This window comes from Sulfurospirillum barnesii SES-3, from assembly GCF_000265295.1.
Lineage (GTDB): Bacteria > Campylobacterota > Campylobacteria > Campylobacterales > Sulfurospirillaceae > Sulfurospirillum > Sulfurospirillum barnesii.
This window is the reverse complement of record NC_018002.1, coordinates 2,127,695-2,185,365: the sequence shown is the minus strand read 5'-3', so window position 1 is coordinate 2,185,365 and position 57,671 is coordinate 2,127,695. Positions and strand designations below refer to the sequence as shown.

The 57,671-nt window shown below is 40.6% G+C and carries 57 protein-coding genes, 1 tRNA gene and 1 pseudogene (2 of these 59 running past the window's edge); 23 read left to right on the top strand and 36 right to left on the bottom strand.

Going from position 1 to position 57,671, the window contains the following annotated elements; all coding sequences use genetic code 11:
- The 5 genes in view from selB to SULBA_RS10965 are tightly spaced (each overlapping or abutting the next) and all read right to left on the bottom strand, a layout consistent with a single transcriptional unit that may run on beyond the window.
- On the bottom strand, positions 1–670 hold the 5' end (the start) of the coding sequence (gene selB / locus SULBA_RS10985) for a selenocysteine-specific translation elongation factor (protein WP_014770362.1). The gene continues 1,166 nt to the left of window position 1, outside the view; only the first 670 of its 1,836 coding nucleotides appear in the window; its start codon is at positions 668–670; its stop codon lies off the left edge, out of view.
- Complete coding sequence (gene selA / locus SULBA_RS10980; protein ID WP_014770361.1) at positions 671–2,008, bottom strand: L-seryl-tRNA(Sec) selenium transferase; 1,338 nt, start codon at positions 2,006–2,008, stop codon at positions 671–673.
- Positions 2,005–2,679 carry a response regulator transcription factor gene (locus tag SULBA_RS10975; protein ID WP_014770360.1) on the bottom strand — a complete coding sequence of 225 codons (675 nt, stop codon included), beginning with the start codon at positions 2,677–2,679 and terminating at the stop codon, positions 2,005–2,007. Before SULBA_RS10975 ends, selA begins: the two co-directional genes overlap by 4 nt.
- Complete coding sequence (locus tag SULBA_RS10970; protein ID WP_245391410.1) at positions 2,666–4,318, bottom strand: sensor histidine kinase; 1,653 nt, start codon at positions 4,316–4,318, stop codon at positions 2,666–2,668. The genes SULBA_RS10975 and SULBA_RS10970 overlap by 14 nt, the downstream gene beginning before the upstream one ends.
- Positions 4,290–5,453 (bottom strand): ABC transporter substrate-binding protein, encoded by a 1,164-nt coding sequence (locus tag SULBA_RS10965; RefSeq protein ID WP_014770358.1) that lies wholly within the window; start codon positions 5,451–5,453, stop codon positions 4,290–4,292. Before SULBA_RS10965 ends, SULBA_RS10970 begins: the two co-directional genes overlap by 29 nt.
- Before the next feature lie 193 nt (positions 5,454–5,646).
- Between SULBA_RS10965 and SULBA_RS10960 the strand changes: the two genes are divergently transcribed.
- From SULBA_RS10960 to SULBA_RS10935, 5 genes are all read left to right on the top strand, one after another.
- On the top strand, positions 5,647–7,320 hold the full coding sequence (locus SULBA_RS10960; protein ID WP_014770357.1) for a 4Fe-4S binding protein: 1,674 nt from the start codon (positions 5,647–5,649) through the stop codon (positions 7,318–7,320).
- 251 nt (positions 7,321–7,571) lie between these two features.
- Positions 7,572–7,769, top strand: a complete 198-nt coding sequence (locus tag SULBA_RS10955) for a twin-arginine translocation signal domain-containing protein (RefSeq protein ID WP_014770356.1) — start codon at positions 7,572–7,574, stop codon at positions 7,767–7,769.
- Between the two features lie 20 nt (positions 7,770–7,789).
- Positions 7,790–10,651, top strand: a complete 2,862-nt coding sequence (locus tag SULBA_RS10945) for a formate dehydrogenase subunit alpha (RefSeq protein WP_083834407.1) — start codon at positions 7,790–7,792, stop codon at positions 10,649–10,651.
- Between the two features lie 11 nt (positions 10,652–10,662).
- The gene (gene fdh3B, locus SULBA_RS10940; RefSeq protein ID WP_014770353.1) at positions 10,663–11,271 is read left to right on the top strand and encodes a formate dehydrogenase FDH3 subunit beta; all 609 of its coding nucleotides are present in this window, start codon (positions 10,663–10,665) and stop codon (positions 11,269–11,271) included.
- An 11-nt stretch (positions 11,272–11,282) separates the two neighbouring features.
- On the top strand, positions 11,283–12,182 hold the full coding sequence (locus SULBA_RS10935) for a formate dehydrogenase subunit gamma (RefSeq protein ID WP_014770352.1): 900 nt from the start codon (positions 11,283–11,285) through the stop codon (positions 12,180–12,182).
- Positions 12,183–12,235: 53 nt separating this feature from the next.
- Here the strand turns inward: SULBA_RS10935 and modD are convergent, their stop codons facing one another.
- The 9 genes from modD to SULBA_RS10890 form a co-directional block, all read right to left on the bottom strand.
- The gene (modD, locus tag SULBA_RS10930) at positions 12,236–13,054 is read right to left on the bottom strand and encodes a ModD protein (RefSeq protein ID WP_014770351.1); all 819 of its coding nucleotides are present in this window, start codon (positions 13,052–13,054) and stop codon (positions 12,236–12,238) included.
- A 32-nt stretch (positions 13,055–13,086) separates the two neighbouring features.
- Positions 13,087–13,869 (bottom strand): TOBE domain-containing protein, encoded by a 783-nt coding sequence (locus tag SULBA_RS10925; RefSeq protein ID WP_014770350.1) that lies wholly within the window; start codon positions 13,867–13,869, stop codon positions 13,087–13,089.
- Positions 13,870–13,947: 78 nt separating this feature from the next.
- Positions 13,948–14,259 carry a DUF190 domain-containing protein gene (locus SULBA_RS10920; protein ID WP_014770349.1) on the bottom strand — a complete coding sequence of 104 codons (312 nt, stop codon included), beginning with the start codon at positions 14,257–14,259 and terminating at the stop codon, positions 13,948–13,950.
- Positions 14,256–14,645 carry a fluoride efflux transporter CrcB gene (crcB, locus tag SULBA_RS10915; RefSeq protein WP_014770348.1) on the bottom strand — a complete coding sequence of 130 codons (390 nt, stop codon included), beginning with the start codon at positions 14,643–14,645 and terminating at the stop codon, positions 14,256–14,258. Before crcB ends, SULBA_RS10920 begins: the two co-directional genes overlap by 4 nt.
- Before the next feature lie 42 nt (positions 14,646–14,687).
- Complete coding sequence (locus SULBA_RS10910) at positions 14,688–15,215, bottom strand: FmdE family protein (RefSeq protein WP_014770347.1); 528 nt, start codon at positions 15,213–15,215, stop codon at positions 14,688–14,690.
- 11 nt (positions 15,216–15,226) lie between these two features.
- Positions 15,227–16,009: an ABC transporter ATP-binding protein gene (locus tag SULBA_RS10905; RefSeq protein WP_014770346.1), complete on the bottom strand. Its 783-nt coding sequence runs from the start codon at positions 16,007–16,009 to the stop codon at positions 15,227–15,229.
- Positions 16,006–17,046 carry a FecCD family ABC transporter permease gene (locus tag SULBA_RS10900; RefSeq protein WP_014770345.1) on the bottom strand — a complete coding sequence of 347 codons (1,041 nt, stop codon included), beginning with the start codon at positions 17,044–17,046 and terminating at the stop codon, positions 16,006–16,008. The genes SULBA_RS10905 and SULBA_RS10900 overlap by 4 nt, the downstream gene beginning before the upstream one ends.
- Positions 17,043–18,077, bottom strand: a complete 1,035-nt coding sequence (locus SULBA_RS10895) for an ABC transporter substrate-binding protein (protein WP_014770344.1) — start codon at positions 18,075–18,077, stop codon at positions 17,043–17,045. Before SULBA_RS10895 ends, SULBA_RS10900 begins: the two co-directional genes overlap by 4 nt.
- Positions 18,078–18,182: 105 nt before the next feature.
- On the bottom strand, positions 18,183–18,947 hold the full coding sequence (locus SULBA_RS10890) for a class I SAM-dependent methyltransferase (RefSeq protein WP_014770343.1): 765 nt from the start codon (positions 18,945–18,947) through the stop codon (positions 18,183–18,185).
- Between the two features lie 435 nt (positions 18,948–19,382).
- On the opposite strand from SULBA_RS10890, the gene SULBA_RS10885 reads away from it, so the two are divergent.
- The 11 genes from SULBA_RS10885 to selD all read left to right on the top strand — a co-directional run bounded on the left by SULBA_RS10885 (position 19,383) and on the right by selD (position 29,938).
- The gene (locus SULBA_RS10885) at positions 19,383–19,580 is read left to right on the top strand and encodes a twin-arginine translocation signal domain-containing protein (protein ID WP_014770342.1); all 198 of its coding nucleotides are present in this window, start codon (positions 19,383–19,385) and stop codon (positions 19,578–19,580) included.
- 14 nt (positions 19,581–19,594) lie between these two features.
- The gene (locus SULBA_RS10880) at positions 19,595–22,393 is read left to right on the top strand and encodes a formate dehydrogenase subunit alpha (protein ID WP_014770341.1); all 2,799 of its coding nucleotides are present in this window, start codon (positions 19,595–19,597) and stop codon (positions 22,391–22,393) included.
- Positions 22,394–22,400: 7 nt separating this feature from the next.
- Complete coding sequence (gene fdh3B, locus SULBA_RS10875) at positions 22,401–23,003, top strand: formate dehydrogenase FDH3 subunit beta (protein WP_172634069.1); 603 nt, start codon at positions 22,401–22,403, stop codon at positions 23,001–23,003.
- 11 nt (positions 23,004–23,014) lie between these two features.
- Positions 23,015–23,914, top strand: coding sequence for a formate dehydrogenase subunit gamma (locus tag SULBA_RS10870; protein WP_014769043.1), 900 nt, complete (start codon positions 23,015–23,017; stop codon positions 23,912–23,914).
- A 106-nt stretch (positions 23,915–24,020) separates the two neighbouring features.
- On the top strand, positions 24,021–24,809 hold the full coding sequence (gene fdhD / locus SULBA_RS10865; RefSeq protein ID WP_014770340.1) for a formate dehydrogenase accessory sulfurtransferase FdhD: 789 nt from the start codon (positions 24,021–24,023) through the stop codon (positions 24,807–24,809).
- A gap of 1 nt (position 24,810) precedes the next feature.
- A complete protein-coding gene (locus SULBA_RS10860) occupies positions 24,811–25,548 on the top strand; it encodes a winged helix-turn-helix domain-containing protein (protein WP_014770339.1) in 738 nt (245 codons plus the stop codon).
- A gap of 138 nt (positions 25,549–25,686) precedes the next feature.
- Entirely contained in the window at positions 25,687–26,637 is a 951-nt protein-coding gene (gene wtpA, locus SULBA_RS10855; protein WP_014770338.1) for a tungstate ABC transporter substrate-binding protein WtpA, read from the top strand.
- Positions 26,634–27,857, top strand: a complete 1,224-nt coding sequence (locus tag SULBA_RS13205; RefSeq protein WP_014770337.1) for an ABC transporter ATP-binding protein — start codon at positions 26,634–26,636, stop codon at positions 27,855–27,857. The genes wtpA and SULBA_RS13205 overlap by 4 nt, the downstream gene beginning before the upstream one ends.
- A gap of 52 nt (positions 27,858–27,909) precedes the next feature.
- Positions 27,910–28,098, top strand: a complete 189-nt coding sequence (locus SULBA_RS10845) for a hypothetical protein (protein WP_014770336.1) — start codon at positions 27,910–27,912, stop codon at positions 28,096–28,098.
- Between the two features lie 102 nt (positions 28,099–28,200).
- Complete coding sequence (yedF, locus tag SULBA_RS10840; RefSeq protein WP_014770335.1) at positions 28,201–28,791, top strand: sulfurtransferase-like selenium metabolism protein YedF; 591 nt, start codon at positions 28,201–28,203, stop codon at positions 28,789–28,791.
- Between the two features lie 115 nt (positions 28,792–28,906).
- On the top strand, positions 28,907–29,938 hold the full coding sequence (gene selD / locus SULBA_RS10835) for a selenide, water dikinase SelD (protein ID WP_014770334.1): 1,032 nt from the start codon (positions 28,907–28,909) through the stop codon (positions 29,936–29,938).
- 26 nt (positions 29,939–29,964) lie between these two features.
- Here selD and SULBA_RS10830 read toward each other — a convergent pair whose 3' ends face one another.
- A complete protein-coding gene (locus tag SULBA_RS10830) occupies positions 29,965–31,323 on the bottom strand; it encodes an SLC13 family permease (protein ID WP_014770333.1) in 1,359 nt (452 codons plus the stop codon).
- 221 nt (positions 31,324–31,544) lie between these two features.
- On the opposite strand from SULBA_RS10830, the gene SULBA_RS10825 reads away from it, so the two are divergent.
- Positions 31,545–32,837, top strand: coding sequence for a DNA polymerase Y family protein (locus SULBA_RS10825; protein ID WP_014770332.1), 1,293 nt, complete (start codon positions 31,545–31,547; stop codon positions 32,835–32,837).
- Here the strand turns inward: SULBA_RS10825 and SULBA_RS10820 are convergent.
- The 3 genes from SULBA_RS10820 to SULBA_RS12985 all read right to left on the bottom strand — a co-directional run bounded on the left by SULBA_RS10820 (position 32,834) and on the right by SULBA_RS12985 (position 35,372).
- Positions 32,834–34,297, bottom strand: coding sequence for a potassium/proton antiporter (locus tag SULBA_RS10820; RefSeq protein WP_014770331.1), 1,464 nt, complete (start codon positions 34,295–34,297; stop codon positions 32,834–32,836). The two genes, SULBA_RS10825 and SULBA_RS10820, sit on opposite strands and share 4 nt — an antisense overlap.
- The gene (locus tag SULBA_RS10815) at positions 34,287–35,144 is read right to left on the bottom strand and encodes a universal stress protein (protein WP_014770330.1); all 858 of its coding nucleotides are present in this window, start codon (positions 35,142–35,144) and stop codon (positions 34,287–34,289) included. The genes SULBA_RS10820 and SULBA_RS10815 overlap by 11 nt, the downstream gene beginning before the upstream one ends.
- Before the next feature lie 129 nt (positions 35,145–35,273).
- Positions 35,274–35,372, bottom strand: a tRNA-Sec gene (locus tag SULBA_RS12985).
- A gap of 93 nt (positions 35,373–35,465) precedes the next feature.
- Here SULBA_RS12985 and SULBA_RS10810 point away from each other — a divergent pair.
- The gene (locus SULBA_RS10810) at positions 35,466–36,089 is read left to right on the top strand and encodes a lytic transglycosylase domain-containing protein (protein ID WP_014770329.1); all 624 of its coding nucleotides are present in this window, start codon (positions 35,466–35,468) and stop codon (positions 36,087–36,089) included.
- Here SULBA_RS10810 and SULBA_RS10805 read toward each other — a convergent pair.
- The 18 genes from SULBA_RS10805 to SULBA_RS10725 form a co-directional block, all read right to left on the bottom strand.
- Positions 36,084–36,731 carry a response regulator transcription factor gene (locus tag SULBA_RS10805; protein ID WP_014770328.1) on the bottom strand — a complete coding sequence of 216 codons (648 nt, stop codon included), beginning with the start codon at positions 36,729–36,731 and terminating at the stop codon, positions 36,084–36,086. The two genes, SULBA_RS10810 and SULBA_RS10805, sit on opposite strands and share 6 nt — an antisense overlap.
- A complete protein-coding gene (locus tag SULBA_RS10800) occupies positions 36,728–38,578 on the bottom strand; it encodes a sensor histidine kinase (RefSeq protein ID WP_014770327.1) in 1,851 nt (616 codons plus the stop codon). Before SULBA_RS10800 ends, SULBA_RS10805 begins: the two co-directional genes overlap by 4 nt.
- An 82-nt stretch (positions 38,579–38,660) precedes the next feature.
- Positions 38,661–39,683, bottom strand: a complete 1,023-nt coding sequence (locus SULBA_RS10795) for a type II asparaginase (protein WP_425353014.1) — start codon at positions 39,681–39,683, stop codon at positions 38,661–38,663.
- A gap of 106 nt (positions 39,684–39,789) precedes the next feature.
- Complete coding sequence (locus tag SULBA_RS10790; RefSeq protein ID WP_014770325.1) at positions 39,790–41,091, bottom strand: anaerobic C4-dicarboxylate transporter; 1,302 nt, start codon at positions 41,089–41,091, stop codon at positions 39,790–39,792.
- Positions 41,092–41,227: 136 nt separating this feature from the next.
- Positions 41,228–42,634: an aspartate ammonia-lyase gene (aspA, locus tag SULBA_RS10785; RefSeq protein WP_014770324.1), complete on the bottom strand. Its 1,407-nt coding sequence runs from the start codon at positions 42,632–42,634 to the stop codon at positions 41,228–41,230.
- Between the two features lie 192 nt (positions 42,635–42,826).
- Positions 42,827–44,257, bottom strand: coding sequence for an aspartate ammonia-lyase (gene aspA / locus SULBA_RS10780; protein ID WP_014770323.1), 1,431 nt, complete (start codon positions 44,255–44,257; stop codon positions 42,827–42,829).
- Positions 44,258–44,331: 74 nt separating this feature from the next.
- On the bottom strand, positions 44,332–44,988 hold the full coding sequence (locus tag SULBA_RS10775; RefSeq protein ID WP_014770322.1) for an SDR family oxidoreductase: 657 nt from the start codon (positions 44,986–44,988) through the stop codon (positions 44,332–44,334).
- Positions 44,985–46,223: an SPL family radical SAM protein gene (locus tag SULBA_RS10770; RefSeq protein ID WP_014770321.1), complete on the bottom strand. Its 1,239-nt coding sequence runs from the start codon at positions 46,221–46,223 to the stop codon at positions 44,985–44,987. Before SULBA_RS10770 ends, SULBA_RS10775 begins: the two co-directional genes overlap by 4 nt.
- Positions 46,210–46,743, bottom strand: a complete 534-nt coding sequence (locus SULBA_RS10765; protein WP_245391409.1) for a phosphorylase family protein — start codon at positions 46,741–46,743, stop codon at positions 46,210–46,212. The genes SULBA_RS10770 and SULBA_RS10765 overlap by 14 nt, the downstream gene beginning before the upstream one ends.
- On the bottom strand, positions 46,730–47,005 hold the full coding sequence (locus tag SULBA_RS10760; protein ID WP_014770319.1) for a type II toxin-antitoxin system RelE/ParE family toxin: 276 nt from the start codon (positions 47,003–47,005) through the stop codon (positions 46,730–46,732). The genes SULBA_RS10765 and SULBA_RS10760 overlap by 14 nt, the downstream gene beginning before the upstream one ends.
- Positions 46,995–47,255, bottom strand: coding sequence for a type II toxin-antitoxin system prevent-host-death family antitoxin (locus SULBA_RS10755; RefSeq protein ID WP_014770318.1), 261 nt, complete (start codon positions 47,253–47,255; stop codon positions 46,995–46,997). The genes SULBA_RS10760 and SULBA_RS10755 overlap by 11 nt, the downstream gene beginning before the upstream one ends.
- A gap of 778 nt (positions 47,256–48,033) precedes the next feature.
- The gene (locus SULBA_RS10750) at positions 48,034–48,651 is read right to left on the bottom strand and encodes a Fic/DOC family protein (protein ID WP_014770316.1); all 618 of its coding nucleotides are present in this window, start codon (positions 48,649–48,651) and stop codon (positions 48,034–48,036) included.
- Positions 48,632–48,778, bottom strand: a complete 147-nt coding sequence (locus SULBA_RS13055) for a hypothetical protein (RefSeq protein WP_014770315.1) — start codon at positions 48,776–48,778, stop codon at positions 48,632–48,634. The genes SULBA_RS10750 and SULBA_RS13055 overlap by 20 nt, the downstream gene beginning before the upstream one ends.
- Before the next feature lie 58 nt (positions 48,779–48,836).
- Positions 48,837–49,595 carry an acyl-CoA dehydratase activase gene (locus SULBA_RS10745; protein ID WP_014770314.1) on the bottom strand — a complete coding sequence of 253 codons (759 nt, stop codon included), beginning with the start codon at positions 49,593–49,595 and terminating at the stop codon, positions 48,837–48,839.
- Positions 49,595–50,914: a double-cubane-cluster-containing anaerobic reductase gene (locus SULBA_RS10740; protein WP_014770313.1), complete on the bottom strand. Its 1,320-nt coding sequence runs from the start codon at positions 50,912–50,914 to the stop codon at positions 49,595–49,597. Before SULBA_RS10740 ends, SULBA_RS10745 begins: the two co-directional genes overlap by 1 nt.
- 185 nt (positions 50,915–51,099) lie before the next feature.
- Positions 51,100–51,690 carry a hypothetical protein gene (locus SULBA_RS10735; protein ID WP_014770312.1) on the bottom strand — a complete coding sequence of 197 codons (591 nt, stop codon included), beginning with the start codon at positions 51,688–51,690 and terminating at the stop codon, positions 51,100–51,102.
- A gap of 2 nt (positions 51,691–51,692) precedes the next feature.
- On the bottom strand, positions 51,693–53,105 hold the full coding sequence (locus SULBA_RS10730; RefSeq protein ID WP_014770311.1) for an AAA family ATPase: 1,413 nt from the start codon (positions 53,103–53,105) through the stop codon (positions 51,693–51,695).
- Positions 53,106–53,251: 146 nt separating this feature from the next.
- Positions 53,252–53,824 (bottom strand): flavin reductase family protein, encoded by a 573-nt coding sequence (locus tag SULBA_RS10725; protein ID WP_014770310.1) that lies wholly within the window; start codon positions 53,822–53,824, stop codon positions 53,252–53,254.
- 139 nt (positions 53,825–53,963) lie between these two features.
- On the opposite strand from SULBA_RS10725, the pseudogene SULBA_RS13270 reads away from it, so the two are divergent.
- From SULBA_RS13270 to SULBA_RS10705, 5 genes and pseudogenes are all read left to right on the top strand, one after another.
- Positions 53,964–54,857, top strand: a pseudogene (locus SULBA_RS13270) (methyl-accepting chemotaxis protein); the annotation flags it as partial.
- Positions 54,852–55,286 (top strand): CZB domain-containing protein, encoded by a 435-nt coding sequence (locus SULBA_RS13195; protein ID WP_245391466.1) that lies wholly within the window; start codon positions 54,852–54,854, stop codon positions 55,284–55,286. The pseudogene SULBA_RS13270 and the gene SULBA_RS13195, both read left to right, overlap by 6 nt.
- 3 nt (positions 55,287–55,289) lie before the next feature.
- Complete coding sequence (locus SULBA_RS10715; protein ID WP_014770308.1) at positions 55,290–55,658, top strand: response regulator; 369 nt, start codon at positions 55,290–55,292, stop codon at positions 55,656–55,658.
- 8 nt (positions 55,659–55,666) lie between these two features.
- Positions 55,667–57,352 carry a PAS domain-containing sensor histidine kinase gene (locus SULBA_RS10710; protein WP_014770307.1) on the top strand — a complete coding sequence of 562 codons (1,686 nt, stop codon included), beginning with the start codon at positions 55,667–55,669 and terminating at the stop codon, positions 57,350–57,352.
- 115 nt (positions 57,353–57,467) lie between these two features.
- Positions 57,468–57,671 carry the 5' portion of an undecaprenyl-diphosphate phosphatase gene (locus tag SULBA_RS10705; protein WP_014770306.1) on the top strand. Its footprint extends 564 nt past the window's final position, so the window shows 204 of its 768 coding nt (coding positions 1–204); the start codon lies at positions 57,468–57,470; its stop codon lies beyond the right edge, outside the window.

Genomic DNA, 57,671 nt, shown 5'->3' with positions numbered 1-57,671 from the left:
GGTTACGAATAAGGAACTCTTTTTCAAGTTCTGGGGCGTAAATTTTCTCACCCACTTTAATGCTTCCATCGAGCACGGTTCCTGTTACCACCGTTCCTGCCCCTGCAATCGAGAAGCTTCTGTCTACATAGTAGCGAAAGAGTCCATTGCTTTTTTTAGGGATAATGGGGAGGGCGAAAAGGGCATTTTTAAGTTTTAAAATAGAATTTGGCTCATAAATACTCACAGGAATAATCTCCACTAAGTGAAGGTTTTTGAGGGTTTTAAAATGCTCAATGATTTCAAATTTACGCTCTTCTATGACCGCATCGCTGGCAAGGTCTTTTTTGGTGAGTGCGATGATAATATTTGTTACATGTAAAAGATTTAAAATCTCTAAATGCTCTTTACTTTGGGGCATAAGACCCTCGTTGGCATCAACCACCACCAAGCTGGCATCAAAACCAAAAGCCCCTGCAATCATGTTTTTTAAAAGCTTTTCGTGTCCTGGAACATCAATGAAAGCGACGTTTTTTGCTTCGTTTTGCATGGAAGAAAAGCTTAGATTGATAGTAATGCCTCGGCGTTTTTCCTCTTCTAAGCTATCGCCCTCAAAGCCTGTAAGTGCAGTGATGAGTGCGGTTTTTCCATGGTCAACATGACCTGCGGTTCCTACAATACTATACTCCATTTAATGTCCTATAATCTGTTTAATGATGGCAATCACATGCGATTCATTCTGTGGAAGAATGGTGCGAAAATCGAGTAAAAATTTATCCTCTTCAATGCGCCCAATGACCAATTTTTCACGAAATTTTTTCTCCAAAAGGGTCGCTTTTCCTTTTACATGTAAGGCAATGGTAGGAAACTTGCGATTAGGAAGTGTTCCGCCTCCCATATAGGTGTCACTGTGCACGATTTCACAGCTATTTTCGCCAACCGCCTCTTTTACATGTAAGGCTCTTTGGCTGAGCTCTTCAACACTGCGAAAGAGTAGCCACAAGGTAGGAATACTCTCCCACTCCTCTTTGAGGTAGGCTTTAATGCTCTCTTCTAAAAGGCAGAGCGTTATTTTATCGACTCGAAGCATGCGTAAGAGTTGGTTTTGTTTGAGTTTTTCAATCAAATCCGCACGCCCTGCAATAATGCCTGCTTGCACACTGCCAAAGAGTTTATCGCCACTAAAACTAATGAGGGAGGGATTACATGTAAGAATTTCGCCTAAGGAGTGCTCACGGACTCCTAGATTGTAAGGGAGTTTTGGAAGATAGCCACTGCCAAGGTCATAGTAGTCTAAGAGGGCGTGTTGGCTTGCAAGCGCTTTAATCTCCTCATACGCAACCGCTTCACTAAACCCCTCAATGGAGAAGTTGGACTGGTGCACTTTCATAAGCATCACCGTGTTTTCATTAATAGCGTTTTCATAATCACGTTTTTTTGTTTTATTGGTTGCTCCCACTTCGCACAAAAGCGCACCGCTGTGTTTCATCACTTCAGGAATACGAAAACTCCCTCCAATTTCGACCAATTCACCTCGTGAGACGACGACTTCTTTTTGTTTGGCAAAGGTGTTTAAAATGAGAAAAACAGCCGATGCGTTGTTGTTGACCACCAGCACATCTTCTACGCCCAAAAGTGTTTTAAGGTGTACGCTTACATGCTCATAGCGTTCGCCTCGACACCCCTCTTCAAGATTGTACTCAAGGTTTGAGTAGTTGCAAATGACCGCACTGGCACGTTCAAGCAAGGTTTTAGAAATAAGGCTTCTGCCCATATTGGTGTGCAAAATAACGCCTGTGGCATTGATAAGCGGTTTAAGCGAAGGCTCAAAAAGCGCATCGTAGGCTGTTTTGATCTCCTCCATCAACGCCGTTTCATCAAAGTGTTCAATTTCTTTGTTTAAGAGTGCCTCGCGCAAGGCTTCAATATGCGTGCGTGCTAGCTTCATGACTAACGCAGGATTGCACCCCTCAAAGCGTGGATGGCTGAGGCATTTATCAATTTTAGGTAGCATTCTTAGGGTCTTCATATATCTCCTGGTAAGGGAAGGTTTGTTTCATTAAAGTGGTATTTTTTGTTTTGAATCTTCGTCAAAATACCTTGATCGCCTAGTTGTTTAAAGAGTTTAATCACGGTGGGTTTACTGACATCAACTTGTTCCATGATTTCGCTGTACGAGTAATTGAGCATATTTTCATGGTCAAGATTTTTAATGATAAAACGAATAATTTCCACCTGCTTGCTATCGGTCACAGCGGAGATGGTTTTGATGATGTTATAGGAGCGCTCAATCTCTTTGGCTTGAATTTTAGGAAGCAGAACATCGTGCAGAGAGTTTAAAAGCTCTTTGATGTTCACAGGTTTAATGAGGTAGTTATCCACACGTAATTTAATCGCATCAAGCAAGTACTCGGTGTCACTAAAGGCAGTGGTGACAATGGAGGGAATTTCTAACTCTAATTCTTGTTTGAGCTTACGTAAAAAATCCAGCCCATTGCTGTGACGCAAATGAATATCCGCAATAATCACATCCACTCTTTCATTTTTAATCACCTCTAAGGCCTCATCAATGCTCGATACAGGATAGATGATTTTGACAAAATCTTCCAAAATGGAGGTGGTATGTTTACGCAAATCCGCCTCATCTTCAATGTAAAGGACGCTAAAGCTTCCTAGCAATTCAAAATTACGCTTGTTCATGGTTATCCTCATAGGTAGAGTCATTTTTTTTAGGGATGGTAATAGTAAACATTGCACACGTCCACAGTTTTTTTGTTCCCAATTTATGGCGAATATTTTTACATGTAATTTCGCCGTTCATATGTTTTTCAACCATCTGTTTTGACATAAACAGTCCAATGCCTGTGCCAACACTTTTGTGTTTGGTTGTAAAGTAAGGATCAAAGACTTTAGGAATAATATCACTTTTTATGCCTCCTCCGTTGTCAATGACATTGACATAAATCGCATCTTGACTCTCTCTGGCAATAATATGAATAATTTTCATCTCCAATTCCGTTTTGGTTGCGAGGACATCTTTGGAATTTCCAATGAGGTTTAAAAGGACATGAATCAGCTCATTTTTAAAGGCAAAAAAGCGTAAATCTTCTTTAATGAAAAATTGTAAGTGAATCTCTTCACGTTCTAATTGATACTTTGAGAGTTCAATGGATTTTTGAACCACGTCTTTTAGAGAGCACTCTTTTTTACTTTTGTTGGGATTAAAAAAGGTACGAAAATCCTCTAGGGTATCGGACATGTTTTGTGCGAGCATTTGCGCATCTGCCACACGGCTAGTTACAAACTCTTCGCTCAGTTTTTTGGCTAAAAATTTACTCTCAAAACTTTGAATAATCATCATCAAAGAGCCAAGCGGCTGCCTCCATTGATGGGCTATGTTTTGAAGCATCTCTCCTAGACTTGCAAGACGGGCTTGTTGAAACATAATGTTGTCTTTTTTACGGCTGTTTTCCACCTCTTTTTTAATACGCTGTTCTAGTGAGTCATTGAGCATGCGTAGCTCTTTGGTTTTAAGGGAGATATTCTCTTGTAAGTAGTGGTTGAGATTTTCAAAATGTTTGATAATAATAAAAAGGACCATAGAGATGAAAAAGAAGATGAGCCCAATAAGAAAAATAAGCATAAACGTACTGGTTTGAAAGAGCCTATCGTTAATTTGCTTTTCTGTGATGGATTGTTTTAAATGTGTCGTAATCAGGCTTGAGAGGTAGATATTGACCGAGTTGGTCTCTAGCATAATCTCATCAATAATCCACATCTCTTTTTCAAGGGTTTTGTGGTGAAGAAAATCAAGCATGGTATTCATCTTGCGATCGAGGTCGTACATTTTACTGTTGATTTTTTCAATGATTCCTTGCTGAAAGAGCGTTTTTTCAGGCAGTGTAGGGCCTACAATAAAAAAACTTAACCAGCGGCTTGCAAAATAGGGCAATCCTCCAATATGATGACTGATAGAGTATTGGTAGCGTTCCCACTGTTTATGGGTAATGTGTTGTGCGAGTTGAATCACTTCTATCGCATCTTCATGGCTTATTTGATGTTCTTGTATATCCCGTAAGGTTTCGTTGATGTTGACACGGTATGTATCTTTAATCTCTTCTAAATCCACTTGCGGCTGGGTGTGCTTTTGAAAAAGGGTCTCATAGTCGTATTTGAGAGCAAAAATAGAGACAAACATTAAAAAGCCAATGGTCATAATACCGCTTAAGATAATGACAATAAGAATTTTCGTTTTGTTAGAAAATTTAATCGTTTCTAATTTATGGTTAATCAGCGTAATAAGGTTCATGTTAGTATTCATACTTCTGGATAGTTTCAAATTTTCCTTGCACATACTGTGAAAGGTAGACTTGATTGAGCATTTGCGAATTACGATAGGCAAGGGGAATGCTATCTAAGGTGTTGCCATTAAGATTTTTTAGGTGAAACAAAAATTTGTCACGGGTAATGGAGCCATGAATATTTTGCAAAGCATGCACCACCGTTTTTGCGGCAAGGTAACTCTCAAACGACACCAACGAGGGTTTGGCATGGGGATAATAAAAGGCTAAAAGCTTACGGTATTCACCACTCTCTTTGGAATAAAAATCATCACACGCAGGAATAATTTGCGAAAAAAGAATATTCTCCCCATTGTCTTTTAGTTCATGCATCAGCGCATTAGCATTCACAAAGGAGATAGGAGCAAAGAGCGGTTGATACGAAAAAGAGCTTTTGACTTTTTCAATGAAACGTGCGGTAGGTTTGTACGCACCTACTAAAATAATCACTTCAGGTTTTGTGGTTTCAATTTCATGGACAGCGTGGCGGATGGAGAGGGTGTTGCGTTTGTACGTTCCCTCAGAGCTGAGCTGAAGGTTACGTTTGGCAAGGGCTTGTGCTAGTGCCACATATCCTTCTTCACCGTAATCATCGTTTTGATAAAAAATAGCAAATTTTGTAATCTTTTTTTGTACATGTAAATACTCCACCAAAGCGTCCATCTCTTGTGCGTAGGAGCTTCGAAAATTCACAATATTTTCATGCTCACTCGAGCGCAAAAAAGAAGCCCCTGTATAAGGCGCAATAAAAGGAATTTGTGTGTATGCAATCAGAGGCATAATTTTTTTAACGGTGGGTGTTCCAACAAAACCAAAAAGAGCAAAGGCTTCATCTTTTTGAATCAGTTTGAGTGTATTTTGCAGGGTATTTTCAGGTTCATATTTGTCATCGTATTGGATGAGTTGAATTTTTTTATTTTGAACGCCACCTCTGGCATTAATATGGCTAAAATAGGTATTTGCCCCGATAACAATATCGCTCCCAAGGTCAGAATTGATACCACTTAAGGGCAAAGATGTTCCCAGTACAATGGTGTTTTTTTCATTTTTTTGCGAGATGTATGCAAAGACAGCACCGCAGATAAGAAAAAAAAGTAGGGTAAGGCTCAGAATCAGAAAATTTTTATTGACCAAAATAGACGACCTTGTTGAGAAGAAATAGGCTTCATTATAGCGGAAGAAGATTAACGAAAGCTAAGGCAATAAAAGCTTCGAAACTCGTTATATTTTTATAATATATAACGAGTTTTTTTGTATTATTAAGAACTGTTTAATCCAAATCATTTTACAATTCGGTAAACTATATTTTACCACTTAATGGACACACATGCAAAAAGAGTACGTATTCTACGATACCGTTGGTATTGATTTTCCTCTTGATGAAACGATAGAAGTCGTCAAAAGCCCCTGTGAGAGAGACTTCCTTGTTTCCAACCATCCTGAAGTTAAGGCGGTTATGTATGCGCCTGAAATCAACTTTTATCTTGAAAAATCACGTGATAGTATTGCCCAGAAAATAGCCAATATAACAAAATTGTATGCGATTCGCTCTGTGGGATTTGATTTTGCTCAAGATATGGATTACACCCAAGAGGTGGATAAAAAGGTATTAATTGTTACCGATGAGAGTGAGCATGAAACCTTAAAAACTACCCTTATGGCTGAGGGGTATACGGTGATGTTGCTTTCTCCTTCCCTTATTTTGGATGTCAATGGGCATATTGGTGCTTTACATGTAACGCTTAAAAAAGAGGGAGAGCTTCTTGAACTCGAGTGTGATCAGATTCTTTGGTGGAATGCACCTGTTTTTGCGATGAAGCAAAGCGGTGTGTATGATCCATTAAAAATTGGCAAAGCAGGTGCAATAAAAAAACTGCATGAAAATACGGGCGTTTACCATTACAAAAATTATATCAATTATGATCCTTCCATTTGCCAGTACCATGAGAGACGAGAAGAGATTTGTGGAAAGTGTGCGGAGGTGTGCCCAACGGTTGCTATTTTAAAAGAGGATGAAACCAAGCATTTAGTTTTTTCACACATTGATTGTCATGGCTGTGGGGGTTGTGTGAGTGTGTGTCCTAGTGGCGCACTTGATTATACCCAGATGCCACGCCTTGCGTTTACGCATTTGAGTAGCCATTTTAAAGAGCGTATTGCGCTTATTATTCCCAATAAAATGGACTTAGGCTTGATTGATATTCCTTTGCGTGAGGGTATACTTCCTTTGATGATTGAGGGTGAGAAGTATTTGCATGAGGCGCATCTGCTCAATTTACTTCAAACCAGTGGCAATCCCATCATTTTTTACACCGATTTTATTTCTAAAGGTACGGGGGACGTTATTCGCATCCTGAATGAAATATTTGAGAAAAAGTACCATAAAAAAGCCATTTATGTGTGTGAAGATGCCACCGAGTTAGCCTCTATTTTTGAAAACCTTGAGGCAATTCCTGAGTGCTGTTATGGCATCAACGAAGAGGGACTTCGTAAGCGTGAAGTTTTTTCTGCACGTTTGGCACATCTTGTGGGTGACGAAGATTTGGGTGTGGTCAAAACAGGTGAGCATGTGCATTATGGTGATATTAAAATCAATGAGAGTAACTGTACCTTGTGTTTAAGCTGTGTGGGAGCCTGTAACGTAAGAGCTCTAACGGCACATCCTGAAGACAATAGTCTGCGTTTTAACGCTTCTATTTGTACCAATTGTGGCTATTGTGAAGCGACCTGTCCTGAGAAGGATTGTTTACATGTAATAAAAGATGAAATTCATCTCAAACCCAGCTGGTTTTCACAACGCATTATGGCACACGATGAGCTGTTTGCCTGTGTGGAGTGTGGTAAAGAGTTTGCGACACGCAAAGCCGTGGAGAAAATTTCAGCCATCATGACCCCTCTTTTTATGGGGGATGAAGTGAAGCTTAGAACACTGTATTGCTGTGCAGAGTGTAAACCCAAAGTGATGTTTAAAGCCCATATGGAAAGTTCTTCTAAAAATTAACGTTTTTATACAATACTCCTTCTTTTTGCAATGACTCTTGAAAAAATCGAGAGTCATTGTATGTTTTCCCCCGTTTTTCCCCTTTTTTATCGCTACGATTTGCGCGAAATATAAATTTTATATTATTTTAATCAACTAATTAATATTCTTTCACCTTTTTAAATATTTTGCTCATGAGATGACTCGGAAGAATGGTGTTTCTTTGGAGTGATCTTTTAAGTAAAAGATCAAAATGATGAAGGAGGTGCGATATGAACGAAAGCAGACGTGGCTTTGTTAAAAAAGCAGCTCTTGTGGGTGCGGTAGCAACAGCAGGTGTTGTGAGTGTACATGCAAGTGTTTCTGGTTCAAAAAGTACAAACGGCGTTGTAAAAGGGAAATCTCCTAAAAAAGAGATTACTTATACAAAAACACAAGCATGGGATGATTATTATAAATCAGCCTTGTAAGAAAAGAGGAGAAATCGTTTATGCAAGAGTCAACAGCTCAAGCGCTTAGTACGACGGTGGGTCGTAGGTCTTTTCTCAAAATGGCAGCGGTTGCTGGTGCCTTTGGTGCCACTTCAGGTTTTGCAAGTGAGAAAGTAACACGAGCCGCAACAGAAGAAGAGGTCAAAGACCCCTTTCCAGGAAGCAAGAAAGTAAAAACTATCTGTACGTCATGTTCTGTGGGATGTGGTGTCATTGCAGAGGTTCACAACGGTGTATGGGTTCGTCAAGAAGTTGCTCAAGACCACCCAATCAGCCTTGGTGGACACTGCTGTAAAGGTGCTGATATGATCGATATGGTCAGATCAGAAGTACGCCTTAAATACCCAATGGTCAAAGAAAACGGTCAATGGAAGCGTTTAAGTTGGGACGATGCGCTTAACCGCATTGCAACCAAACTAGCAGACCTTAAGAAAAAAGATGGCGCAGACGCGGTTCAATTTTTAGGTTCAGCGAAAATGAGTAATGAGCAAGCCTACTACTTTAGAAAGTTTGCCGCATTTTTTGGTACCAACAATATAGATCACCAAGCAAGAATCTGACACAGCTCCTCAGTCGCCGGTGTGGCGAACACATTAGGATATGGGTCAATGACAAACTCGTTTGGAGACATCCAAAATGCAAAATCTATCTTTATTATCGGGTGTAATCCAGCGGTAAATCACCCTGTAGGTTTTGGTCATATTTTAAAAGCAAAAGAGCGCAATAACGCTAAAATTATCGTTATTGATCCACGCTTTACCAAAAGTGCTGCCAAAGCAGACTACTTTGCACAAATCCGTCCAGGCACAGACATTCCGTTTGTCTATGGTATGCTGCATATCATTTTTAAAAATGGTTGGGAAGATAAAAAATACATTGAAGATCGTGTGTATGGTATGGATGAAATCAGAGCAGAAGCTGCCAAATGGACGCCAGAATTGGTTGCGGATGTAACAGGTGTCAAAGCAGAAACACTTATTGAAATTACAACGATTTATGCAAAAAATTCTCCAGGTACACTTCTTTGGGCAATGGGTTTAACCCAACACACCATTGGTACAGGAAACACTCGTATTGCTCCAATTCTTCAAATGGCACTAGGTTATATGGGAAAAGCGGGTGGTGGTACCAACATTCTAAGAGGTCATGATAACGTTCAAGGTGCGACCGATATGGGATGTCTATCAGACACACTTCCAGGCTATTATGGCTTAGTAGAGGGTTCATGGAAATACTACGCACGTATGTGGGGTGTGGAGTACGACTACATCAAATCCCAATTTAAAGACGCTTCATGGATGGGAAAACCAGGCTTTACCTTAGCTCGTTGGTGGGCAGGTGTTTTAGCGGGTAAAGAGGGTGAAGATGCCATTGAAAATGCAGGAACCAACCTTAAAGCGCTGGTTGTTATGGGGTGTGGTATTACCTCAACATCGCAAAACCTCAAAATCCAACAAGGTCTTGATAACTTAGAACTTTTGGTGATCGCTGATCCGTTTGTCAATGAAGCGGCTGTTCTAACCAATCGAAAAGACAATCTTTTCATCTTGCCAAGTGCAACACAGTTTGAAAGCAGTGGTACCGTCTCTGCAACCAACCGAAGTGCGCAGTGGCGTTCTAAAGTAGTGGAGCCTCTTTATGAGAGTAAAGCAGACCATGAGATTATGTTTGAGTTAGCCAAGCGTTTAGGCTTTTATGAAGAGTACACACGCTCTATGATGATGCATCTAAAAGAAGATGGTTATCTTGAGAAAACACCCAATAAAATAACCTTTCAATGGCCTGAAGATGCGACCATTGAGATTTCTCGAACCCTAAGAACCATCGGTATGATGGGCTGGACACCTGAGCGTATTAAAAAGCACACCGAGAACTGGCACATGTTTGATGAAGTAACAGGTGCAGGTAGAGGTGCAATGAAAGGCGAATACTACGGTCTTCCATGGCCATGTTGGAGTGTGAAACACGGTGGAACGCCAAACCTTTATAACGTCGATGTTCCTGTGAGTGAAGGTGGTATGGGCTTTAGAAATAACTTTGGTTTGGAAAAAGATGGCGTGAGCCTTCTTGCAGGCAAAGGTTCAGCGCCTCTTGATTCAAAAGTCGATGGCGGATACCCTGAAATTACCAAAGAGAACATTGAAAAGCTTATCGGTAGACCTTTAAGTGCTGCTGAAAAAGAGTTATGTGGGGCAAACTGGAAAACATGTACCAGTGGTAAATTGGTTGATTTAGCACTTGAAGCTGGTTTGACGCCGTATGGAAATGCCAAAGCAAGAGCGGTGGTATGGAATTTTCCTGATCGTATTCCAATGCACAGAGAACCTCTTTATTCACCACGTCCTGATCTGGTTGAAAAGTACCCAACGTATGCGGATAAAGCAAATCACTTCCGTGTGACGACCAAGTATGCTTCGATTCAAAAAGGACAAGACTATACCAAAGAGTTCCCAATTGTGATGACCACAGGTCGTTTGGTTACCATGATGGGTGCTGGTTTGGAAAACAGAGCCTCCAAATACATTTGTGCGCTCACACCTGATATGTTCTGCGATATTCATCCAGAACTTGCTAAACAGCATGGTATTCAAAATGGTTCAATGATGTGGGTTCACTCACCTGCTGGAACAAAGATTAAAGTGAAAGCAAAGTACTCGCATACGGTTTTACCGCATATGGTCTTCTTACCGTTCCATTTTGGTGGTTATATGCAAGGTGTGGATATGACAGGCAACTTCCCAGCGGGAACCAAGCCATTTGCAAGCGGTGAGTGTGCCAATACCGTTGTTGCTTATGGGTATGACATCATTACACAGATTCCTGCATCAAAAGCGGGTTTATGCCGTGTAGAGAAAGCGTAGGGGAGTAGATGATGAGTCATGAAATGTCAAGAATGAAATTTTACTGCGATGAGAGCAGATGTATCGAGTGTGATGGCTGTAGCATTGCGTGTGCGGAAGCGCATGAACTTCCTGTAGGCATTGCACGAAGAAAAGTGATTACCCTTTTTGAGGGAATTCCTGGTAAGGAAATCTCAACCTCAGTGGCATGTATGCACTGTACGGACGCTCCATGTGAGCAGGTGTGTCCTGTGGATTGTTTTTACATCAGGGAAGATGGCATTGTCCTTCACGATAAAGAGAAGTGTATTGGTTGTGGGTACTGCTTGTACGCATGTCCATTTGGTGCGCCACAATTCCCACGAGAGGGCATTTTTGGTACCAAAGGGGCGATGGATAAATGTACTATGTGTGCAGGAGGGCCTTTAGAGACCAATTCGCATCATGAATTTGAACTGTATGGTCAAAACCGTATTGCTGAGGGAAAAGTACCTGTGTGTGCGGCCATGTGTTCAACCAAAGCATTGCTTGTAGGCGATGCAGAGTCTGTGTCTAATGTTATTAGAACACGTGTGGCAGCTCGTGGCGGAAAAGGTATGAGTTCATCGTATGGCTGGGATAAAGCCTATAAAAACCAATGAAAGGAAAAGCAATGAGAAAGTACATCTACGCACTCATTGCGCTTCTGGGTTTTGCTACCGTAGCTTTTGCTACGGATAGCCAAATCTGGGGTGAAATGCGTATTCAAAATATCTTAGGGTATGGTCAAGAAGATACTCTAAAACTCGGAGCTTGGTTTACCTTGCTTCAAAGCCAATACTTTGCATGGGTTTTTCTAGCCGTCTTAATTGGCGTTCCTGCTGTGTTTTTCTTGCACTATAAAATTATAGGGCAAAAAGTATTTCCACACAGTCATAAGAAACATTATGCTTTTAATCTGTTCCATAGAGCCATCCACCAAATAGCAGCGGTGAGTTTTTTGGTCATTATTCCCACAGGGTTTATCATCGTTTTTGGTGATTTCTTTGGGGGTGGAACACTCGTTCGAACGGCAAAAAACCTTCACGGTATTTTTACCATTCCTTTTGCCATTGTGATTATTCCTATGGCTGTGATGTGGATTAAAGAGGCGATTTTTAATCTGGAAGATATCAAATGGTTTATGATTCTAGGAGGATACCTCTCCAAAGAAAAACGCATCATCAATGCAACCCAATTTAACGCAGGTCAAAAAATGTGGTATTGGGTGTGTATTTTAGGTGGGTTGGTCATGATTTTAAGTGGCGCCATGATGTTCTTTATGGATTTTAAAATTGAGATGTTGCATAACCTTACGGGGCTTAGCCACATTGATATGCTACGGGCTTCTGCGATTATTCATAACGTGATGGGCTTTATTTTAGTTGCTGTTTTCTTTACGCATATTTATATGGCAGCAGTGGCGATTAAAGGGGCTATTCACAGCATTATTACAGGCTATGTGGAAGAAGAAGAAGTCAAATACCTTCACAATGCGTGGTATAGAAAATTGAAAGAAAAAGGGAAGTTTTAGGACGTTTTTTCTCTTTACATGTAAAGCATAAAGCCCCGTTTTTGGGGCTTTATTTAGAGCATTTCGATGGTGACACGAATGTCAGAGGGTTTGGCATGGTAGGGCGAAGAGGTGACAATAAAATCCACACCCGTTTTTGCAAAATCTTCGATATTGTGTTCACCAATGCCCCCTGTGGCAGAAAGCAGTAGAGAGGGAAAATTTTTCTTCAGCGCCACACAGCGTTTGAGTGTTTCAAAATCCATTTTTTCGCATTGTAAAATATCGGTACCTAAATGTGCAAAATACAGAGCCTCTTCATAATTTTCAACTTCAACTGCAATCTTTTTTTCCAGAAATTTTTGTTTCATTTTGGCAAATTGAGCTTCAAATGCCTCTTTGCTTTCAAAAAAGACACGGTGTTGTTTAAAGACTAAAATCGAGTCATACAAGCCCAAACGATGGTGCGCACCTCCGCCTGCATAGACTGCTTTGAGTGCTAGTGCTTTGGTGCGAGGGAAGATTTTTCTCGTGGTTAAAAGTTCGATGTGCGGTTGATGAAGGCGTGCTAAGAGGAGCATGTGATTGGTTTTAGTGGCAATACCACTTAAAAATTCCAAAAGGTTTTGGCTCGCTTTCCAAACTTTATGCACCGCATCGGCTCTGCCATACGCTTCAAGGACACACTCATCTGCACGGACCTTATCGCCGCATTGCTTAAAGCATTGAGTCTCAAGCCCTAAACGCTGACACATTTGCTCAACCAATTCAACCCCACAGACAATGACTTCAGTTTTGGGTGCAAAGGAGATTTTTGCTGCTTTTGCCCCAAATCCCAAACCCTCTGTGGTAATATCAATCAGCCCAATATCTTCTTCTAAAATATCCATCATTTCAAAAATCCTTTTTACATGTAAAGCGTGTTTTATTTTCCAATGAGAATGCTGCTTGATTTGATAAGCGCACAAATTTTTTGATTGACATCCAAGGCAAGGCTCTCTAAAGACTCCGTGGTAATGGTCGCTGTGATAACATCTCCATCGCCAATATCCAAACTCACTTGCGAATTAATTTCGCCACGTTTCACATCACACACCAGACCTGTGAGTTTATTACGAGCACTGGTGGCTATATCTAAGGTCGTGGTAAGTAAAACGCTAGAGGCTTTAATAATGCCTACCACTTCATCGCCTACGCATAAATTGAGTTCTTCAATGGCACTGTGCGTAATGTTGGAAATCAAGGTTGTTCCACTTTTAAGTACCATAGAAACCTCGGCACTCACCGTACCGTGTTTGATGTGGGCTACTTTTCCCATGAGTTGATTGCGTGCGCTAATTTGCATACTCATCCTTTTGAGGTGCTTGATGTGCTCTATGTTGAGCGTAGAAATAGAGGAGAGGTTGTGAATAAAACGCTCATACTCCGATTTGAGAAGGGTATAGTTTTCTATCATCTCTTTGCCAAAGGGTGTTAAGGTTGTTCCTCCACCACCGCTACCTCCTGTGGTGCGAATCACCAAAGGGGTTTGTGAGAGATTGTTCATGGTGTCTATGGCTTCCCATGCGGTTTTATAGCTCAGTCCCACACGTTTGGCAGCGGTTGAAATAGACCCACAATCTAAAATTGCTTCTAAAAGTTTAATCCGTTTTTCTAAGAGTGCAGGCTTATCAAATTGCATCAGACCAGCACTGAGTGTTTCGCCCATTTCCTTCCCTTATGTAGTTCTAATATATAACGACTTTGAAAGTGTAACACGTCAGGCTTAAAATCTTTACATGTAAAGCTAAAGGGTGCCAAATTCTATGGCGATTTTGGTGTAAAAAAGCCCTAGATTTTCCTTTTTTAAAGTAGAAAGAAGTGTTTCGCACGTCTCTTCACTCACGTTCATAATGATTTCAATGGGTTCATCAGCAAGTTCAAAAAACCCTGCAGAGCGAACTTTTCCATCTCGACCAATGCCCTGTGAGGCTTTAAGAAGAGTTACCCCTTGAATGCCAGCCGTTTGTGCCATGTGCATCAGCCAATCGCTTAGATACTCACCACTAGGGTGTTTGCGACTTTGTAGGGTTGAAAATGTGAGTTGAAAACCTTTCATAAGCTTCCTTTTTGAAGTAGGGTATAACTAGCAACGCCTAAAAATGTCATGACGATGGAGCCCATTACATGTAAAAGAATGGCAAGCACTCCCATGCTCAAACGTCCTTCTTGAAACAGGTTTAACATCTCTGCACTAAAGGTACTAAAGGTGGTCAATCCGCCTAAAAAACCTGTAATAATAAACAAACGCCACTCTAAAGAGAGGGTTGTATTGGAAGCGAAAAAAGCAATGGCTACACCAATGAGATAACCACCGAGCAAATTTGCCCCAAGGGTTCCTAGTGGAATCAAAGGATAGATGCTGTTGAGTTTTAATCCTAAAAAATACCGCATCAGTGCACCAAAACCCGCACCTGAGAAAATTGCCAAAAGGGTATATACCATGGTTGAACCTTTAAAAAAACGCTTGTGGATTATAGCATAAAGCTAAAATCCACGGGTATAGGGTTTTGCACAATCCAAACAGACTTTTTGCCCTTCCTCCAGACGTATTTTATGTTCAGGTGCGCTCTCTCCGCATTTTTCGCAGAGTATGGAGGCAAAAAGTCGTGCACGTTCGGGTAGTTCAAAAGAGACGTCTTTGAGGCTAAAAAGCTCTTCAAGCGGTGCGTTTAAAATGTGCGCTTGCATCGCTTTTCTATCCATAGTGGGCATCAAAGATTTTTTAAAAACAATGCGTCCTTGTTTGTGCTGTTTGCGGTCAAAAAAACTAAAAGCTTGTTTGCCTGTGTCTTTGTAGATAAGATTGCCTTTGCCAAAACTACAGCCTAAAAGCACTTGAATAGCATCAACCCCGCACGCATCGTTTTCGGTGACGCAAACCAACTCTTCATCTTGTGAAAATCCTGTCATACCAAGCCATGTGTGGGCTGCTTCTGCTGCTCTAAATCCGATGGCAAGACCTGGACATTCATGCCCATGAAATGCCACACATTTTTCCCATAAGTGTCTCATGAGTTTTCCTTTTAGTGATGGTGTTTGAGGTGTGTTTCATCATGATGATGTTCATAGTAAACAAAGGTGTGTCCATTGTTTACATGTAAAGAGGTTTGAACATCAAAAAGCGTTTGTAACATCGAAGCTTCTACCTCTTTGGTTGGGGTATCGTGGATAATGCGTCCCTTTTTAAGCATTAAAAGCCGATGGGTGTAGTGAATCGCATGTTGCATATCGTGTAAAACAATGAGCGTGATTAACGCTTTATGTTGCGTGACATGACGCATGGCAAGAAGCATCTCTAGCTGATTTTTAGGGTCAAGATGCGAGATGGGCTCATCCAGCAAAAGCACCTTTGGCTCTTGTAACAGCGCTCCTGCAATCAGTACCTTTTGCCTCTCTCCGCCACTTAGGGTTGCAATGTTGCGCTCGAGTAAAGGTGCGAGATTGAAATGGTGAATGCTCTCATCCATCAAGGCTTTGTCTTTGTGCGTGAGCAGCATGCCACTGTACGCTCTTCGCCCAAGCTCTAACACTTCTAAAACGCTCATGGAAGGCGTCGTGGCAAATTGGGAGAGATAGGCAATCTCTTTGGCTCTCTCACGTACACTCAGCGTGCTTAACTCTTTTTCATCTAAGAAAATAGTTTTACAGGGTAAAATTCCTGCAATGTGTTTTAAAAGGGTACTCTTCCCTGCACCGTTTGGCCCAATAATTCCCATAATTTCACCACTGTGTACATCGGTGTTAATCGCCTCAAGCAGGCATTTTTTCCCTATACTACAGCAGAGATTTTCGATACGAAGTCTCATCGTAATTTTCCTTGTGTGGCAAGAAGGTACAAAAGCATGGGGGCACCAATAAAGGAGGTCAAAATACCCACAGGAAGCACGGAGGGATAGAGCATCATACGAGCGAGCAAATCCGCACCTAAGAGCAAAGCGCCCCCGCACAAGGCAGAAAGAGGAATCAGCATACTGTGTGCGCCTCCAAGCAAAAGGCGAATAAGATGAGGGGCAATGAGTCCAATAAAACCAATAATGCCAAAAAAGGCAACCGCAATGGCGGTGCAAAGCGCTGAGACTAAAAAGACCACACTGCGAAAGCGTTGGACATGAACCCCTTTGTTAAAAGCACTCTCATCACCAAAACAAAGCGCATCAAACTTCCAATGCCCTATCCATAACAGAAGCAACGCAGGAATAAACACAAGCGTGAGAAAGAGTAAATTTTCATGATTGGCTTTGCTTAAATCACCAAAAGTCCAAAACAAGGCTGCTGCGGCATTGATTTCAGTCGTGAAGTATTGTAAAAACATGGTACCTGAATGAAACAAGGAACCCAGCCCCACGCCTGCTAAAATAATACTGGTTGGGCGCATGTGTACTTTTTTACCAATCCAAACAATTAAAGCAGTACAGAGCATGCTGGCAAGAAAGGCACACAAGGCAATGCTAAATTTTGAGATAAATGGATTTGAAAAGGTACTACTTTCTAAAACAATAATGGCAAATGCCGCACCAAATCCTGCCGCTTGAGAGATGCCCAGTGTGAAGGGAGATGCCAAAGGATTGTGCAAAACACCTTGCATGGCAACACCTGAGAGTCCTAAAAGCATCCCCACTAAAAGCGCAGCTAAGGCACGAGGCAAACGAATAGATTCAATAATCATACGAAACGAATCAGGCTCTTTGCTAAGCTCTAAAAGCTTTACACTATCACTCCACACAACACCGCTAGAGCCACTAATAAGCGCTACCCATAGCAGTAAAACAATCAAGCCTACAAAGCCAAAGGAGATGAAAAAGCGTTTTAAAAAACGCTTACGATACACGCTTTGAAGACTCATTTTTTAGCAAATCCATAGGGCAAGGATTCAAGAAGAACGCTTCCTTTTGGCTCGGTATAAAAGGCATTAAAAATAGCATGGGCTTTTTCATTGACATCCACGGGTGCACCTAAATGTGCAGCAATTTGCCATGCGATGACAAGCAGGTTTTCCACATTGGTACTGTAAAAATTAAAACCTAAAATCTCTTTGACATTGCCTGTTTTGTAAGCTTTTAGTGTGTCGTAGAGTGCTTTTTGTGTGAGATAGTCTTGCTCGACTTTTTGTTTGCCAAATAAATCAATAAAAATAATATCGGGATCGTTTTTCATAAGGGCTTCTAACTCAATAAATTGGTGTCCTTGCGTCGTTGTGCCCTCAAAAACACTGTTCTTAAGTCCTAAGAGTTCAAAAGGAGGGTAGGTGGCTTCCGTGCTTGTAAGCCCTTGCACCCCTTTATACCCAATGCCCCCTACATAGAGTTTTTGAGAGGGTAATGAAATCGCACCCAGGGCTTCTTCTTGCGCCTTAATAAACGCCACTAAGGCGTGTGCTCTTTGGCTGGTATGGGTGATGTCTCCTAGAAGCAACAAGGAGTTTTTAATGTCGTCCAGATTTTTTTTACTGGTGCCACCGTACGAAGCGCCATAACTGATGGCAATCAGGGGAATGTTGGTTTTAGAAGCAATAAGTTCTAGTTGATTTTTATCGACAAACGAAGCGATAATAAAATCAGGTTTGGCAACAAGCAAGGCTTCTAAATCGGGCATTTTTCCAGGACCACCCGTGCCAATGATGGGCAGTTTTGAAATTTTTTCTTTGCCTAAAAAAGTACGGTAGGGTGAGAGCGCTGAGGGGTCATTTTCTGTTTTTTCAATGCCTACAAGGCGATTTTCAAGTCCTAAATAGACAGCAAGACGAAGTGCACCAGGCCCGATGCAAACAATTTTATCACTTTTTTCAAGGCTCACCTTGCGCCCTAGCATATCGGTATAGGTTTGGGAAAAAAGCATTGTTGCAAAGAGGAGTAAGAGAGAAAGGATTTTTTTCATGGAAGCCCTTTTGAGATGGAATGAATATTTCCATAAGCTATAATAATACTAATGAAAATCTTGTATTATTATAGCTTCACAAAGATTAAGAAAAGGCTTTATAATTTAATGTTTCCATACTAATATAACTTTTTCAGCTTTTGTATGAATTTCAATCGGCTCTGAAGCAGAGCATTGGTGTAAAAGTGTTTCTATGATCGAAAAATCAGGCACAATGCTTCTACGCTCCAACTGCTCTTTGGCATACTCTTTAGCCTCTTCAAACGTATAGGTATCGCTCCATTGGGTCTCAAAGCATTTGCTAACATAGCTACAGTTCTTAGCATCCAGACGAGCCATAACATCTTGCGCTTTAATGCTTCCTGTTTGGGAAAAGCGTTCTTCTGGAGCATGTGCCTCAAGGAGTGCATCGACAAAAGGGTTGATGCGATAAGACCCCCACGAAACAAAAACACCCTGTTTGGATGAGGCATCTATCATTTTATCAATGGTAAAAATGTCATGAATGGCAGGGGTCATGGAGGCTAAAACGATGTCATAGGGTGGTGTGGGTACGTCAAAAGTGTCCCAATCGCTTTGATGGGTTTTTATCCGTTCTATAACCCCTTCGTTTCGAGCATCTTCTTCTAAAATAGCCAGCATATTAGAAGAGGGGTCAATGGCGGTAACCTTTACATGTAAAAGCGCTAAAGGAATACTAAACGTACCTGTTCCAGAGCCAATGTCTAAAAGTGTGCTCTGTGGTGCATACGCTATGCCTTGCTCCTTCGTCCATGCCAAAATCTCCTGAACATCTTTACTCATTGAGGGGGTATTAAAGTGTGGGTAACGCTTTGCAAGTGTGTCCCAAAACTGTTTTTTAGGTTGCATGCTTCTCCTTTACATGTAAAAGCGTTATTGTAACCAAAGAGAACCAATAAAAAGAACTAACATATTATGCTTAATTTGCATATTTAAGAAAATATTAATATTTTAAAGTATCTTTTTTTTTATAGTTTACTATCACACGCCTTGTGTTACATTTTCACATATCGGTAAATAATTATTTACTGATGGTATATTTACGTTATATGTTGTTCATGGTATAGGCTTACGGTGTAAGCTCACATAGGTATCGTGAAAGGCTATAGTATCACTACTAGACTATACTTTCATTTTTATACTTCCGTGTTTATTTTATCATTAACATCATTCTTGGTGCACAAAAAATTTTAATTTTACTGGTAAAGTAATTAAGACCATTTTTGTGTTAATTGGTTTTACATGTAGGTTACATGTAAACATAAAACCTTCAAGGAGGGGTGTATGACAAAGATGCGCCGCAGTTTTCTTAAAACCGCTGTGTTAGGCTCAGCTGGCGTAGCCATAGGTGTTTCACCGTTGCTGAGTGCTGAGAAAATGCCTAGTGCTTCAGGTGGTGTTGTCGTAGGTAAATCGAAAAAGAAAGAGATTACCTACAAAAAAACTCAGGCATGGGAAGACTATTATAAGTCTGCTCTGTGAGAAAGGAGAGATCGATGAGTGAATTAAATGCAAAAGTAGGGCGAAGAAGTTTTCTTAAAATGGCAGCCATTGCGGGTGCTTTTGGAGCAACTTCTGGATTTGCCAGTGAAAAAGTAACGAGAGCCGCAACCGAGGAAGAGGTTAAAAACCCTTACCCAGGTTCAAAAATGGTCAAAACCATCTGTAACGTCTGTTCGGTTGGTTGTGGTGTTTTAGCAGAAGTACACAATGGCGTTTGGGTTCGTCAAGAAGTGGCACAAGATCATCCATTAAGTTTAGGGGGACATTGCTGTAAGGGTGCGGGCATGATCGATATGATTCGCTCCGATGTACGCTTAAAATACCCGATGGAAAAAGTGGGCGGTCAATGGAAACGTATCTCGTGGGAAGATGCTTATACAAAAATTGGTGCACAATTAAAAGCCCTTCGTGAAAAACACGGTCCTGATGCGGCAATGTTTTTAGGCTCAGCGAAGATGAGCAATGAGCAAGCGTATTATTTACGTAAATTTGCCGCATTTTACGGTACCAATAACATCGATCATCAAGCACGACTTTGCCATAGCTCAACCGTAACGGGTGTTGCCAATACCTTTGGTTATGGTGCGATGACCAACCAACTAGGAGACATTCAAAACTCAAAAGCGGTTTTAATTATGGGCGCCAACCCAGCGGTAGCACATCCTGTTGGTTTCCAACACTTCTTAAAAGCCAAAGAGCGTAGCAACACAAAGTTGATTGTGGTTGAGCCTCGCTTTACGAAAACGGCTGCTAAAGCGGACATGTACGTGCGTTTACGCTCAGGTACCGATATTGCCTTTATTTACGGAATGATTCATCTGATTTTGAAAAACGGTTGGGAAGATAAAAAGTATTTGCAAGAGCGTGTATTTGGCTACGAAGATGTGTTTAAAGAGGCTGAAAAATGGACACCTGATGTGGTTTCTAAGGTAACAGGCGTGAGTGAAACCGAGTTGATTCAAGTGACCAAACTTTTTGCTACCTCAAAACCAGGCTGTTTGGTGTGGACCATGGGTTGGACACAACACAGTATTGGTACGGGAAATACCCGTGTAGGACCAATCTTGCAGATGATTTTAGGCAATATGGGTGTTGAAGGCGGTGGCTGTAACATTCTAAGAGGTCATGATAACGTTCAAGGTGCCTCTGATATGGGGTGTTCATCTGAGACACTTCCTGGCTATTATGGTTTAGGTGAGCCTGCATGGAAACACTTTTCAAATGTTTGGAAAACAGATTATGAGTGGATCAAAGGGCGTTTTAAAAATAGTGAAATGATGACAAAAAATGGTTTTACACTGGCACGTTGGTCTGAGGGTGTTATGAAAAATGACGCCATTTACAATGGCGGAACTGACCTAAAAGCCCTTGTGGTGATGGGCTGTGGAATTACTTCTACCGCACAACTTCAAGAGGTGAAAAAAGGGCTTGATAATGTAGAGCTTTTAGTCATCACCGATCCATTTATGAATGATGCGGCTATTTTAACCGATAGAAAAGATAACCTTTTTATTCTCCCCGTGGCAACACAATTTGAAACCAGCGGTTCTGTGACAGCAACAGGACGTAATGTTCAATGGAGAAGCAAAGTGGTTGAACCACAATTTGAGTGTAAAACCGACCACGACATTATGTTTGAATTAGCTAAACGCTTAGGATTTTATGATGAATACACCAAAGCCTTAGGCGATGGTAAAGGTAAATTTGAGTGGCCAGAAGATGCTACACGTGAGATTGCACGGGGTATTCGCTCTATTGGTATGGGTGGACACACGCCTGAGCGACTTAAAAAACACCAAGAAAACTGGCATATGTTTGAAGAGGTCAGCGTTGCGGGTATGGGACCTATGAAAGGTGAATACTACGGACTTCCATGGCCGTGTTGGAATGAAACCCACAGCGGTAGCCCAATCTTGTACAATGTCAACAAACCTGTGAGTGATGGCGGTATGGGATTTCGTCTGAACTGGGGCGTTGAAAAAGATGGCGTCAGCCTTCTTGCAGGTGAGGGCAGTGCGCCAAAAGGTTCAGCGATTGCTAAAGGACATGGTGCATTAACCCTAGACATGCTTGAAAAAGCAGGTGCAACATTTAGCGAAGAAGAGAAAGCAATCGTTGCAGGTAAAAACTTTGCGACCGATCTTAGTGGTATCCTTGTTAAAAAAGGTCTTGCATTAGGACTTTGCCCATATGGTAATGGAAAAGCAAGAGCTAAAGCGTGGAACTTCCCAGATCAAATTCCACTTCACAGAGAGCCTATTCACTCGCCAAGTGCTGAGATGATCAAAGCGTATCCGACCTATCCAGATAAAAAAGATCACTTTAGGGTTGATACGAAATATATCTCTGCTCAAACGAAAAAAGATTACACCAAAGAGTTCCCACTTATCATGACCACAGGTCGTTTGGTAACCCACAGTGGAGCAGGTGCAGAGACAAGAGCTTCAAAATACCTCAGTGCGCTTAATCCTGAAATGTTTATTGATATTCATCCCAATACAGCACTCAATCTTGGTATTCGTAATGGGGAAATGGTGTGGGTGTATGGCGTTGAAGGAACACGCATTCATGTGAAAGCGAAATTCTCTTACACCGTGGATGAAAAAACTATCTTTATGCCATTCCACTATATGGGTAAATTCCAAGGTAAAGATTTAAGTGCGAACTATCCAGCGGGTACAAAACCTTACGCAACAGGTGAGTCGGCTAACACCGTGGTTGGTTATGGCTATGATATTATGACGCAAATTCCCGAGACAAAAACGGGTCTATGCCGCGTAGAAAAAGCGTAGGGGGTGGATGATGGAATACGCAAGAATGAAATTTTACTGCGATGAGAGCAGATGTATCGAGTGTGATGGCTGTAGCGTCGCATGTGCGGAAGCACATGAGCTACCCGTTGGTATCAGTAGACGAAAAGTTGTCACAATCAATGAAGGAATACCTGGTAAGGAAATGAGTACATCGATTGCATGTATGCACTGTACAGACGCTCCATGTGAGCAAGTATGCCCAGTGGATTGTTTTTATATCCGAGAAGATGGAATCGTTCTTCATGATAAAGAGACATGTATAGGCTGTGGATACTGCTTGTACGCATGTCCATTTGGTGCACCACAATTTCCTCGTGATGGCGCCTTTGGTGCTAAAGGGGCAATGGATAAATGTACCATGTGTGCAGGTGGTCCTTTAGAGACTAACTCTGAAAAAGAGCGACATCTCTATGGTCAAAATAGAATCGCAGAGGGCAAAGTACCTGTGTGTGCAGCCATGTGTTCCACCAAAGCCTTACTTGTAGGCGATGCCCAATCGGTTGCGAATGTCTTTAGAGCACGTGTCGCAACACGAGGTAAAGGGGCTAATGCACCTTATGGATGGGATAAGGCGTATAAAAACCAATGAAAGGATTCGCAATGAAAAAAGTCATTTATATGTTCATTGCGACTCTGGCTTTGGCATCCGTGGCAATGGCTACGGATAGCCAAATCTGGGGTGAGATGCGCATACAAAATATCCTAGGGTACGGACAAGAAGAGACCTTGAAATTAGGAGCACTCTTTACCTTGCTTCAAGGCAAATACTTTGCATGGATATTTCTAGCTGTCCTCATTGGTGTACCAAGTGTCTTCTTCTTACACTATAAACTGGTAGGCCCTAAAGTCTTCCCACACAGTGAGAAAAAACATTATGCCTTTAACCTGTTTCATCGAACCGTTCACCAAATTGCAGCAGTAAGCTTTTTGGTACTCGTTCCAACAGGCTTTATTATCGTTTTTGGTGATTTCTTTGGTGGAGGAACACTCGTTCGAATGGCAAAAAACCTTCATGGTATCTTTACCATTCCCTTTGCGATTGTGGTCATTCCTATGGCACTCATGTGGCTGAAAGAGGCACTCTTTAACCTTGAAGATGTCAAATGGTTTATGATTTTAGGAGGATACCTCTCTAAAGAGAAACAAGTGATTAATGCTACCCAATTTAACGCAGGTCAAAAGATGTGGTACTGGGTGGCAATACTTGGTGGCATTACCATGATTCTAAGTGGGGCAATGATGTTCTTCTTAGATTTTAAAATGGAGATGTTGCATAACCTCACAGGTCTTTCTCAAATAGACCTTCTAAGAGTTGCCGCTATTGTGCATAATGTGATGGGCTTTGCGGTTGTCGCCCTCTTTATTACCCATGTCTATATGTCTATGTTTGCCATTAAAGGGGCAGTGCATAGTATTATTACAGGGTATGTCGAAGAAGAAGAAGTTAAGTTTCTTCACAATGCGTGGTATAAGAAGCTTAAGGAAAAAGGAAAGTTTTAGTTCCTTTGTTCCTTTACATGTAAGAAAGTAGCGTACTCATTTTAAGGATAGTACGCTACAATTTTTGACAATATATATGCAAAATTAGCACGTTGGAGGAGAAAGCATGGAAGCTGTTTTTAAAACAAGCATTACCAAGATCAAAGGTAAAGAGATATTTGAGCGTGAAGATACATTGGTGCGTGAAATTAAGCTTGAACTCTATGTGAATGGCAATCGTGTGGGTGCGGTGATGGCAACGCCTGTGGATCAAGAAGCCCTTGCGATTGGGTATTTGATGAGTGAAAATATCATTGAGAAATTTAGCGATGTCACTTCTTTGAAGCTTCTTAATGATGGCATGCGTGTGGACATTGAAGCCAAAGTGAATGATGAAAATATTAAAAAATTAAGTGCTGAGGGCGTGGTGATTAGCGGATGTGGCAAAAGCATGACCGCAAACATAGACCCAGAAGCGATTGAAGCCAAAGTGATTAAAAGCACGTTTCGTTTGAGCGCTTCCAAACTCTCCCGTGAAATGAGTCAGTTTTACACCGAGTGCCCGTTGTACGAACAAACAGGCTGTGTGCATACGGCAAAACTCTTTACAGATGAAAATACATATTTTATTGGAGAAGATATTGCCCAACACAACACCATTGACAAAGTCGTAGGAAAAGCGGTGATGGCAGGGATAGATGTACGCAATGCTTTTTTAATGGTCAGTGGCAGACTTTCTTCTGAAATGGTAGCCAAAGCAGTGATGCATCAAATTCCTATTTTAGCCTCTCGTACGGCATCGACCTGTTTAGGTTTGATGATAGCAGAAAAGTTTGGGCTGACGCTCATTGGTTTTGTCAGAGGCGATACAATGAATGTGTACCGTCATCCTCAAAGAATTTCAGTGGAGGTATAAAATGGCTGAAATGCAAGAGTTGATTAGACACTATTTGAACGATAAAGGCAAGCTGGATTGTGCCGATGCCTATAAAATTGCGGCTAAATTAAAATGCCCGATTCGTGAGGTTGGCGATGCAGCTAAAGCGATGGAAATACGTATTGATGCGTGTGATTTGGGTCAATTTGGAAAGGTAGAAGGTGGATCGTTTGATATAGAAGCGTTAAACCGACTTACTCCACTTTTAGACGATCAAAATCGTGTTACATGTAAAGATGCAAGGGCGCAAGCAGGTGGCATTGGGCTTAAAAAAATCAGAGGCACCCTCAAAGAGAAAAACATTGATGTGACGTATTGTAGTTTAGGCTGTTTTACAGAAAAAAGACGACCACGTTTGTATGTCAAAACCAAAACATGGATAGAAAATGCCGAGGGTGAATTGCTCTTTGGTAAAGGTAAAACGGAGATTTTAGAGCTCATCGAATCAGAAGGGTCTATTGCCAAAGCCTCTGAAAAAATTGGGATGAATTATAAAAAAGCATGGACGCACATTAAAATTTTGCAAAAAAATATCAACGATGTGATGGTAGAGACTAAACAAGGGGGCGGTGAAGATGCGGGCACAAAACTTACCTCTGTGGCGCATGAATACATGGAAAATTATCGTAAGCTTCAAGATGACATTGAAAATTATGCCAATGAGCGGTTTAAAGAGCTTTTTTTAAAGCCTCGCAATCAAAAAGAGTTTCGAAAATAGTACGTGTATGCTATTTTGATGCTATGAAAAGTGAGTAGACTCTTAAGGTTGAAAACATTAAATGTGACGTAGAATTGGTTTTTTATGCGACATATCCGTATAAATATGCAAAAAACACATATCTTTAAAGGAATTTTAATGAAAAAAGTTTGGGTACTCAGTGCCCTTGTGGCATCGTTGTTGTTGGCTAAAGAGCCTGTTATTGTTTTACATGCAGGAAGTTTATCGGTTCCTTTTGCAGAAATTGAAAAAGTTTTTGAAGAAAAATATCCCCAATTTGATGTGCAAAGAGAACCCAGTGGCAGTGTGGCAGCAGCTCGTAAAGTAACGGATTTGGGAAGGGCTGCGGATGTGATGGGCAGTGCGGATTATCAGGTGATTGATACCATGTTGATTCCTAATCATGCAAAGTTTAATGCCCATTTTGCGACCAATGAGATGGTTTTAGCCTACACTGAGAAATCAAAATTTGCGAAAGACATTAACGAAAAAAACTGGACGGACATCTTTTTGAAAGAGGGCGTTGTGGTAGGGCATTCTAACCCCAATTTAGACCCTTGCGGGTATCGTTCTATGCTTGTGACCATGTTGGCAGAAAAACATTACAAAAAAGCAGGGCTTTATGACGCATTGTTTGGCTATGGTGATCACTATGAAATTGGGGAAGAGAACGCTAAAAAAGTGATTGTACGCCCCAAAGAGACCGATTTGTTAGGGCTTTTGGAAGCGGGACAGTACGATTATCTCTTCATTTACAAATCCGTTGCAGACCAACACAAACTCAAATACGTCACACTGCCTGAAGAAATTAATCTTAAAAATGCCAAGTTTGAAGAGGCTTACAAGGCGGTTTCCTTTAACATTGATGGGAAGAAACCTGGCGTTGTGGAAAAACAAGTGGGTGCGCCAATGGTGTATGGTTTGAGTGTGTTTGAAAACGCTACATCTCCCGCCAACAAAGCAGGTGCGGTTGCTTTTGTGAACTTTGTTCTCTCTGCTGAGGGACAAGCGATTATGAAGAAAAACGGACAAGATGCCATGAATCCTCCTATCATCACAGGCGATAGTTCCATTTTAGGACAAAAATGAGTTTTTTAAGCCTTCAAGCCCTTACATGTAATGTGGGGGCGTTTCATCTTCATGATATTAGCTTTGATGTGGGAGAGGGTGAGTATTTTGTCATCTTAGGGCACAGCGGTGCTGGAAAAACAGTTATTTTAGAATCCATCGCAGGCTTGCACCGTGTGGGTGGAAAGCTTCTTTTTAATCAAGAAGAAATAACCCATAAAGCCCCAGAAGAGCGCTCCATTGGTTTTGTGTATCAAGACTTTGCACTGTTTCCCAATTTGAACGTACGAGAAAATATCCGTTTTGCAGGACGGTATAAAGAGATTGAAGATGCGGAGTCTTTGTTTAACGATTTGGTGGATTTTTTAGGTTTGGAAAAGTTGCTTGATAGGCGCATTGATAATCTCTCAGGTGGAGAGAAACAACGCATCGCCATCGCTAGGGCGGTTTTTTCACGCCCTAAAATTTTACTTTTAGATGAACCTTTAAGTGCTATTGATCCCACCTTTCGCAATGCCATTATGAAATTTCTTAAAGATATTCATAGGCGGTATGGTTTAACGACGTTACATGTAACGCACAATTTTCGTGAGGCTTCGTATTTGGCGGATAGAATTGCCATCGTTATGGATGGACGGGTGCAACAAGTGGGAAGCACCAACGATGTTTTATCGCAACTCTTAGATGAACCAACCAACAGTTTAGATTACAGTGGGCTTCCACAATTTAGCGATGCTATCGTGTATGCCAATCGTGAATGGGGAACGACTGTGATTGTTGCAAGTCACGATTTGTTGTGGCTTAATGAAATTGTAACCCGTAAAGTTGGGCTTCATTTTGGGCGTTTAATGGATTTTACAAGCAGTAATTTAATCATGGGAAAGTGGCGTGAAAGTGGGGATGAACGTATTTTTGATTTTGATGAGACACAGCGTATGTCACTTCCTAAAAGTTATCGTATTGGTGAAAAAAGAGGTGTGGCGATTAACCCTCGTGACATCTGTGTTGGTTTGGAACCGTTTACATGTAATGATGATAGTGTTTGCCTCAAAGGGATTATTCGTGAAGTGGCTCACAGTGTGAAAAGCAATGAAATTTCTTTAAAAATTGCTATAGGCACACATGTTTTAGAGTGTGTAGAGAGCTTTGAATATTTTGAGCAATACCGTTTTTATCCCTCTGCACAGGTGTATGTTCATTTTAAAAAATCGGCCATTAACGTGCCATCAAAAGAGGCATAGTTTTACAAAAATCGTGCTAAAATAAAGCATTATTAAAGAAAGGGAGTTTCACATGTTTGTAAAGTTAAATGACAGAGTGTATCTAAATGCAGATCGTATTACACGAATTAAAATTGATGAGGTTCAAGATGGTATTCGGGTTCGTTTTTACGAAGGTCAGGTGCAAGTAGCAAAAAGCCATACGTTTGAGAGTGTTGATGCCGCTCAAAAATGGGTTGAAAAGACCATGAACCAAAAATAAATTTTTACATCATTGTCTGTTTATTCTGAGAGATATTTATCTCTCTTCTGCTCTTGTAGGTCTAAGGTTTAGACAAATGCTATTATGTACAAAAGGAAATTCATGAAAATTGATTGCAGTGGCTTAGCGTGTCCTGAGCCCGTATTACAAACCAAAAAAGCCTTAGAAGCTTTGCCCAATGATTCCATTTTAGAGGTTGTGGTGGATAACCTAGCTTCCAAAGAAAATGTGGTGCGTTTTGCACAAAACGGTGGCTTTGAAGCACGTGTGGAGGCAATGGCTGATGGAAAAACACTTGTTTCTATTATTAAAGGCTTTACATGTAAGGTGCTTAGTGAGGAAAAAAGTGAGCAGTTTTTAGATAAAACGCTTTTTCTTAAAAGCAATACAGTAGGCGAGGGCGAATTAGGCGCTAAGCTTATTGTCGGTTTTTTAAAATCAGCTTTAGAATTGCCTAAAATTCCAAAGCGCATTATTTGTGTGAACACTGCTGTGTATTTAACCACTGCTGATGAAAATTCTCCTATCATTGAAGTGCTCCAAGCGCTTGAGGCCAAAGGCGTTGAAATCTATTCGTGCGGGGTCTGTTTGGAATTTTATGGGGTGAGTGAGAAGCTTAAAGTGGGAAAAATCGGCAATGCCTATGGTACCATTGAGATGCTCTTTGGTGGAGAGGGTACAATATCTTTATAATAACGCTTTCAAAGCAAAGCTTTTCAAACTACGTTAACACTGGGTTTTCCTCAGCGGAAGGCTCGTACTACTTCGTGAACATTTCATGCTCAAGAAGTTGAAATTAAGGTATACAATGAACAACGAAGCAAAATTGACCAAGTACGTCAAAGCTGCGGGTTGTGCTGCCAAGCTGGGTCCGGGAGACCTCACAGAAGCGATAGGTGGTCTCAACTGCAGGCATGAGAAGGTACTGGTAGGAATGGATGAGAGTGATGATGCCAGTGTCTATTACCTCGATGAAGAGCGGGCCCTTGTGCAAACGGTCGATATTATCACCCCTGTGGTGGATGACCCATTTGTGTATGGGCAAATTGCCGCGGCAAACTCGCTAAGCGATGTGTTCGCTATGGGTGGTGAAGTCGCTACTGCAATGAATATTGTCGGATTTGATGGCTGTCATCAACCACGAAGCGTGCTTAAAGAGATTTTAGCAGGCGGACAGAGTAAGGTCAATGAGTGCGGTGGGGTGATTATTGGGGGGCATACGATAGAAGCGCCTGAGATGACCTATGGCATGAGTGTCACAGGTTTTGTGCATCCTTTAAAGATTTACCGCAACAACACGCCTCGGGTGGGAGATGTGCTCATTTTAACCAAACCTTTGGGAATGGGTGTGTTAACCACGTCCATTAAAGCGGATATGCTTGAGAATAGTGTGGTAGAAAAAGTGGCGTCTATTTTAGCCACGCTCAATCATAAAGCTTCACGCATTATGCAAAAATACGATGTAAGTGCGTGTACAGATATTACAGGTTTTGGTCTGTTAGGTCATGCCTATGAGATGAGTTTTCATCGAGTGAGCATTGGTTTTTGGGTGAACAAGATTCCTATTTTAGAGGAAGCCAGAGCGATGGCGGATATGGGGATTATCCCAGCAGGTGCGTACAATAACAAAAGTTATGTGAGTGCATATGTAGAAGCTAAAGTGCCACATAAAGATGAAATTTTGCTCTACGATGCACAAACTTCGGGCGGACTTTTAATAGCCGTCTCCCAAAACGATGCGCCAAAACTTTTGCAAGAACTGCTTGATGAGGGGCTTAGTTACAGTGCTATTATCGCTGAGGTGTTTGAAAAAGAGGACAAACCACTCTTTTACATGTAAGGAAAAATCCTTACATGTAACAAGAATTAAAGAAAAAACTTCCAGTAAAATTCTGCTGCAAAAACAATCAAAAGAATACCGACAACATTGAGAACAAACCCGATTTTTGCCATAAAAGCAACACTCACCATACCCGTACTCATCGCAATGGCATTGGGTGGGGTGGCGATAGGAAGCATAAAGGCGTAACTCGCACAAATGGTGGCTGCCATCATAAGCAGTTGTGTATCAGCCCCCACGGCTTGAGAGAGTGAGAAGATGATGGGAAGCATAATGGAGATCAGTGCAGTGTTGCTTGTAATTTCTGTGGTAAAAGTAACTAAAGCTGCAACAATGAGTAAAATGAGCCACGGTGAAAAATCAGCAACGAGCATCAATTTATTCGCAATCTCTCCTGCTAATCCTGTTTTAGAAAATGCTGCAGCAATGGCAAACCCCGCACCAAAGAGAAACATAATATCAAAGGGTATTTTTTTGCTGTCTTCCCATTTGAGTACGCCAATTTTTGGCAAAAACATAATCAAACCGTAGCTGAGTAAAATAATGCGCTCATCCAGTCCCAACCCATCATAATAGGGTTTAATCGGAGAGTTGACAAACAAAAGGACAATTAAAGAGATCAGCATCCATAAAAGACGTTTTTGCGCATGTGTGATTTTATGCTCTTCTTCGATTTCTTGAATATGCCCCACATTGTGTAAGCCATAGGAGAGAAAAAAGGAAGCAAAAATGACCATGACAAAGGCAACAGGCGTGACCAGCATCATCCATTTTACAAAAGGAATCATCTCCATACCATGATTTTCCATAAAGCCTAAAAGAAGCATATTAGGCGGTGTTCCCACAGGGGTAATAATACCACCAATGCTCGCACCATAGGCGATGGCCAAAATAAAACGCACCTGCAAAATCTTATGCGAACTCAAAAACGTCGCAATAGGAATCAGCAATAATGCGGTGGTGGTGTTCGATAAAATGGAGCTTAAAAGTCCTGAGGTGATGGCTAAAGAGAAGATAACGCCTCGTGGTGTGGTAGGAAATACGGTTAAAATCTTTTTAGCAATAACCTTGTGAAGCCCCGTTTTTTCCGTGGCAATCGCCAGTAAAAATCCTCCTAAAAAGAGGTAAATAATGGGGTTTGAGTAGTTCGTGGTGGTAGCCCCCGTTTCCAGTAGTCCCAAAGCGGGGAAAAGAATGATAGGTAAGAGGGAAACAACGCCCACAGGTAGACCCTCATTGGTCCAAAGTGTGACTAAAAAGACAAGCACACCAATCATCGTGGCATGAAGCGGTTTAAATCCTAAGAGTGCCAAAGCGTAACCCACGCCACCAAGCAACAAGGCAATAGCGATGAGTTTGACCGCAGGCTTTTCTACATGTTCCATAATAGCAGTATTCCTTTTTCTCTAATTTTTAAACGATTTTAATGAACTGTAAAGACATAAAAAAGACTTTTTGTTTCAAATTGTAAAATAATTTTTTTTTCTTCTCTAAAGTGTGAACTAGGGTAACAAAAAAATATAAATATTTCATTTTGTAATACTTTTAGTTGAATGTTTTAAAAAGATTTATACTGTACATATCTTTACATGTAAGAAGGTTTTGCGTGATTATTCACATGGATTTGGACTGTTTTTTTGTCTCAGCGGAGCGTACCAGAAGCCCTTTTCTAAAAGGCAAACCTGTGGTGGTGTGCAAAAGTGGTGATACTAAAATTTTTAGCACACACGATATGCCCAGTATGCTCACCGAGGGGGTTGGTGGGTTTAATGGCATGCTTCACCATCAAAAAACATTCCAATGTTTTCATAAAGAGGCGTGGAGAGAAGAGTTTATAGACGAAAAAGGGCAGATTCATGGCATTGTGATTGCAAAAAGCTATGAAGCAAAACGGTATGGTATTCAAACTGGTATGCGTTTACAAGAGGCGCTTTTAAGAGCTCCTTCACTTCTAATTGTACCTAGTGACCATCTTTTTTACCAGCAACTCTCCCTTGCACTGAAGGCTTTTTTACAGAGTAAAATTCCCCTTTTGGAGCAGTATAGCATTGATGAGTTTTGGGGCGATTTGAAAGGTTGGGTGCGTGATGAAGAGACCTATGCTTTTATGGCACACGTGCAAAAAGAGGTCTTAGAGCGTTTTGATTTGCCCCTTTCTATTGGGGCATCCCGTTCAAAGTGGATTGCAAAGCTTGCAACGGATTTTAATAAACCATACGGGCTTACCCTTGTACCTCAAGAAAAAATTGCTGCATTTGTTGCTCCCATGAAGATTGCTTCGTTTCCTGGCATTGGCAAGGTGTTGCAAAAAAAGTTTGCTTCGTATGCCATTGAAACCCTAGGGGAAGTCTTAGAGCATGAAAAATTGGTGATGGGTTTTGGAAAAATAGGAAGAGATTTAATAGCACGATTACGAGGCGAAGATAACGAGCCCGTCATTGCCAACCGTAACCGTCATTCCGTTGGAATTTCTCGAAATTTCGCGGCAATACATGCGCGTGAAGAGGTCTTAAGACGTGCTATTATTCTTTCCCGTCATCTCTCTTATACGATTGAAAAACTAGCCCTCAGACCCACAACGTACGCTTTTTCCCTACGCTATGAGACGGGAGTTCGGGTGCATACCTCTCAAACAATTGAGAGGGTTTTTAGCGAAACACTCTATCGTCAATGGGTTGTAAAAACGCTTTTAAGCCTTGATGCCCATACGCATTATGGTATTACGCACATCAGCTTAAGCCTCAGTAACTTCATCTCGCCTTCGCACACCAAAACCTTTTCGCTTTTACATGTAAACACCGATGAAAAAGCCAAACGCCTTAGCGAAAAACTCACGCATCTGCGTGATATGTATGGCATTGATATTGTAAGGAGTGGAGCAGAAAAACGCCATCATTAGGCGCTAAAACGTTTTGAAATGGTCTCATATAACTCTTTTGGGTCACAATAGACCAGTAAAAGGTCATTGGCATGAAAGAGGGTTGAGCCTGTGGGTTTCAGACTTTTGCCTTGCCTTTTTATTAAGACAATTAAAAATTCTGAGGGTAAGTCAAGTTCTGCCAAGGATTTTCCAATGACTTCAGCGTTTTCTTCCACATAGAGTTGTCGCATAGCGTGGTAAAAAAGAGGTGATGCCGCAACATTGTTTGTCAATGCGCTCTTTTCTTGAGGCTCTTCAACGCCTAACAAACGTGCCATCCACGGCAGTGACATGCCTTGCATCAAGAGTGAAATCAGTACGACCAAAAAAACGGTGTTAAAAATCATAGAGGCGTGTTCAAGATTTTGTAAAAAAGGGTAGGTGGCTAAAACAATGGGTACGGCACCTCTTAGTCCTACCCATGAGATAAAGAGTTTCTCTTTAACAGTTAAAAAAGAGCCTAAAAGGGTTAGAAAAACACCAACAGGACGTGCAATAAAGGCAAGCCATAGCGCAATGAGAATGCTCTGCCATGCAATGTTGGGAAGTTCGGAGGGAAAAACAAGAAGACCCAGTGTGAGAAAAACCCAAATTTGCATAATCCACGCCAAACCATCGTGAAAGCCCACCAGATTTTTTTTGTGGGTAAACTCTTTGGCGTTGGCAGCAATGCCTGCAATATAGACTGCTAAAAAGCCATTGCCTCCTAGCATAACCGTTCCACCAAAAAGGAGCAAAACCCATGCAATGCTAAAGACGGGATAGAGCCCATAGTAACCTAAATGGAGTCGGTTGAGCATCAAAGGCAATAAAAAACCAAAGAGGTAGCCTAAAAGCCCTCCAATGAGAAATTGAAGAAAAAATGAGAAGATAAGTTCAGAAAAGGAGAGTTCATGTGGTATGGCAATGAGTTGAAGCACGCTCAGGGTTAAAAAAATTGCCATGGGGTCATTGCTTCCTGATTCAAGCTCTAACAAAGGAGCCAAAGGACGCTTCAGTGCAATCCCTTTGGCTCGCAAAATAGCAAAGACTGCCGCCGCATCGGTCGATGATACAATCGCACCAACCAGTAGCGACTCTAATGTGTTAAAATGAAAAAGATAATGCACACATAATGCCGTGAGCAGAGCCGTTAAAAGCACACCCAACGTGGAGAGCAATAAACCTTCTTTAATAACAGGTCTGATGACTTTCCATGAGGTGTCAATTCCCCCACCAAAAAGAATAAAAATAAGCGCAATGGTGCCAATGCTTTGTGCTAAATTGGGATTATCAAAATGAATACCCAAAATACCATCTGAGCCAGCAAGCATGCCAAGCCCCAAAAAAATAAAAAGTGTGGGAACCCCAAACTTATCGGAAATTTTACTTGAGATCACGCTTACAAGCATCAAAAATGCAATGATAACAATGTACCACTCCAAATTTTCAATGACCATGATGTGCCTTATGCGTGTGGTGAACTTTGTAAATTAAAACGTCATTTTTTGATTTTTCCAATAGGTCAAACGCAAAAAAGCTAATGTTTCCCGTGGTGTGAATGGCAACGAGGTCTGCTTTTAAATCTTTATGATTCTCTTCAAAGCGCTCTGAACTTAAAAGCTCTTTTCGTACAATAGGCACAACTCTTTTCAAAGGAATTTCAAGCGATTTAATAAAAAGATTGAGTTGTGTCTCTGCGGCTTGCCTGCTCTCTTCATGAAAATTCATAATTTCATGTTCATTAAAGCCATACATTCCCAGTCTAAACTCAAAAGGAACACTATAAAGATGCAATAAAAGCAAGAGCGCATTGGGGAAAAGATGTTCAATATGCTGAACCATAAGGGCGGAATCTTTCGACAAATCCGTAGGAATGAGAATTGTGGTATAGTTGTGAAGGGTATGGTTTTTGGTTACAAAAACGGGTATGGAAGATTTTTTAATAATGGCTTTGGTATCAGAGCCAATAAAAATAGCTTCAAGTGGATGCTTCTCTTTATTGTCGCCTATCATCACCATATGTGCACCAATCGTCTTGGCAACAATTTGAATGGTCTTATCAACCGCTCCATCAAGGCAGTAAAAATGTTTTTTCTCAACCAGAGAAGAAGAAGCATGTATAATTTCCCAGCAATGCTCTGCAATCTCTTCATGGGATTTGTTTTTTTGAAAAAGCTCATTTTCGATGACATGAACGACATGGAGTGTTGCTTCAAATTTCTCTGCAAAATGGTGTGCTTTTTTTAGAAGCGTCTTTGTACCCTCTGAAAAATCAATTGCGACCAATAGTGTGAAATTTTGCATAATTACTCCTTGCTTTGGTTTGGTTGAATGTATCTGTAAGTGTATTTGATTATAACTTTTTTACGAAAGAGTGTCAATTTTGAAGGGATGGTTTTTTTATTTTTTATGTTGAAAAATCAAGAGAAGTAGTGGCGAGAGGGTGGAGGAATCGAACCTCCCAAGAGACGGTCAACCGCCCCTCCAATCGGCTTTGAAGGCCGTGGTGCACACCAGAGTCACATACCCCCCGCAAAGGGAAAATATTGTAACCTAGATTTGCTTTAGTGAGAATAAAGTTAGTATTCTTTATAATGAATGAAAGTTCATGTAAGGAGGTTAGACATGGTGTTACGTCTGTTTTTACTGCTGTGTTTGCCTTTTTTAATGTGGGCAGCACCGAAGCAATCTGGGGAAAATATTTGGGTTAAGGTAGGGCAAATTTACGGTATTGAGCCGAGCCTTTTGTACTCTATTGCAAAAGTTGAGAGCGATTTGGACCGTTATGTGGTTGCCTTTAGTGCGGATAAAATGACCCCTAAACAAGCAACAGAACTTCAAACTTTTTTAAAACAAAAAGGGATTGAGAGTAAGCAACACACCAAAGTGATTGCCATTAAGAGCAAAAATAAGTACGAAGCCAGTCATGTGGTGCATTTTCTCTACACCCGTAATTATCCCCGTTTTGATATGGGCATCATGCAAATTAACTCTATTCATAAACCCATGCTTGATAGGGCAAATATCTCTTTTTATGACCTGTTCGACCCAAAAATCAATATTCAAGTGGGGGCATATATTTTAGCGACCTGTTTTGCCAAACATAAAAATAACAAAGATGCCATTAACGCCTATAATGGCAAGATTAATGACAATCCGTATTCTGCTAAAGTGTTTAAAGAGTTTAGAAAGCTTTACAGCTCCTATCAAAAAGATAGCACAAAACTCTATTACAAAGACCCCTCATAGCTCACCCAAGCGATACCCTACCTCTTTAATCATCTCAATAGCGCCCTCAGGAAGTTTTTTACGTAAACGCTTAATCAGAGCTCGCATATTGAGCACACTGGTCTCCTCGCCCTCCCAGACATACTCTTCAAGTTCGCTAAAGGTAATGACACGGTGTCTGTCTTTGATAAAAAGATCTAAAAACATACACTCTTTTTTAGCGAGTTTTATCTCTTCATTCTCAGGTGAAAAGAGGCGATGATTTACATAATCATAGGTATACCCTGTCCAAAGGGTAATCACTTGTGAAGGTTTGTGGCAGAGTTTTTTTACTTTTTGCACAAGTTCGTAGATAAAAAAAGGCTTTTTAAGGTAGTCATCACAACCTATTTCATAGGAAGTTTGAATTTTCTCTAAATCGTGATTAGAACTCATAATAATAACAGGAATCTCTTTATGATAAAGTCGTATGGTTTCTAAAATGGAGAGTCCATCAAGGGAGGGAACATTAATATCTAAAATAAAACAGTGGTAACCACAATTCAGCGCATCGAGGGCTTTTTCACCATCAAAAAAGAGATCAACACTGTATCCTTCTTTATCTAAAACACTCTTAATCACTTTTGCTAAACGGTCATTATCTTCAAGTACTAAAATTTTCATGTTACATTTCCTAGTGTGATGGTAAAACAAGCACCATCATTTTTATTAGAAGCGGTAATTTTTCCGCCCATTTTATCTTCAATAATCAGTTTACTCATATACAGCCCAATCCCATGCCCTTGTTTTTTGGTTGTAAAATAGGCATCAAAAAGATGGGATAACTTTTCGTTTTGGATACCTCCTGCGTTATCACAGATTTCTATAATGACTTTTTGTGCGTGATTGTAGACCATAATAGAAATTGTGCCCCGTTTTATTTTTTTCTCTTCTCTTTGTTGAATAATCTGGTCTTTGGCATTGTTAACAATATTAAGAAGCGTTTGCATAAATTCGTTTTTATAGCCTTTTACCATCAGGTTAGTGGCATTGCTTATATCAACGCTAACATCAATGTAATTATACTTAATTGTATGATTGATAATTTTGAGCATGGTCTCAATGGCTTCATTCACATCAAAAACCGTTTTGGTGGTTGAGGGCATAATAAAGGCTTGAAAACTGTTAATGGTGTCTGTCATATAGTGGACTTGCACCATAATATCATGGACAAATTGGTTGTTCTGTTCTTCTGTTTGCTCCGTTGTGCTGTAAAAATGGTCTTGTGCAATGGTTGCAATCTCCACCAAAGGATTTTTCCATTGATGGGCTATAGAAGAGAATACTTCCCCAATCTCGGCGAGTTTGGATTGTTGAATGATAAATTGTTGGTGTTTGTTTTTTTGCACTTCAACCGCACGTAGCTCTTTTTCAGAACGAATGCGCATATAAATGTTATGAAAGAGTCCTAAAATAAGAAAAATAAGAAAAGGCGAAATGAGAAACACAGCATCAATGAGCTTTCTATGACGATCAAAAAAGGTCTCAGGTTCATTGACAAGCTCAAATTCTGGGATGACAGGATTGGGATAAATTTCAAATTGTTTAATTTTTTGCACATCAAATTGGTACCAATACTCCTCAAATGTTTCTACATGTAAAGGATGAATTTTTTTATCCAAGGCATCTAGCACCATCTCCCCTGTTGCCATACCTAATTTTTGAACAGGAACAAGCTTTCCACCAAAGGCTCCTTTGCCAATAAAGAGGGTATCGGTAATAAAAACGGGTAGGGCACTTTTTTGAATCATGGCAGCGATTTGGTTGTTTTTATACAAGTTACCATAGCGGTCATTGTAAAAGCGAATGTAAAAAATGGCTTCTTCTTTATTGGGGGTGGAGAAGCGTTTTTCAAGCTCTTCAAGGGTGGATTGGCGAATGTATTCGATTTCAAGGCTCTCTTTGTACTCTTCCATGGCTTCTCGAATAAAAGGTTCACTATCGTCTCCATTAGCGCTGGCATCGTTAATGATGGTGATTTTTTTAAGCTTAGGCATCATTTTTGCCATCAAAGGGATAGTCTCACCAATCGCACGTCTTTCCATAACTCCATAAATTCGGTCTTCTAAACCTTTTTCGTGAATTTCTTTCAGGTCAAACTGCTCTAAGCCTGTAAATAAAATGGGCTCATCGGTAAAGAGCTCATGGTAATACTCAATTAAAAAATCATAGGCAAATTTATCCACAGCAACAATAAGGTCATGTTTTTGATTTTTGAGTTGAAGTTTATAAAGCTCACGCAATTTTTCATAGTACTCTTTGGAATTAATGCGTTTAGAGTCCATGTATAAAATGTTCATGGTGATTTCAGGATGTTTGTAAAAGACCTCTTCCATACCATGTAAAACATCATCGCTCCACTGAAAGCCTTTGTGATAGGAATTAATGATGAGAATTTTTTTATCGTGTGCCCATGCGTGGGTGGTGCCCATAAGAACAAAAAGGATTAGAAAGAGAAGTATTTTTTTCATGGCGTTTGTTCTTTTTAAAGATTATTATAACACATGAGAGACAAAGTCCCATCTCCTTCCGCCAAAAGAGATGGGAATGTTTTTAGTACTCTAAGAACATTTTTTGAAGCGCTTTTTTATCGTTGGTTTTCGTTAAACCTAACATTAAAAGAACACGTGCTTTTTGTGGGTTAAGGGTAGTGGTTGCGATGAAGCCATATTTTGCATCATCCACTTCGCCCTCTAGGGTTGTACTACCACTGCCTACACGGCTACTACGTGCGACAACAACACCTTTTTTAACGGCGTCAGCCAAAGCATCTTGTGTGAGTGGGAAAGGATTTCCATTGCCCATACCGGCATGAACAATCGCTTTAGCACCTGCGTTAACCGCAGCTTTTACCATAACATCCGTGTCATTTGGGTGTCCATAGACAATGTCAACACGTGGTAAATCTTCAAGTTTAGCAACATCAAATTCAGAGTTTACCGTATGTTTACGAGTAGGTTGCATGTAGTATTCAACATTACCATAATATACGGTACCAATTTTACCACTGTTTGGTGAAGCAAATGCATTGACTGAGCTTGTGTTCACTTTAGTGACTTCTCGTGCACTGTGAATTTCATCGTTCATGACAACCACAACGCCTTTACCCGCTGTTTCTTTATTTGTGACAACATGCATTGCATTGTAAAGGTTCATTGGACCATCCGCACTCATAGAAGTGCTTGAGCGCATTGCGGCAACAAAAACGACAGGTTTTTTACTTTTTACGGTTAAATCAAGAAAATACGAAGTCTCTTCTACAGTATCGGTTCCGTGAGTAATGACCACACCATCAATCTCTGGGTTAGCAAGCAATTCATTAACACGTTTTGAGAGTTTAAGCCAAACTTGATTGGTCATCTCTTGAGAACCAATGCTAGAGATTTGCTCCCCTTTAATCGTTGCCATGTCACTGATCGCTGGAACAGCAGCAATGAGTTTGTCTACGGTTACAGCACCTGCTGAGTAAGAACTTTTAAGCTCTGATGTTCCAGCACCTGCGATGGTGCCACCTGTGGCAAGAATGGCAATGGTTGGTTTTGCCATCAACGAAGAAGCGCCAATAAGCGCTACCATAAGAGAAGTACGTAATAAATTCATGCGAAAGCTCCTTTAAAAAGTTTGGTTTACATGTAAAGGCATTCGGCTCAAAAAGAGCCGAATTAAAGCATAAAAACATTTTTTATAAAATCATTCCACCAATAACAAAGGCAAAGGCAACAGAAAGAGAAATAGCAACCACACCAGGAATTAAAAATGGGTGATTAAATACATATTTACCAATGCGTGTTGATCCTGTATCGTCCATTTCCACCGCTGCAATGAGTGTTGGGTAGGTTGGAAGAACAAACAGCGCACTGACCGCTGCAAACGAAGCAACGATGGTTAAAGGTGAAACACCAAGCAACAATGCACTTGGCATCAACGCTTTAGCGGTTGCTGCTTGAGAGTAAAGAAGCATACTAGCAAAGAAAAGAACGACAGCTAACATCCATGGATAAATGTTAAGCAAATCACCCGCAAACGCTTTAATTTCAGTGATGTGGTTTGCTACAAACGTATCACCTAACCACGCAACACCTAGTACACAGATACATGCACTCATACCTGATTTAAAGGTACCAGAGTTAAGAATTTGTGCAGAATCAATTTTTGTCAAGAAGGTGATAAATGTTGCACCTGTTAGCATGAAAAGCATAATCGCTGCATCACGTCCAACCACAGGATTTTTAATCAGACCTACTTTTCCACTAATCATCGTTGCATATGCGACAACGGCTAAAATAGTCACAAGGAAAATAACCACAGAGAGTTTTGCACCTGGTTTAATTTCAAGTTGTGTAGCACCTCTTGTTTTTACCAAACCTTTTGCTAATCGCTCTTGATAGACTTCATCGTCTTTAAGCTCTTTACCTAAAAAGTTAGCAACAAACGCTGCACACATACATGCAAGAAAAGAGGAAGGAATACAAACCGCTAAAAGTTCCAAATAGCCTACACCGTGTTTCTCTAATGCACCACTTAAAAAGACAACTGCTGCTGAAATGGGAGATGCGGTAATGGCGATTTGAGAGGCAACAACGGCAATACTTAAAGGACGTGATGGACGAATGCCTTGTTCTTTTGCCACTTCTGCAATAACAGGAAGTGTAGAGAATGCGGTATGACCCGTACCTGCAAAAAATGTCATAATGTACGTAACCACAGGGGCTAAAAACGTAATTTGTTTAGGATTTTTGCGAAGAATTTTTTCCGCGATACTCACCATATAATCAAGCCCACCTGCTACTTGCATAGCAGCAATGGCTGCAATAACAGACATAATGATTAAGATAACATCAATAGGAATTGATCCTAATTTTAAACCCATACCAAGCGTTAAGACAAGAACGCCCAACCCTCCAGCATAACCGATAGCAATGCTACCGAGTCTTGCACCAAAAAAGATGGCAGCAAGAACAACAATGATTTCTAACCATAACATGGTAACTCCTTGTACTAAGTTTATGAACTCCTCTAATAGCTCAAAAAGCGATTAGAGCAATTGGGTGCCACAAAAGAGCGGTAAAAGGAAGAAGGTGTGTGAGCACCGCTTCTTCTGTGGCACGGCAAAAGGCTATTTATTTTTTATCGTAGGTACGAGGTTTGATCATGTTTTCTGGTTTGATGATGTCATCTAGCTCATCTTTAGCCAAAAGACCACGTGCTAGAACGATGTCATAGACTGAACCGCCTGTCTCTAGTGCTTCTTTCGCTACTGAAGTTGAGTTCTCATAACCGATAAATGGGTTCAGTGCAGTAACAAGTCCGATACTGTTAAGAACAAGTGATTTACATCTCTCAGGATTTGCAGTAATTCCATCAACACATGTTGTTGCCAATGCTTCAAATGCGTTTCGCATCATGTTTACAGAGTTGAAAAGGTTGAATGCAATCACTGGTTCAAACACGTTAAGTTGAAGTTGACCACCCTCGCACGCCATAGTAACCGCAACGTCTGTACCAATCACTTGGAAACATACTTGGTTTACAACCTCAGGCATAACGGGGTTGACTTTACCTGGCATAATAGAGCTACCTGGTTGCATTGCAGGAAGGTTAATCTCGCCAAAACCAGTTCTTGGACCTGAGCTTAGAAGGCGTAGGTCGTTACAAATTTTTGACATTTTGGTCGCTACACGTTTAAGAACACCCGAGATTTGTACATACGCACCTGTATCTTGTGTCGCTTCAACCAAGTCACCTGCGGTTACAAACGGACGACCTGTTACTTCTTGTAGTTTTGCTTCAACGGTTTTTGCATAATTGGGATGAGCGTTAATACCTGTACCAATTGCAGTAGCACCAAGGTTCATTTCACGCATCAATTGTTGCGCTTCAATCACACGTTGAATGTCTTCACCAATCATAACCGCATAAGTACGAAACTCTTGCTCTAAGGTCATAGGAACCGCATCTTGAAGCTGGGTACGACCCATTTTGATGATGTCTTTAAACTCTGCTGCTTTTTTAGCAAATGAATTTTTGATGATGCTCATAGAAACCGTAAGCTCGCCTAGTTTTTCAAAAAGAGCGACACGAAGCGCTGTTGGGTAAGCGTCATTGGTGGATTGAGAAAGGTTAACATCGTTGTTTGGGTGTAAAAATTTGTATTCACCTTTTTTGTGACCCATTTTTTCAAGTCCGATGTTTGCGATAACTTCGTTAGCGTTCATGTTGGTTGAAGTACCTGCTCCACCTTGAAACATATCCACAACGAATTGGTCATGGTATTGACCGCCAATAATTTCATCGCACGCTTCACAAATCACATTCTTTTTAGCTTCAGCTAAAAGACCAAGTTCATAGTTTGCTAAAGCAGCCGCTTTTTTTACTTTTGCTAATGACGTAATAAATGTTGGGAATTTTGCAAGGGTAATTCCAGTAATGTGGAAGTTCTCAGCCGCACGTGCTGTTTGAACGCCATAATAACATTCGTTAGATATTTCTTTATCGCCGATTAGATCGTGTTCCATTCTAGTTGACATCGTATCTCCTTAAAAGTTTAGGGCTTCCTTGTGGAAGTCTTTATGTGCTGAAAGTGTAAACCTCTAAAGGGATTTGAAAATGACTTTTTGGGATTTTTTTTAAAAAAAGATTGAAAGAAGATAATTAATTAAAATATATAAAGATTTAAGGAAGAATGTTTTACATGTAAAGAGGGAAAAATCCCTCTTTACCTAGAGTTTGACGAATTTACTTTTTTCAGAAAGACCAAAATTACGAGGTTTTATCATGTTCTCTGGCTGAATAATATCGTCAAGTTCGGCTTTATCCAGTAAGCCTTTTTCTAAGACAATATCATAGACAGAGCGCCCGCTCTCCAATGCTTCTTTAGCCACCATCGTGGAGTTTTCATAACCAATGAAAGGATTAAGAGCGGTGACTAAACCAATGCTATTGAGCACCAGCGCTTTGCATCGCTCAGGATTAGCGGTAATGCCATCCACGCAGGTGTACGCCAATGCTTCAAAAGCGTTTTTCATCATGTTAATGGAGTTGAAAAGGTTGTAGCCAATGAGCGGTTCAAAGACATTGAGTTGCAGTTGTCCGCCCTCGCACGCCATGGTCACCGCAATGTCGGTTCCAATCACTTGAAAGCAGACTTGATTAACCACTTCAGGAATGACGGGATTGACTTTACCTGGCATGATGGAGCTTCCTGGTTGCATAGCAGGAAGATTGATTTCACCAAAACCTGTACGAGGACCTGAGCTTAAAAGCCTCAAATCGTTGCAAATTTTTGACATTTTAGTCGCCACTCTTTTTAAAACACCCGAAATTTGCACGTACGCACCCGTATCTTGCGTCGCTTCAATCAAATCACCTGCGGTAACAAAAGGACGTCCTGTGACTTCTTGTAGTTTTGCCTCAACCGTTTTGGCATAATTGGGATGTGCGTTAATGCCCGTCCCAATCGCCGTAGCACCCATGTTAATCTCACGCACCAACTGCCTTGCCTCATGAACACGTTGAATGTCTTCACCAATCATCACGGCGTAGGTTCGAAATTCTTGCTCTAAGGTCATAGGAACGGCATCTTGCAATTGGGTGCGACCCATTTTAATCACATCTTTAAAGCTCGCTGCTTTTTTGGCAAAGGAGTTTTGGATGATCTTCATTGATTCACTAAGTTCGCCTAGTTTTTCATACAAAGCAACACGAAGGGCGGTGGGGTAAGCGTCATTGGTTGATTGGGATAGGTTGACATCGTTGTTGGGGTGTAAAAATTTGTATTCGCCTTTTTGGTATCCCATCAGTTCTAAACCAATGTTGGCGATGACTTCGTTGGCGTTCATATTGGTCGACGTTCCTGCGCCTCCTTGAATCATATCGACCACAAATTGGTTATGGTGTTTTCCTGCGATGAGCTGGTCGCACGCCTCAACAATGGCGTTTTTCTTTGCTTCTGTGAGAAGCCCTAATTCGTAGTTTGCCAAAGCGGCTGCTAGTTTGACTTTAGCGATGGATTCAATAAAGGTTGGAAATTTGGAGAGGGTTACGCCTGTGATGTGAAAATTCTCAGCCGCACGTGCGGTTTGAACGCCATAATAGCACTCGTTTGAAATCTCTTTATCACCGATAAGATCGTGTTCAATGCGTGTAGACATGGTAACTCCTTTTTTGAGCAATGGTTTGCGCCATTATAAGCGGAGTTACTATAAAGTATCTTTACATGTAAAGATTATTTTTTAGCAATGCCCACCTTTTGAGGACGTATGCTCAAATCAGTAATCACCCCGTTTACATGTAAGACATCCCACACGCTTTTAGCGATGGTTTCAGGAAGCAGATGGGTGGATTCATCCTCGCTGGGCTTAAAATGAAGTGCATCAAAAAAAGGCGTTTGGGTCATGTCGGGATTGATGGAAGTGACTTTCACACCGCTTTTGCGCACCTCTTCAAACAAACAATGCCCAAAGTCTCGAAGCCCGCTTTTCGTGGCGGTGTACAAAGCAGAATATTTGGCATGGCGGGTCGCTTCAATGGATGTAATGTTAATGATATGCCCTTGCGTTTTTTGCAAAGAACGCAAACACAAAGAACTTAACATAATAGGAGCCGTGAGGTTAATGTCGATGAGGTTTTTAATTTTAGAGGGGCTAATCGTCTCATGTGGGTCAAATAGCCCAATGCCCGCACAGTTAATCAGCACATCAACCTCATGCGTTTTCAACCACGCCTTCACCGCATTTTCAAGGCTCTTTTCGTCTCTTAAATCACAAACAATCTCCGCTTCGTTTCGTCCAATATTAAAAACCTGATACTCTTTACATGTAAGAATGTTTTTTATCGCCTTACCAATGCCACTGCTACCGCCAGTCATTAAAACGGTTTTCATAAAGCTCCTTTTATTTTTTTCATATATGCCCCTAACATCGCTTCTTCAAAGGCTTCATTGTTTTCAAATTCATGCCCGAAAACCTTTTGCCACAAGCTTTCATCTTCCATGCAGAGGTAGAAAAAAATCTCGTTGCGCCACGGCTTAAATGCTTGGTAGAGCGTGCTAAACATCTCCTCTTTTAAAGAAAGGGGATAAGAATATTTACCACTCGCATCGACGAGGGGCATTTGTAAAATTTTACTGCTTTGCGCACGCAAACGAATCTTCTTCAAAACGGGCTTAATGAACGTCAGCGTTCCCATGGAGATGAGGGCAACCTCTTTACATGTAAACCGTTTGGTAAGCTCATTTGCGATTTCTGTGTACGCCTCTTTCCACCCCTCAAAAAGCACGATGGGGTGAAAATGAAAGCCCACCAAAACCCCTTTATCCGCCAAAGCTCTGGCACTTTGGATGCGTTTTTCAAGGCTAGAGGCTCGCTTTTCTTCATTCTCAATAATGACCTGAGGGTTCAACGACCATGTGCAAATAACGTTTTTGGGAACCTCGTTTTCAAGTAAATAGGCGATATTGTCTGACTTGCTTTTGAGCTCCAAAATAACGTTGGGATGTTTTCGTGCAAAGGCAAAAAGGGCTTCTAAAACGCCTGAACGGTTTCCCCACATGAGTGAGTCTGAAGACTGCCCTGTACCGATGTGGTAGGTTTTGGAAGGCTCAAGCTCCAAACGCTCCAACTTCTCAGCAAAGCTTTTATCAAAGGTGATGGTGTTGTTTTTGTAAAAACTCTGAATGGAGCAGTACGAGCAGTCAAACCCACAACTCTCCACAGCGTCCAGTGTCATGAGGTTGCAACAGCGTGTTTTAGGTGATGCCACAGGACAACTTCCTAGCCCCAAATGCTCTTTTTCAAGCTCTTCGATTTTGAACGTCTCTTTTTCAAAATCCATGGGTACTGGAGGATAGCACTTTAGGTTTGTTTTTAAGGCTTCATAAGCTTTTTGGAGGGCTGAAAACGCCTCTTTTTTACTCTCTTTCTCCACCCAAACTGCCGTTATATCTTCACCCCACATCTGCATATCAATCGCCATAACGATGAACTGCTGAATTTGCGAAAAACTGAAATGATACGCTAAGGCTTTCTCTTTTAAAAAGGTTTGTGTGTTTACATGTAAGCTTTGAAAAGCGGTGTTTTCGCACGCTTTTTCAAAATGTATTTGCTTATCTTCTAACATATTTCTCCCACTGTTTGATGCTTTTTCCTATCCAATTTCCCACATCGGTTTTGCTTGGGATGACGTCTTCCAAATGGTCGGAGACGACTTTCAAAACGTAGGCTTCGATGTTTTTGGGTAGCGTTTGCAAGAAGGTGTCCGCTTCCATGTCCACCAAAGTAGTCTTTACATGTAAAGCATTCTCCACCGCTTTTTCATGTGAGGAACAGCTCGCAAAAGGTACGCTTAAACCCTCATGTGTGGTGCAAAAAAGGGTGCCTTTAAGAACGGTTTTATCGACACACCCCGCAATGCCGATGTTGATGGCAACGCACGGTTCATAAAGACTGAGTGCATACAAAAGTGCCTCTTTGGAATTTTGGCTTCCCATTCCAGAGACGATGAGGACAATCTGCTCGCCCTCGTAAAGATTGAACGGTTGTTTTGCTTTACATGTAAGAGAAAAATGCCCAATGATGGGCTTGGCTTCGGCAACGAGTGCGGTGTGAATGAGGGTGGTTATTTTTCTAGTACACATCATCATGTGCCCCAATGTCGAGTAAAATGATGACTTCATCGACGATGATAAAATCTAAAATAATGCGGTACTCAATGTTAATCGAAATAGAGTAATACGCACTTAAATTCCCTTTGAGCTTATGCAAGCGAAGCGAGGGATGGTGCGGATTTTCTTGAAGAATACGAATGGTTTTTTCATAACGCACCGCCATATCTTTATGCGTTTGTATAAATTTGCGAAGCTTTTTTTTGTAGCTTTCGCTTAAACGGATTTCATAAGCCATTGGCAATGGCTCTTACTTCTTTGAGGTGTTCCTCCACATCTGTCGTGTAACGCCCCTCTTTGATTTCCTGCATCGTTTCGTCATACAGGCGGTCAAGTTCCAGTTCACGCAACTGCTTGTAACGCTCAATATCGATGACAACGTACTTGTTTTTTCCTCGTACATTGATAACCACTTCACTCATGGTTTCAAAAAGTTTGTCTAAAAGCGTGACCCCTTTGGTCTTGATGTCATTGGCTGAGATTATCATAATAGTATCCTTAATCGTACGATTTAGCGTATTATAAAGGATACTTTTGGAAAAGAAGCTTAGGGATTGGGGTTACATGTAAAGTAATCATCAAGGATATTGAATAATGTTTCAGCCATTTCAGAGCCATCAAAAACAGAGATGAATTTCTTATCAGATTTTTTAGGATCCCAGAAGGTTAAACCCATGTCAGGTTGAATTAAAATACCCAATCCAAACAATTTTTTCTGAACATCACAATAAAATTCTTGTTGAGATTTGAGTGTGTAATGAAAATAACCACTTTCTTGTGTTATTTTATCTTTCCATAATTCATAAAAGCATTTAAAATCTTCATGTGTAAATGTATTGATATTTGTAAAAAGAGAAGACTCATAATAATTGAGTGAGCCATTTTTAATTCTATTTGTCCAAAGTTTAGCGAGGATAAAAATGGTGATACGATTGTCAGCATGAAGGTTTAATGATGAGATTGCTCATAAATTCTCTATCTTTATGTGATTTTGAATTGATAAAATCAAGCAGCTCATCTGTTGATACATTATTGTATGCCATATCTAAAATCAAGTTATTAAATTTAGCATCTAAAAAGCCTTGATAACTTTTTGCAATAGACTCTTTAATTAAAGATAGAGTAAGCCACCATTTGCGATATTAAGTGCATGAAAAACCGCAATAGCATCGGCTTTTAAGTCATTTCCAACTTTTTTCGGTAAAGATTTGAGACTCATAAACGACCTTTTTGAAGAGTTGTCAAATTATATCCAAACCCTTATATCTAAGAATTACTGTGTTCTTTCAACCCATTCTCGATAATTTCTTCCATCATTGAAGCATCGGCGTATTGTACGCAAAGAATGGAAGCTTCAATGTAGGTGTTGTTTTCAAGAGCTTTGGAATAATCAATAAAATCGTAGCCGTTGTAAAGGCAAAGCATATCGATAAAAAGGCGCAAAATTCGACCGTTTAGTTCATAAAAAGGGTGCAATGCAATGAGTTCGCTTTTATAGTAAGCTAGCTTTTTGACAAATGCTTTTTTATCTTTACATGTAAGAAGATAAGCATCGTTTTCAAGCTCTGTGAAAATTCTTTTAGACTCGTTTGGAAGGTAGTGTGCAAGGCAAAACTGTGAGTTACTTTTGCTCATATTGACCGTGCGATAAAGTCCCGCAAAGTCATACAAAGATTCAAATGTTTTCTTGTGTAAACTGATGAAATAGGCTTCGTTAAGAAGAGTTTTTTTCGTTATTTGGGAGGAAAAGTATTCATATGCTTCAAGCAGGAGATTGTTTTCTATTTCGTGGATAAGCGCTGCTTCCTTAATGCCCAATTTATTTTTTGGGACATCTGTTCCTTCGATATAAATTGGGCTTTCATCAAGCCGATATTTTGACATGATACTTTGCCATAAGTATTTTCGCTTTTTCTTGCAAGGGTTTTGGGGCAGGTTGGTATCCTTCTATTTCTTGAGAAATAGCGACCGTTTTTTTGATAGCTTCTTTTGAAATTTCACGCTTTTTCATTCACTTGCACCTGTGTTAAATTGCCTAATTGTAGCACATTTTCACCCCAAACAGTATCTTACCCCACCACCTCCAACCCCGCCAACGCCGCACCAACAGCACCCATGAGTTGAGGGTGTTTGGGAATGACGATAGTCCGCTCTAATTTAAGTTCCAACATATGATGCAAGAAAGGATTAAGCGCACCGCCGCCTGTGAAAACGATGGTTTCATTCTCTTTGACGACAAATTTGCGAGCCATGGAAGCAAGCCTTGAGGCGATGGATTCGTGTACGCCATAACAAATGTTCGCCAAACTCTCTTTCTTGGCGATAAGAGAGATGACCTCAGACTCTGCAAACACGGCGCACATGCTGGAGATGGTGAGCTCCTTGTCGTGCTCAAAGCCTGCTTTGGCAAAGTCTTGCATCTCTAGCCCCAAACGATTGGCGGCGATTTCTAGGAATTTGCCCGTCCCTGCGGCACATTTGTCGTTCATGCGAAAGTCGGTGAAACTGCCCTGTTCGCCCATTTTAATCACTTTGCTATCTTGTCCACCCAAATCAATCACTGTAGCAACATCGGGTTCAAAAAAGTAAGCCCCTTTGGCGTGGGCTTTGATTTCGCTTATCACGGGAGCACCATGCGATTCTTCCAACATGTAACGCCCATAGCCCGTGGCGACGAGCATTTTGACCTCTTTATCTGCCAAATACTCGCCCACGATAACATCTTGATTGAAGATGGTGGGGATAACTGCGCTATGCACAATCTCCCGTTCTCTTCCGATACCGATGATTTTTGTATAGGTCGAGCCTATATCCACGCCCCAAAACATTATTTACTTGCGAACGCTTGGGCTTTTTGTTTAAAGCTGATGCTCTCTAAAAAGGCTTCCACACGGGTTTTAATCTGTCCTGCATCTTCTGGTGAGTAGTCAGATTCGATGACAAGGCATGGTATGCCCTCTTTGGCAAGTGCTTCGGTGACAAGGTGCGCTTCAACATTGTACGTGTGGCAAAAAGAGAGGGTGTAGTAGATGACACCATCGGCTTTGCGCTCTTTGTACATTTGCACGATTTTCTCGGTTCTACCTGTGTTGGGGGTGAAACACGCACAGTCAATTTTGGAGTAGCGTTGCATCAAGCGTGCATAGAGTTCATCTTCGCTTGTCACACCCTCAACATCGACGTTGTCTTTGTAATAGCGATGCCCAATACAGCTCTCCTCGTTGATAATCGCCCCACCTGTACTCTCAACGGCGGTATGAATTTTCCAGTTTGGCGGCGCTAAAGGAGTGCCTAAAATCATAATACGAGGCGTGTTAGCAGGAAAGACACTGACCCCCTCTCTCACACGCTCTTCAAGTTCATCGCAGAGTTCGTTCACTTTTTGCGTGTAACGCTCAATGTCGTCCATAAACCCCACTTGCGTAATAAACAGCGAATCTTTTCCGCTAATAGGCATAATATCAGGGTTCATACCACGAAGGGCATCGAGCCTTTGAAGGGCTGAGCGTTTGGCATTGACTTTTTTCACCCCTTCTATCATCTCAGCAAGGCTTAGTTTTTTTTCACTCACTTGCTCAATATGCTCTTTAAACTCCGCAATCTCTTCTTGCCACATTTTGAGGTCTTTTTCACGTTTCATGTGGGGAATGTTCATCACATGCACAGGATGGTGTTTGGCTAAGATTTCCCATGTTTTTTTCTTTGCTTCACAGGTGGTCTCACCGTAGATAAAATCACTTGATTGGGTGTAAGCACAGGTGCGTTGTAACTTAAAGCCGTGTGCGGATTTGATAAGAGGGCAGATATTGCGAGGAAGCTCCGTCTCAGCATCGGCAACCGTAGCGTTTGAACCACCGCAAAGCCCATAACAGGCTCCGCCAGCACCCACCACAATCTCTTCAGGAACGAAGATACAAAACGTCCCCACGGCTGGTTTTTTCTCTGCACGAAGTTGATTGATTTCAGCAATTCTCTGCCCTTGAATCTCACTCATAAACCAGTCAAAATACGCCATACCTTTAGGACGATTAGGTTGTCCTAAAAACTGCGCTTTATAGGCGTCTAAGCCCATTGCCATCATTTTTGCGTGACGATCAACGTCCACACCAATACTGCCCAATAACTCTTTGTGTTGCTCAACACCCATGTTGTTCCTTTTATGATGAAAAATGATGCTGTGCGAGGGTTACATGTAAAGAAGAAAAGCAGAAAAAAGAGTGCTACTTCATGTATGTCTAAGCCTTAGACCAACAGCATTTTGGACATTATAAAGGAGAAAAGATTAAAAATAGGTAAAAAGTTTTTTACCAAATTAGGAGATAATCTCTCCGTTTACCAAATTTCCATAATACTTTTTGTATCATCATTTCTAACAATTATTTTTTTTGGATTTTTAGGGCTATTTGCATTAGCAGGTATGTTCTTTTTAGTTGTAGTTGTTTTTCTTAAAGAGGGTTTTCCATCATTTGGATCGGTGTGAAAAATCAAAAATTTTTCTGTTATGCTTTCAACGTGAATATTACATAATTTTATCAATATTTCTTTTAGGTAAGATACAAAACAACTTGAGCTTATAAACTGACTTACAAATCCTGATGGAGAATCTGATTTCAATTCAATATAAGTAATTTTGCATTTTCCTGCCTCTTTTTCTTCAATTAATAATGCGTCACAAGCCCTATTAATATCATAAGCACTCGTTGTGGAAAATATAGGTGACATACAAGTAATCCTTGCATCGCATACTAATTTCCTTGCATCATCAAGTCCAATGACCAAGTGGTTAGATTTTAAGTCTGAAAGAGTTAATTTTTTTAATTTAGCTTCATTTCTCTCTTCAAGTATCGCATGACACTGCTGTTGCCCATCACAAAGGATAGCACTACTTTTAATAATTTGTTTAAGAGCTTCTAAAATACTCATTTTCAAGCTTCCATATTGTAATAAATAGCTTCTTGCATTGCATTCATTTCATCTATGGTTTCATCAAAACTTTCAGCTTCAATTCCAAGTGTTGGACTAATATTTGCCTTTTTAAGTGTTTTTGTTCTTGTTTTTCGCTTTCCTCCAGCTCTCATCAATAACTCTTCGCGTGTCATATAAAGAGCTACTTTGCTAGCTGACAATTTATCGTCTATTGTATATTCAGGGTACTTTTGTCTTATGCTTTCAAACGATGGCAAGTCTTGATTTAGCATAATCAGGGTGTTAAATTCTTTAACGATATAATCGCTATGTGTTGTAATAAATACTTTTAATCCATGATTAACAAGAGTAACTAAAAATCTTGCTAATCGTCTTTGATTTGAAGGATGTAAATTTAGTTCTGGTTCGTCAAGAATTAACATGTCTCCTTTTTTTGCAAAATATTTAAGCCAATACCACAGAATAAGTAATGATCTCACGGAACTAGATACTTCGCCAAGTCCAAGTTTGAGATATGTTCCTTTTGGTTGAAAGTAGGTTATACCTTCTTTATTTGTTACATAAGTTCCCCCAACAATTCCCTCGAATTTTTGCAGGAGGGTTTGGTCGGCTTTGTGCAATTCACCAAATTCTGCATTGCTATCAGGAAGTTGGTTGATAAATCTCACATTATGTCGCACAGGAAGAGCATATTCTTGTTTACCATAGATAGTTTCAAAAATTTTATTTGGAGTGATACTCTTCTCACCATCTTTGTGCACTTGACTTAATAAATCGATAAGATTTCCAGTAGCCATATTCAATTGTTTTCTAAAAGTTGTAGCACCTGTTCTTTCTGTGCTTGCAATAAAAACATTGGGGATAGTATCTTCTAAAACCATTGAGAATAGTCGGTCTTCTATAAAGCTTCCTAATGGTAACATTGAACGGGATATTGACTCTTCTGATTTTGGAGCTGCTAGTTCGAGTTCTGTTGATCCTGCAGCTTTTGTCATTGCAACTAATAAATTCCCTTTTTCACCTCTAAATTCATTTTTAAATTCTCGTTCCTTCCATTGTATGTCAAGTGGAAGAGTTACGCTGAGTTTAAGTTTATCAAATAATCCACTATTAGAAGCCAGCATTTCAGGAAAATTATTTAAAAATTTTTTCAATGTTTCTTGGCAGATTTCATCCCATTTGTCAATAAGTTTGAGTTGCAAATCTATTTTAACAGTTCCTTCTTGTAAGAGTTGCATTAATTCCACTTCTAAGTCTATGTCTACAAATTGTTTCCAATTGCTCAACAAGTTGTAAATGAGGTATGTTATATAAGTTTTTCCAGTATTATTTTCACCACAAACAATGGTAAGGTTTGCCAATTCGATTTCACCTATTTCTGCTGCCCCAAGGTTCTCAAAAGCAATTTTCATATCTAGTCCTTTTTAACATCTAGGTTGAATTGTAACATAGCTAATTTTTATTTCTTCTTGATATGCTGATACTATACGATTGCCAAGGCAATATCTAATATTTTTCCGATATCAAAAAATGATAAAGCATTAATGTTTTTTAAAGATTAGGAGATAATCTCTCCGTTTATCAAAAATTTTGCTCCTACTCGTCCTATGTTATCCAGCTTTACATGTAACGCTTCATCAATGACTTCATCGGCATAATAAGCATGTTCAACACGCAATAAGCAGGGCGTATGCTTACTTCCTTCAATAGGCATGGTTTGTGTGAAACGGCAAAAAAGAGCACATTGGCTTGATTCTACCATGGGAGGGTACTCGGGTATGCATCGTTTGGATGCAATGTTAAAGGCTTCAAACTCGCTCTTTGTGTAAGGAAGCTCTGTAGCACTTTGGCTCATGGCATCTTTGAGCTCCTTGGAGACAAAGCTAATGGTCACGTAAGAGCCGTTTAGAAAATTTGCTAAGGTATCTTTGGGTGAGCCATCTTCTTTTTTTCCGATGGAGACAATAAGCATGGGCGGTTTGGATGAGAGGGGAATAAAATAGCTAAAGGGGGCTAGGTTACACACACCCTCATGTTCTGTGCTTATCCATGCGATGGGACGAGGCGTTATTGTGTTGGAGATAAGTTTGTAGATGCTGGTTTCCTCTAAGGTTGAGAAGTCTAAAAGCATGATGAATCCTTTACATGTAAAGATAGTCAAACGATTATAACACGCTTTGTAAGAGGAACTGTTTTTTTTGACAAAATTATATGCTAATCGCTAGTGTTTTATCCTATAATAAAGGCAATTTTTTAACAGAGGGGTTTGAATGTTTTTTACGAAAAAAGAGCCTGAAGAACTGGCCATTTTGCGAGATGAAGTCGTAGCGTTGAAAGCAGAAAATGAGCGCCTTTTGGCACTCACGCACTTTTCTCAAGAAGAGATGATTGTGGTGGTGGATAACGCTAAAAAGATCGTGATGCAAAATGATCTTGCCAAAATGACGATTAAAGAGCCTTCTAAATTAGCCTCACTTTTGAACGAATCAATGGATCATATCAGCATGAACGGTTGCGAAGGTTCTGTGCGCTCAAAACGCCTCAGCCCTGATCTTGTGGCGTATAGCATCATCAAAACCGATGTTCGCAATGCCAAAGACAGCAACATTTTAAGCCTGCATCAAAAGTCTATTTCAGATGCACTTCAAAATTCTCAGACGACTTTTTCGGAGATTTTGGGTGATCTAAAAGTGATGAAAACAGAGTCAGCTCAGACCTCAAAAGAGTCACGAGAAGGACTCACTCTTGTGAATAATGCTTCTACGGCTATGGATAAACTAAGCCTTTTGATGAGCGATGTTGTCAGCAATTCAAAGTCTCTTCTAAGCAGAAGCAAGGAGATTTCAGGGGTGGTACAACTCATTGAAGATATTGCGGATCAGACCAATCTCTTAGCGCTCAATGCCGCCATTGAAGCTGCGCGCGCAGGTGAGCACGGACGTGGGTTTGCGGTTGTTGCCGATGAGGTGCGAAACTTGGCTGAGCGCACGCAAAAAGCGACCAAAGAGATTGCCATGGTGGTACAAACGATGCAACAAGAATCCTCGCATTCTGAACAAAGCACGGAGGAAGTAAGCCTCATTGCTCGCAATACCAAAGAGCAAACCGATGCGCTCAAAGAGAAAATCATCTCGTTTGAGAAAAATGCCGCTCGTTCTATGTATGAAGTCAGCTACTTAAGCGATAAAATCTTTGCATCCCTCGCAAAAATCGACCATGTGATCTATAAAAACAACCTCTATGCACTTCTTTTTGGGGAAAAGAACGACTTTAAAGCCACCACCCACCATGAATGCCGTTTGGGGCATTGGTATGAGCAAGGCATCGGCAAAGAGGAGTTTAGCATAACCCCATCGTTTGGAAAACTGGAAAACCCGCATGCTAAAGTGCATGAATTGGCAAATCGTTTAGCCAAAGAGTGTGGTGGCGAGAAAGCGATTTGTTCCAAAGCAGAGATAGAAGCAATGGTAAGAGAGATTGAAGGTGCGAGTGAAACAGTTTTTACGACACTGGATGTGATGGTTGATGAAAAATCAAAAACATTGATGCTTGAAGCCAAAGAGCATCTTTTTGACAAACAAGTAAGGGGGTAACGAATGAATAAGATAATTAAAGTAGCCATTATTGATGATGAGCAAGAGATATTAAATATGATTGAAAAATCGCTCAACCGAACAGCTGGTTTTGCAGTCACTACCTTTTCTAACCCTTTAAATGCCATCTCCCATATCGATAAAACGTATGATGTGGTGCTTTTAGACATCATGATGCCACAGATGAATGGTTTGGATGTGCTCAAACGTTTGCATGAAAAAACCCCAGGTCTTAAAATCATTATGATGACAGCCTACTCCACCCTTGATAAAGTGCTCAAATCGCACCGTGAGGGGGCGACGCACTATGTCATGAAGCCATTTTCCTCGATGAAAGCCTTAGAAGAGAAGATTTACGAGTTGGTTTTGTAGCGTTTCGTATGAAAGATGCACTCTCTAAAATCAGAGACCTTGAGCAAGAAATTACCGTTCTTAAAAACCAAAATAGGCGCATTTTAGAGTGCGCCATTGCTGAAAAAAAAGAGTTAGAACGCCTTGCCCAAAGAGTAAAACTTTATTTTAATAACGCAGATCTTGCCTACATCGTACTGGATGAAAAGCACTTGGTTGTTGATGTCAATGAGACGTTTACACACCTTTTTGGTTATGCTAAGGCAGAGATTTTAGGCTTACATGTTAGCATCCTTTTTACCTCACAAAGTCTTTATGAAAAGTGGTGGCATGTCTACTTACATGAGGGTATGTTTGAACGTCTTAGTAACTTAGAGTACCGATTGCGTACCAAAGAGGGCACGGCATTTTGGGCAGAACTGTTTGGCAAAAAGTTTATGGATGAGGCAGAAGCGCTGAGTATTTGGAGCGTTCGTGACATCTCTTTACGCATAAAATCACGCAATACCATCGCAAAGCTCAACCTCAAATATCAAAAACAGTTGCGTGATATGGAAACGATTTTAGACATTATTCCTGTGCCTGTTTTTATTAAAGACCGCTATTTGCGCTACATTGGATGCAGTCGTGCGTATTGCGCCTATTTTGGTTTGAGTAAAGAAGAGATTTTAGGTAAAACAGTGTTTGACCTCTATCCTCTTGAAATAGCCAATAAAATCAATCAAAAAGATCAAGAGATGCTTAGCTGTAACCTTCAAGTTTACAAAATCACCACGATTGAGCCACGTACTAAGCAAAGAGTGAGTTTGGAAATTCAAAAAAAATGTATGATACGCAACGATGTTTTTGATGGCTTTGTGGGCGTTTTTATTGATATAACAGAAGCACAGAAGCAAGAAATTTATCTGCAAAACCGTATTCGTGAAGAGGTGGATAAAAATCTGAAAATCCAAAAAATCTACCAAGAGGAGATGGTGCGCAATGCCAAATTTAGCGCCATTGGTAAAATGGCTGCTGGCATTACGCATGAAATTAACACGCCTTTGACGTATGTTAAGGGTAATTTTGAGATGCTCGTGGAAGACATTATGGCAGTACTGCCTGATTCTTCTCATAAAGATGGGATGCTCAAAGACAGTCAATTGATTCAAGAAGGAATTGAGCGAATTGAGAGCATTATTGGAACCATGCGAGAGGCATCTCAAAAGAGCCGTGAACAAAAAGAGAAGCTCAATGTGTATGAGCTTCTTTGCTCTTCCCTTGCGCTTTGCTACCACCGTTCAAAGCAGATTGTTACCATTCATCTGAATGACAAACTCTTTGATCAAAACCTTTTAAAAGATGAATATTTCTTTACATGTAACATTCAAAAACAGCGCATCGAGCAGGTATTTGTAATTATTCTAAACAATGCGTTGGATGAACTTGTGAAGATTGAGCCTTTTGAAAAACGTACGTTACATGTAAAGATTTTTCAAGACAATGAAAAGGTTGTGGTACGCTTTTGTGACAATGCTGGAGGCATTAATGCTGCAATTTTACCTCGTATTTTTGAACCCTTTGAAAGTACCAAAATGAGCTCTGGCATTGGGATTGGACTTAACATCGCTCAGCAAATTGTGAGCCAAAATGAAGGGGAAATTCTTGCGTTTAATGAGGGGGATGGTGCTGTTTTTGAAGTGCGTTTACCTTTGGTAAAAGAAGCAGAAGCATAGGTCATGAACTTTTAGATAAACATAAAAGAGGTACCATCGCCAAAAGGCGTTACATGGTAAGTCTCATGAGGCTTATGTTACAATCTCGTTTTTATCTTTACATGTAGGACATTTTGTGGATATTTTTCAGTCGATTATTATGGGAGTGGTTGAGGGGTTTACGGAGTTTTTACCTATCTCTTCTACGGGGCATATGATTATTGTAGGTGATTGGTTGGGGTTAGAGCAAAATCATTTTGTGAAAGCCTATGAGATTATTATTCAGTTTGCAGCCATTTTGGCAGTCGTTTTAAACTATAAAGAGAAGTTTTCGCCCAAA

Coding starts and splice junctions, on each gene's coding strand:
- selA (WP_014770361.1), bottom strand. CDS start 2,008: ATGAAGACCCTAAGAATGCTACCTAAAATTGATAAATGCCTCAGCCAT.
- SULBA_RS10975 (WP_014770360.1), bottom strand. CDS start 2,679: ATGAACAAGCGTAATTTTGAATTGCTAGGAAGCTTTAGCGTCCTTTAC.
- SULBA_RS10960 (WP_014770357.1), top strand. CDS start 5,647: ATGCAAAAAGAGTACGTATTCTACGATACCGTTGGTATTGATTTTCCT.
- SULBA_RS10955 (WP_014770356.1), top strand. CDS start 7,572: ATGAACGAAAGCAGACGTGGCTTTGTTAAAAAAGCAGCTCTTGTGGGT.
- fdh3B (WP_014770353.1), top strand. CDS start 10,663: ATGAGTCATGAAATGTCAAGAATGAAATTTTACTGCGATGAGAGCAGA.
- SULBA_RS10935 (WP_014770352.1), top strand. CDS start 11,283: ATGAGAAAGTACATCTACGCACTCATTGCGCTTCTGGGTTTTGCTACC.
- modD (WP_014770351.1), bottom strand. CDS start 13,054: ATGATGGATATTTTAGAAGAAGATATTGGGCTGATTGATATTACCACA.
- SULBA_RS10925 (WP_014770350.1), bottom strand. CDS start 13,869: ATGGGCGAAACACTCAGTGCTGGTCTGATGCAATTTGATAAGCCTGCA.
- SULBA_RS10920 (WP_014770349.1), bottom strand. CDS start 14,259: ATGAAAGGTTTTCAACTCACATTTTCAACCCTACAAAGTCGCAAACAC.
- crcB (WP_014770348.1), bottom strand. CDS start 14,645: ATGGTATATACCCTTTTGGCAATTTTCTCAGGTGCGGGTTTTGGTGCA.
- SULBA_RS10910 (WP_014770347.1), bottom strand. CDS start 15,215: ATGAGACACTTATGGGAAAAATGTGTGGCATTTCATGGGCATGAATGT.
- SULBA_RS10905 (WP_014770346.1), bottom strand. CDS start 16,009: ATGAGACTTCGTATCGAAAATCTCTGCTGTAGTATAGGGAAAAAATGC.
- SULBA_RS10900 (WP_014770345.1), bottom strand. CDS start 17,046: ATGAGTCTTCAAAGCGTGTATCGTAAGCGTTTTTTAAAACGCTTTTTC.
- SULBA_RS10895 (WP_014770344.1), bottom strand. CDS start 18,077: ATGAAAAAAATCCTTTCTCTCTTACTCCTCTTTGCAACAATGCTTTTT.
- SULBA_RS10890 (WP_014770343.1), bottom strand. CDS start 18,947: ATGCAACCTAAAAAACAGTTTTGGGACACACTTGCAAAGCGTTACCCA.
- SULBA_RS10885 (WP_014770342.1), top strand. CDS start 19,383: ATGACAAAGATGCGCCGCAGTTTTCTTAAAACCGCTGTGTTAGGCTCA.
- SULBA_RS10880 (WP_014770341.1), top strand. CDS start 19,595: ATGAGTGAATTAAATGCAAAAGTAGGGCGAAGAAGTTTTCTTAAAATG.
- fdh3B (WP_172634069.1), top strand. CDS start 22,401: ATGATGGAATACGCAAGAATGAAATTTTACTGCGATGAGAGCAGATGT.
- SULBA_RS10870 (WP_014769043.1), top strand. CDS start 23,015: ATGAAAAAAGTCATTTATATGTTCATTGCGACTCTGGCTTTGGCATCC.
- fdhD (WP_014770340.1), top strand. CDS start 24,021: ATGGAAGCTGTTTTTAAAACAAGCATTACCAAGATCAAAGGTAAAGAG.
- SULBA_RS10860 (WP_014770339.1), top strand. CDS start 24,811: ATGGCTGAAATGCAAGAGTTGATTAGACACTATTTGAACGATAAAGGC.
- wtpA (WP_014770338.1), top strand. CDS start 25,687: ATGAAAAAAGTTTGGGTACTCAGTGCCCTTGTGGCATCGTTGTTGTTG.
- SULBA_RS13205 (WP_014770337.1), top strand. CDS start 26,634: ATGAGTTTTTTAAGCCTTCAAGCCCTTACATGTAATGTGGGGGCGTTT.
- SULBA_RS10845 (WP_014770336.1), top strand. CDS start 27,910: ATGTTTGTAAAGTTAAATGACAGAGTGTATCTAAATGCAGATCGTATT.
- yedF (WP_014770335.1), top strand. CDS start 28,201: ATGAAAATTGATTGCAGTGGCTTAGCGTGTCCTGAGCCCGTATTACAA.
- selD (WP_014770334.1), top strand. CDS start 28,907: ATGAACAACGAAGCAAAATTGACCAAGTACGTCAAAGCTGCGGGTTGT.
- SULBA_RS10830 (WP_014770333.1), bottom strand. CDS start 31,323: ATGGAACATGTAGAAAAGCCTGCGGTCAAACTCATCGCTATTGCCTTG.
- SULBA_RS10820 (WP_014770331.1), bottom strand. CDS start 34,297: ATGGTCATTGAAAATTTGGAGTGGTACATTGTTATCATTGCATTTTTG.
- SULBA_RS10815 (WP_014770330.1), bottom strand. CDS start 35,144: ATGCAAAATTTCACACTATTGGTCGCAATTGATTTTTCAGAGGGTACA.
- SULBA_RS10810 (WP_014770329.1), top strand. CDS start 35,466: ATGGTGTTACGTCTGTTTTTACTGCTGTGTTTGCCTTTTTTAATGTGG.
- SULBA_RS10805 (WP_014770328.1), bottom strand. CDS start 36,731: ATGAAAATTTTAGTACTTGAAGATAATGACCGTTTAGCAAAAGTGATT.
- SULBA_RS10800 (WP_014770327.1), bottom strand. CDS start 38,578: ATGAAAAAAATACTTCTCTTTCTAATCCTTTTTGTTCTTATGGGCACC.
- SULBA_RS10795 (WP_425353014.1), bottom strand. CDS start 39,683: ATGGTAGCGCTTATTGGCGCTTCTTCGTTGATGGCAAAACCAACCATT.
- SULBA_RS10790 (WP_014770325.1), bottom strand. CDS start 41,091: ATGTTATGGTTAGAAATCATTGTTGTTCTTGCTGCCATCTTTTTTGGT.
- aspA (WP_014770324.1), bottom strand. CDS start 42,634: ATGTCAACTAGAATGGAACACGATCTAATCGGCGATAAAGAAATATCT.
- aspA (WP_014770323.1), bottom strand. CDS start 44,257: ATGTCTACACGCATTGAACACGATCTTATCGGTGATAAAGAGATTTCA.
- SULBA_RS10775 (WP_014770322.1), bottom strand. CDS start 44,988: ATGAAAACCGTTTTAATGACTGGCGGTAGCAGTGGCATTGGTAAGGCG.
- SULBA_RS10770 (WP_014770321.1), bottom strand. CDS start 46,223: ATGTTAGAAGATAAGCAAATACATTTTGAAAAAGCGTGCGAAAACACC.
- SULBA_RS10765 (WP_245391409.1), bottom strand. CDS start 46,743: ATGATGTGTACTAGAAAAATAACCACCCTCATTCACACCGCACTCGTT.
- SULBA_RS10760 (WP_014770319.1), bottom strand. CDS start 47,005: ATGGCTTATGAAATCCGTTTAAGCGAAAGCTACAAAAAAAAGCTTCGC.
- SULBA_RS10755 (WP_014770318.1), bottom strand. CDS start 47,255: ATGATAATCTCAGCCAATGACATCAAGACCAAAGGGGTCACGCTTTTA.
- SULBA_RS10750 (WP_014770316.1), bottom strand. CDS start 48,651: ATGTCAAAATATCGGCTTGATGAAAGCCCAATTTATATCGAAGGAACA.
- SULBA_RS13055 (WP_014770315.1), bottom strand. CDS start 48,778: ATGAAAAAGCGTGAAATTTCAAAAGAAGCTATCAAAAAAACGGTCGCT.
- SULBA_RS10745 (WP_014770314.1), bottom strand. CDS start 49,595: ATGTTTTGGGGCGTGGATATAGGCTCGACCTATACAAAAATCATCGGT.
- SULBA_RS10740 (WP_014770313.1), bottom strand. CDS start 50,914: ATGGGTGTTGAGCAACACAAAGAGTTATTGGGCAGTATTGGTGTGGAC.
- SULBA_RS10735 (WP_014770312.1), bottom strand. CDS start 51,690: ATGAGTATTTTAGAAGCTCTTAAACAAATTATTAAAAGTAGTGCTATC.
- SULBA_RS10730 (WP_014770311.1), bottom strand. CDS start 53,105: ATGAAAATTGCTTTTGAGAACCTTGGGGCAGCAGAAATAGGTGAAATC.
- SULBA_RS10725 (WP_014770310.1), bottom strand. CDS start 53,824: ATGCTTTTAGACTTCTCAACCTTAGAGGAAACCAGCATCTACAAACTT.
- SULBA_RS13195 (WP_245391466.1), top strand. CDS start 54,852: ATGTATGAAGTCAGCTACTTAAGCGATAAAATCTTTGCATCCCTCGCA.
- SULBA_RS10715 (WP_014770308.1), top strand. CDS start 55,290: ATGAATAAGATAATTAAAGTAGCCATTATTGATGATGAGCAAGAGATA.
- SULBA_RS10710 (WP_014770307.1), top strand. CDS start 55,667: ATGAAAGATGCACTCTCTAAAATCAGAGACCTTGAGCAAGAAATTACC.